Source organism: Brasilonema octagenarum UFV-OR1 (genome assembly GCF_963888615.1).
GTDB lineage: Bacteria > Cyanobacteriota > Cyanobacteriia > Cyanobacteriales > Nostocaceae > Brasilonema > Brasilonema sennae.
In genome coordinates, this window is record NZ_CAWPKW010000045.1 from 57,672 (window position 1) to 112,648 (window position 54,977).

A 54,977-nucleotide genomic window follows, 5' to 3' on the forward strand; every position below is an offset into this window, starting at 1 on the left:
TTACTTTTTTGTTGAGATTTTATTTTTCTTTATATTAAATTTTATTAAAAACTTAATATAAAATTTAATATAAATTTAAAAATCCTAAACACTAAAAACACGAGAGCCGATTTATTATCAAGAGGCTAGGCAATTGCTAAGGAGCGCAGGGTTATAAAGGGGGATCGCCAAACTCCAAAATTAAGTGTTTAGGATAGAAGAAAAAATTCTCACATTTCCTCCTAGATAGTGCTGTTGAGAAAGCAGCTATACTGGTTCTAAAAAGGCATCCTTCTAAAGAAATTCAGATAAATTTCAGAGGATTCAAAAAAAAAATTTTTTTTATATTCTCGTCTAACATGGGAAAGCATCAAATACTATAGATAAAGAGTCGAAACAATCGTGACTTCTACGCCGATTCTGCCGAAAAGTTCTCAATCCAACGCTAATCGAACGATTGCAACATCTACCCAAGGCTCAACTTTGGCGGATATTCTCGAACGAGTTTTGGATAAGGGAATTGTGATTGCAGGTGATATCTCTGTTTCTGTCGCCTCCACCGAACTTTTGCATATCAGAATTCGTTTGTTGATTTCCTCAGTTGATAAAGCGCGAGAGATGGGAATAAATTGGTGGGAAAATGACCCCTATCTCACCAGCAAGTCTCAAACTTTAATTGAAGAAAATCGCCAACTTCAGGAACGGTTGCAAAGTATAGAAGCAGAAATGCGATCGCTCAAAGCTTTAGCTACCAGTCAAATAGAATTCGGTGCAAGTGAGCAGTCAAAAAATCCTTATTCTATGTCGAAAAATCCCTCTACTGAAAACAACACTAACCCTACAGATGAAACATAAAAAATTGACATTATGGCATTACTTGGGACATCCTCTGAAAATCCGGAAATAGTAAGTACCAGTAACAAATTGAACAGTAAGGCGGGGTTGGCTTCTTTACTGTTAACAGTGGTGGAATTGCTTCGCCAACTCATGGAAGCGCAAGTCATTCGCCGCATGGAACAACACATTCTCAGCGAAACAGAGTTAGATAGAGCAGCAGAAAGTCTGCAAAAGCTAGAAGAACAAGTGTTGCAGTTATGCGAGATTTTTGAAATAGATCCAGCAGATTTGAATGTGAATCTGGGAGAATTCGGCACCCTTTTACCACCACCTGGAACTTACTATCCGGGAGAAACTAGCAACAGTCCTTCTATCTTGGAACTGCTAGACAGACTTTTAAATATTGGAATTGTGGTGCATGGCGATGTTGATTTGGGTTTGGGTAACCTGAATTTGATTCACGCGAAGCTGCGGCTGATTTTGACATCAAAACCGATATAAAAGTTCTTTTATTTCAAAAAAATTATGAATAATGGTCTTTATCTTTACGGCATTTTACCCGCACCTATTTCGGAAAAAGTAGTTCTCGAAGGACTAGATCAACAACCAGTTCAGAGCTATAGTGTTGACGGGTTCAACTTTTTATACTCAGAAGCGAAAAAAGAAAAATATCTTACTTCCCGACGCAATTTATTGTGCCATGAAAAAGTTTTGGAAGAGGCGATGAGTGAGGGGTTTCGCACTCTACTACCTCTTCGCTTTGGATTGGTAGTGAAAACCTGGGAAACAGTCACCGAGCAATTGACTCGTCCCCATAAGGAAAAACTCCAAGAGTTATTTCAAAAATTGGAAGGACGCAGAGAAGTAAGCGTCAAGGTATTTTGGAATAGCCAGTCGGAGATTCAGGGGTTACTAGAGTCAAATGTTAGCTTGAAAAAAAAGCGCGATGCGATGGAAGGTAAAGCTTTAAGTAGATCGGAAATCATCGAAATTGGTAAGCTGATTGAAAATGGTTTGCAACTTCGTAAGCAAGCAGTTATTGATGTTTTCCGTTTTGAATTGAACGATCTGGCAGAGGAATTTGTGGAAAACGATACAATGACGGAAGAGATGATTTACAATGCGGCTTATTTGATTCCCTGGGAAAGTGAATCTAACTTTAGCGAAAAAGTAGAAGCAATCGACCAGGAATTTGGCGATAGCCTACGAATTCGCTACAACAATTTTACGGCTCCTTATACCTTTGCCCAGCTTTCTTAAGGAAACCTAATATTATGTTTCTGGAACTCTTAACTTTTCCTATTTCAGGACCACTTGGTGGAATCATCTGGCTAGGAGAGCAACTTCTAGAGCGTGCTAATGCTGAATTAGATGATGAACAAAATTTGCAAAAACAGTTATTAGCTTTGCAGTTAGCCTTTGATATCGGTGAGATTTCAGAAGAGGACTTTGAAATTCAAGAAGAAGAACTTTTGCTGAAAATTCAAGCCATGGAAGAAGCAGAAGAAGAATCTGGATGATTTGTACAAACGCCTTAGGAGGCGTTTGTACAAAAGCCAGCAGTCAGAAATTAATATTCAAGATAAAAAGTTTGGAAAGGACTCGACTTAACACTCTTATTAGGAGTCGTTGTATTTTGAGGAGAACAAGTATTAGGAGTTGCACTTTGAGAAGAACTAGGAGTTGATTGACGCAAGTTCTGAATAGTTTTTTCTGTATTCTCTATTTGGTGATCGAGAAGCCCCAGTTGTTGTCTCAATAGCTGAATACGCTGTTCCATAAACTCCAATTCTTGCTGGATACGCTGCCGTTTCGTTACCATTTTATATAAATCTAATTGTTCAGCAGCTTCACTTTTATTACGAGGTATTGTGCTGATTTTAGGCTGAATTGTGCGGCGCGGGGGAATGCTTTTCATGTATACTTTAAAAATTAACGTATAAATCAACTATAATTAAAAAACGGCGTTCGCAAATACTATTACTAAAGCTGGGTAAAATTTCTTAGTAAAACCTTTAATATAGCAGTCCTATCTAATTTATGAAAATTTTTAACCGCCAAGACCCTAAAAGCGCCAAGAAAAGTAGGATTGCTATAGAAAGCCGTTGAAGGGGAGTGAGCGATCAATGAAACTGCAAGAAACTGTTGCCGGACAACCAAAAGATGTTGACCTTGGTTATCCTACCTCGGCAACTCCCTACTTCAATGGTAGTAGCGATCAAATTGACATCCCCTACGCTACAGATATTAACCCTACTAGCTTTACAGTCGAGATGTGGGTTCTGTTTCAACGCAGTAGAGGCTATCGAGCTATTTTGACTTCCGTCAGTGGTTCTGCAACCCTTGGGCGTCGAGGGTATGTCTTCTGTGTGAACGCCGCACAACAGTGGCAGTTTTGGCTCGGTAGCGGTCAGATAGGAATTCCTTGGGTTATTCTTACAGGCTCGAAAGCTCAACGAGGGATCTGGACTCATCTAACAGGAACCTATGACTCAGTATCCAAAACAATGGCTTTCTATATTAATGGTCTAGCTGTGGGGCAATACACAGGAATTCCGTTTCAACCAAACAATCGCCATCCATTGCATGTGGGCGCAGGAGCAACCGAAGCCGGAGCAAGTTCGTGTTTCTTTTACGGGAGTATTACTAAAGTGCGGATTTGGGCGGAAGCGCTTTCCCCGGTTGAAATTCAGACTCTTGCTATTGAGGGAGTACTGGGCGACCAAACTGTGGAACAAACTGTGGAACCCACTTCACCCATCCCGACTCCAGTTGCTCAGACAAAGCAACCAGAAGTAACTATCACTTCACCCATCCCGACTCCAGTTGCTCAGACAAAGCAACCAGAAGTACCTATCGCTTCACCCATCCCGACTCCACTTGCTCAGGTAAAGCAACCAGAAGTACCTGCCAAGCCTCTTGCTACAACTCCTCCTGAATCCTCTGAGATAAAACCATTAAGCAAAGAGCTAGAGAAATCCTTACAGCCAGTATTGATGTTTGACGGGCAAGATGATTATGTAGAAATCCCATATTCTCCTACTTTAGACTTTCCTCAAACGCAAGATTTTGCGATCGAAGTTTGGCTAAAGCCAGACCTTATGGAGGAAACTAAGAGCAAAAAAACATTCGATATCAATGTCCTTGAAAAATGGGTAGGAACCCCGTTTCCATACGCCATCCGATACAGCAGTAAGAATGGTCGCGTCTATGCATCTCGCTATGATGATCACAAAAAGAATCCAGCAGTCTCCTGTTTGCAACCGATTAACGATCAACAGTTTCATCATGTTGCGTTTGTGAAACAAAGTTCCCAACTGTACTTGTATGTGGATGGTGTCGAAGTGGCAACCACAAATGACACAACTATAGGAACAACTCAGAACAATTCACCGCTTTACTTAAGTCGAGGGGCAGTGGGAGGGGGGCGGCATTTGTTTAAAGGTCAAATGGTTGAATTCCGTATTTGGAATCGAACTCGTTCTCAAGCGGAAATCCAAGCCGATATGTCGCGTCATCTCGTGGGTGACGAACCCGGATTAGTGGGCTACTGGGCTTTGAATGAAGGAAGTGGTGATACAGTCTCTGACAAAACCAAAAACGCCAATCACGGCAAGATAACTGGAGCAACCTGGAAACAAGTTGAAGTGCCAATTAGTTAAAAATTTTTACTTTTACAACTAAGCGTGGAACTGTCTAACTTTTACACTTACGCTTTTCTCTTGACACCAGCCACCGTTTTGGAGTTACCTGTCGGCATTGGCGACATGGTACTTCTTATCAGTCATGCTGGCGTTTCAGCTTTGGTGGAACCAGAGGTGTCTAGTGAATCATTACAGAACGATGACGAACGATTAATCCAAGCAGTTTTGTCCCATGATCGAGTGGTTTGTGAACTATTTCGCCAAACTACAATTTTACCCTTGCGGTTCGGTACTTCCTTTGCCTCAAAAGAAAGCTTACTAACTCATCTAGAATCCCACGCGGAGGAATATCTAGAAAAGCTACGCCAACTAAATGGTAAAGCCGAATATATGTTGAAATTTATTCCCCGGACTTTAGATGAACCAAACATAACACCTGAAGCAGGAGGAAGACAGTATTTTTTAGCCAAGAAACAACGTTATCAAACACAGCAAGACTTTCAAATAGCTCAAACTGCGGAATGGGATCGGGCAGTTCATCTTATAACCCAGATATATAAGTCGGCAATTGTTGTTCAACCGGAAGGTGAAGATGCGCGGATTTATCTTTTAGTCAGTCGCCAAGACGAACCTTTACTTGCAGAACAATTTCTAGCTTGGCAAAAAGCGTGTTCTCGTTGGGAATTACAGTTAGGACTCGCCCTACCTCCGTACCATTTTATCTAAAAGTTATATCTGGAATTTTTCAATCTAAAAAATATCAGGAGGTGTAGAGATGGATGATATGGTAAAGTACGACTCGCTTCAGCTAGCAATGTTTAGCGGTAAAGGTGGAGTAGGAAAAACTACCCTTGCCTGCGGTTTTGCCCGACGCTGGGCGAGATTATTTCCCAACGAACAAATACTGTTAATATCTACAGATCCAGCCCATTCTTTAGGCGATGTGCTACAAATAAAAGTGCAAGACAACGCCTTACCCTTACCTGATTTACCTAACTTGAGTGTTCGAGCGTTGGATGCTAAAGAATTACTTTTAGAATTTAAGGCAAAATACGGCAAGTTTTTAGAGGTATTAGTTGAGCGGGGAAGTTTTGTTGAGGGCGAAGACTTAACACCTGTTTGGGATTTAGACTGGCCCGGTTTAGATGAAGTTATGGGTCTGTTGGAAATTCAACGCCTGCTACCAGAAAAAGTGGTAGATCGCGTAGTAGTAGATATGGCTCCTTCCGGTCACACTTTAAACTTGTTGGGAATCAAAGATTTTTTAGATATAGTTTTAAATTCTTTAGAATTATTTCAAGAAAAACATCGGGTCATTACCCAAACTTTTAAGCGAAGTTATACCGCCGATGAAATCGATGACTTTTTGGTCAAGATGAAATCTGAATTAGCAGAAGGCAGACGCCTACTACAAAATCAAGATATATCTACTTGCTTGGTAGTGGCGATCGCTGAACCCATGAGCCTTTTAGAAACAGAACGATTTCTAGAAAACTTACAAGTGTTAGAAATTAAGAGTGGTGGGTTATTAGTTAACAAGATTTTAGCAGATGCAGATACAGATTTAGATCGCTATAGCGAACAACAAGAATTGCTAAATAAGTTTGTCAAACTACCAGGAAACCAACCTGTTTTTCTTATATCACAACAGCCATCAGAACCACTTGGCAGTGCAGCATTAGACAATCTTATTAACCAAATTCAAAAAATTGATACAGTTCCAATTGCCCCACCACCACCCATACAGTGGCCGGCTAAAGTGCTACCCGATTTCAGCGATTTTATCGCAGAAGGACGGCAACTTATCCTTGTTGGCGGCAAAGGTGGAGTTGGAAAAACGACAGTAGCAGCTGCTATAGGGTGGGCGTTAGCAAATCGTTATCCTGATAAAAAGATTCGCCTCATTTCTATCGACCCCGCCCATTCTTTGGGAGATGCTTTTGGGGCAAAATTAAAACACGAACCCACCCAGATAACGACCAATTTGAGCGGTCAAGAAATCGATGCTGATATAGTTTTGGAACAGTTCCGCAATGATTATCTTTGGGAATTAGCCGAAATGATGAGCGGCGAAGGATCTCAAGCCGGGGCGGTGAAAATTGCTTACACTCCCGAAGCTTGGCGACAAATTGTAGCGCAAGCTTTACCTGGTATTGATGAAATGCTGTCTCTGATCACAGTGATGGATTTATTAGAGCGCAAACAGCAAGATTTAATTATCCTGGATACTGCCCCTACCGGTCATCTTCTGCGCTTTCTAGAAATGCCATCTGCATTAGCAGACTGGCTAGCCTGGATATTCAAGCTGTGGATGAAGTATCAAAATGTTTTAGGTAGGGTAGATTTTATGGGAAGGCTGCGGAATTTGCGACAACAAGTTGTACAAGCACAGAAGAAATTAAAAGACCCCCACCATACTGAATTTATTGGTGTCATCCAAGCTGAAGCTGCAATTATTGCAGAACAAGTGCGGTTAACTGAGTCTTTGCAAAATATGGGAGTTCCGCAGCGTTACATAGTGCATAACCGTTACAGTCAGAATATGGAACTTGATGATAGTTTATTTGCTCAGCAAACTATTATTCGCTTACCAATTTTACCTCGTTCTGTGGAACCGCTAGACCGAATTAAAGCAGCTGCGAGTATGTTACTTTAACGAATTCCGCGAAATTCCGCATCCGCCGGGAGCGGTGACGATGGATAGGGGAGGGCATAAACTGAAAAGCTTAGTCTCAACTTGAAACGGGTTAATAAGTACAAATGTGACTGCAAAAAAAAGGGGAGAAGTTTGATGAACGATTTATTCAAAGGTTTTGAGCAGTTATTAGAACTTGCAAAAGCCTTGGAAGAAAAAATTGAAACTGGAGAACTCAAAGCAGATATGCAGTTCCGAACTCGTCCTTTGAGGAGTATACCTCGTTCTCCCCGTCCTAGCTATGTAAATAATGTCAGCACAAGTAGCTTCCGCACTCCACACTCATCTAGTTCTAGTTCTGGTGGATCGAGTTCTACAACCCCAAACCCAGTCAAACCAAATCAGACAACAGAGAATTATTCGTTAAAAGATGTGGGCGGACTTGGGGAAGTCCTCAAAGAACTCAAAGAATTAATCGCCATACCTTTAAAACGTCCTGACCTACTTGCGAAAATTGGACTAGAACCGACACGGGGTGTTTTATTAGTCGGTCCCCCTGGTACTGGCAAAACTCTCACTGCCCGCGCCCTTACTGAAGAACTGGGAGTCAACCACATTGCCATAGCTGGACCAGAAGTCATCGGTAAACACTACGGCGAAGCGGAACAGAGACTGCGAGAAATCTTTGAGAAAGCTGCGAAAAGTACTCCTTGCTTGATATTCATAGATGAAATCGACAGTCTCGCCCCAGATCGCAGCAAAGTAGAAGGGGAAGTGGAAAAACGGCTAGTCGCACAACTCCTCAGCCTGATGGATGGTTTTGCCACAACTAAAGGCGTGATCGTGCTAGGGGCCACTAATCGTCCCGACCATCTTGATCCAGCGTTGCGACGCCCTGGAAGATTTGATCGCGAAGTGTTATTTCGCGTACCAGACCGTCAGGGACGCTTGGAGATCCTACAAATTCTGACTCGCGCTATACCATTAGACCAGACGGTAAACTTAGAAGCGATCGCCGATTTAGCCGTCGGATTTGTGGGTGCAGACTTGAAAGCCGTCTGTCAAAAAGCTGCCTACAGTGCTTTGCGCCGCCAAGTCCCCTCCATTGAAGCCCAAATTCCAGAGACGATGACGGTACAGCAGTCAGATTTTTTGCAAGCACTTCAAGAAATTAAACCCGCCGTTTTGCGTTCGGTACAAGTAGAATCTCCTAATGTTGCTTGGTCAGAAATTGGTGGACTTGAGGAAATCAAACAAACTCTGCGCGAATCGGTAGAAGGTGCACTGTTACATCCAGAACTTTATTTAAGAACCAAAGCGCGATCGCCCAAAGGCATTTTACTTTGGGGACCACCTGGAACTGGCAAAACTATGTTAGCTAAAGCCGTTGCTTCCCAAGCTAGAGCTAATTTTATCTGCATCAATGGTCCGGAATTACTGAGCAAGTGGGTGGGTGCTAGCGAACAAGCAGTGCGGGAATTATTCGCCAAAGCTAGACTTGCAGCCCCCTGTGTTATTTTTCTCGACGAAATTGATACTTTAGCACCAGCAAGAGGGCGTTACAATGGCGATTCTGGAGTCAGCGATCGCGTTGTGGGACAGTTGCTCACAGAATTAGACGGGTTGCAGACAGGTGCTACCATTCTAGTGATTGCCGCTACCAATCGTCCTGATACCTTAGATCCAGCAATACTTCGCGCTGGACGGTTAGATTTACAGCTATTAGTGGATTTACCTAATTTGGAAAGTCGCTTGGCAATTCTGCTACTCCACAACCAAGACCGTCCATTGCAGGATGTGAGTTTAGCATACTGGGCAGCAGTCACTGAGGGTTGGAACGGGGCGGATTTGGCATTGTTAGGCGATCGCTCTGCTGTAGAAGCAATCCGTCGCTATCGCTCTGGTGGAATGAGTGATCCGGCGGCAATCCGGATTACAACTGACGATTTTAACTATTCCTACCAGGTTTTAAGCCAACAGCGTCCGGCGTAACCTGCTGCGTTGAAAAACAGTTTTCGGTGTATGGCACACAGTTTTTCCCGGTATTCCGTAGGCTAGCTATTACAGCAGTTTTCATATGAATAGACCACAAATCGTAGGGTGGGCATTGCTTAGAAAAGCCGATTTGATAGACATTTGAGATATTAATGAGCAATGCCCACCTTACAGAAAACCGCTGTAAAACACTGGCTAATAATTCTCAACAATTACCGTATTTAATTTCTCCAGGACTTACGCAAGGGAAACGTAGTTGTGTCATTGCGACCAGGAGTACGCAATCTCACAGTCAACTATTATTAGTAACTCGTGCGTAAGTCCTATCCTCAATCTTAGACCTGAATCTTTATACCGATTCTGCTATAAACTTGCACTAAATAATTAAATCTCTTTTCTTGGCGTTCTTGGCGTTCTTGGCGGTACCCTGCGGGAAGCCGCTGCGCGTCTACGTTTTAAAAATAAAGTACATCTATGGCACTTTACGAGCAAGCTATCATGGAGAATTGGTATTAAGACGATTTTCACTAAGGTTTGGGATTATCATTTCTGATAGGAATAGAATTGGTATGACATGTGCAAACATTGCCAACAGGTGATCGAACAGCTAGGAATTGACATTGAGCTTTTTTTCAGAAAGCTAGCAGATTTAGGTAGAGGACAACTTAGCGAGTGGGATAAAGAGATTATTTGTCAATCTTTACTAGGACACTCTCGAAAACACATTGCTCTTCAACTGCGTTTACCTGCTGAAAGTGTTAGAGATCGATTGTCTCACTATATCTATTCTCAAATATCAGAGTTAATGCAAGTTGATCAAGAAGCGATCGCTTTGAACCACCATCAGAAATTGTTACTGTGAAATGGAATCCTCAACAACAAAAATGGAAATGGTCGCATTTACGATCAATGTAGGAATAATATCAAATCCGTTTGTATCGGAATTATTTCTCCTTCCTCTCCACGCCAGTCGCCTACGGAGGGAAACCCTCCTGCAGCGCTGGCTCCTCTGCGTCCTCTGCGCCTCTGCGGTTTTTTAATCATTCAGATGCTACCGGATTTGATATAACTTGATGCTTTGCACATATTTATCCCTATTCCAGCAATTCAACGTGAGCGCCAAACTTAGCCGCTAGTTTGCGATCATAAGTCAGCACCTGAGTATTAGATTGAATTGCTGCTGCCACGAATAACGTATCGTAGAACGAATGACTTGCCTCGACTGCCAATTTTAGAGCAATATCCCGAATTTGAGAACTAGAAATCGTGATATCAACCAATGCCTCAGCATCTTGCAGCGCATCTAAACCTATTTGCAACGGTAGTTGCCGAAATTGTATCCATTGCCAAATCACATTGCCGAGCTCGGTAAACAACGAATCAGGCACCACAATCCGATCTACACTTTCTAAAGCAGTGATTGCCTGGTCATACTTCTCCTCTACGTGTAAGAGCGCATAGGCAAACACCATCGTATCAATCACCATCAGAGTCGTCCTTCTGATTTCCAAGACTGCACCTGACTTTCTTGTTCCATCGGTAACGCTTCCGCGCGTTGACGAATACGAGCAAGCACTTCATTACGTTCGCCATAGCGTTTTTGCAGTAAATCGCGGACTTCTTGCTCCATCGAAATCCCCTTTTGTCCCGCCAAGCGTTTAATCCGAGCGACTAATTCATCAGATATATTGCGAATCGTAATTGTTGCCATACTGCCTCCTTAGAAGAGTGCTAGAATACTCGCGGATCGTTACCTTTATGCTAGCATTCTGCTAGCATTTGAGTCGCCTAAATTATTTCAGCATCCGATTAACTAAGAAAGGTATTGGCGATTCAGAGAAATCAACGCAACTATCTCAAATCTCCTACCACTTCTAAAAATCCGATCAAATTTTGGCATCAGTCCTAAAAGCGACAGATGTAGCACTTCTTTCTACATCTGAAGTAGAGATTTTTTCAGTTCTATTAGTAGGCTGTATTTAACGAATTCAGGAAATGACAATGCAGAATAATTCTTCCACGAACAACCCTACTACTGAACGCTGGCAGTTTTGGATTGATCGAGGCGGTACGTTTACCGATATAGTGGCACAAAGTCCAGATCGTAGAGTCATCGTTCACAAACTGTTGTCGGAAAATCCACAACGTTATACAGATGCTGCAATTCAGGGTATTCGAGATATCTTAGGAATTCCATCTGATGCGCCAATTCCAACCGATCAAATTGCTGTTGTCAAAATGGGAACGACGGTGGCGACGAATGCACTATTAGAGCGTAAGGGCGATCGCACTCTTTTACTGATCACAAAGGGCTTCCGTGATGCGTTACGCATTGGTTATCAAAATCGTCCGAACATCTTTGCGCGTCACATTGTTTTGCCTGAAATGCTTTATGAACGGGTGATTGAAGTTGAGGAACGTTATAGCGCTCAAGGTGAAGAACTTTTGAGCGTTCAAATTAATCCTCAACTCATGCAATCGCTACAATCAGCATACAACGCTGGCATTCGAGCTTGTGCGATCGCGTTTCTACACGGCTACCGCTACCCCAACCACGAACAACAAGTTGCCGCAATCGCCCGTGACATCGGTTTTACCCAAATCTCAGTGTCTCATCAAGTCAGCCCACTGATGAAGCTGGTCAGCCGGGGCGATACTACTGTGGTTGATGCCTATCTATCTCCAATCTTGCGGCGCTATGTAAATCAGGTTGCCACAGAACTCCAAGGTTCGCTCTTGGATGGTGCGGTGCCCCAACTCATGTTCATGCAATCCAACGGCGGTTTAATCGATGCTAACCGATTTCAAGGTAAAGACAGCATTCTATCCGGTCCGGCTGGCGGAATCGTTGGAGCTGTGAAAACGAGCGCAATGGCAGGTTTTGACCGAATCATCGGATTTGATATGGGCGGGACATCCACCGATGTTTCTCACTACAACGGTGAATACGAGCGCACATTTGAAAGCGAAGTTGCTGGAGTGCGGCTGCGTGCCCCAATGATGTCGATTCATACCGTGGCGGCGGGTGGTGGATCGATTCTTTCCTTCGATGGATCTCGCTATCGAGTAGGTCCTGAATCGGCTGGTGCATATCCTGGTCCTACTTGTTACCGTCAAGGCGGTTCATTAACTGTCACTGATTGCAATGTGATGATCGCTAAACTTCAAGCCGCTTTCTTCCCGTCTGTATTTGGCAATGAAGGTAACTTGCCCCTAGACACTGAGATTGTGCGGCAAAAGTTTACCGAATTGGCAGCACAAATTAGTGAAAAAACTGGTTTTCAACAAAAGCCAGAACAAGTAGCAGAAGGATTTTTAGCGATCGCGACGGGTAAAATGGCGAACGCAATTAAGAAAATCTCGATTCAACGCGGCTATGATGTCACAGAATATACACTTTGTTGCTTTGGCGGTGCTGGCGGACAACATGCTTGTTTGATTGCGGAAGCGCTAGGGATGACCCGAATTTTCATTCATCCCTATGCAGGGGTGTTATCTGCCTATGGCATTGGGTTGGCGGATGTACGAACTCTCAAACAAAAGGCAGTGGAAGTTCAATTAACCGAGTCCGAACTGCCTTCGCTAAAACAAACGCTTGCCACTCTTACTGCTCAAGGTCGCACTGAAATTATTCAACAGGGAATCGCTGAGTCTCAAATCCACGTTCTACTTAAAGCACATCTACGCTATGCAGGGACAGATTCTGCTTTGGTTGTAGATTTTGGGAATGTGGTTTCCATGCGCGATCAGTTCTTGCAAGCCTATTACCAGCGTTACGGCTTCACGATGCCTGATAAATTACTGATGGTGGAAGCGGTTTCTGTGGAAGTGGTTGGACAGACCATCGACCTCGAAGAACCGATACTTACATCTAGCAGAACCACACCGCTTGAAGCAATCGCGACGGTACAAATTTACACCAAAGGTAACTGGCACGATACGCTCGTTTATCAGCGTCAGGATTTAAGACCTGGCGATCGCATCACAGGAGCCGCTTTGATCGTCGAACCCACTGGAACAAATGTGATTGAGCCTGGTTGGTGTGCAGAGTTAACTGCACGGAATCACCTAATTTTGAGTAGGGATGAAGCAAAGATCAAAGATCAAACTACTAATTCATCCTTCAGCTTAGCACAAAATTCAAGTAAGTTAAATTCAAAGTCCTTTTCTGCCCCCGACCCTGTTCTCCTAGAAATTTTCAACAATTTAGTGCGGGCGATCGCAGAGTAAATGGGCATCACGCTGCAAAACACAAGTTACTCCGTCAACATTAAAGAACGGCTCGATTTCTCGTGCGCCATTTTTGATCAACACGGACAACTCGTCGCCAACGCGCCGCATATTCCGGTTCATCTTGGTTCGATGAGCGAAAGCGTGGCTAGTTTAATCCAAGCCAAAGGCAATACAATTAAACCCGGTGATGCCTACGTTTCTAATAATCCCTACAACGGGGGTACGCATCTTCCAGATGTCACAGTTATTACTCCAGTTTTTGTCTCCCAGGCTGCAATTCCTTTATTCTACGTCGCCTCACGTGGTCACCATGCCGACATCGGCGGAATTACACCGGGTTCGATGCCACCACACAGCACCACTATAAATCAAGAAGGCATCTTGCTTGATAACGTTTTGCTTGTAGAGCAAGGACGTTTTCGAGAAGCAGAATTACTAGAATTGTTGAACGCAGGTAACTATCCGGTTCGCAATCCCGCTCAAAATTTAGCTGATCTCCAAGCACAGATCGCCGCTAATGAGCGAGGTGTGCAGGAACTTTCCCGCATGATCGAGCATTACGAACTAGGAACGGTGCAAACATACATGCAGCATGTCCAAGATAATGCTGAAGAATCAGTGCGGCGCGTGATTAATGTGCTTAAAGATGGCAGCTTTACTTATTCTATGGATGATGGAAGTGAGATCAAAGTCAAGATTACGATTGAGCGAAGCCATCGCGCTGCCTGTATTGATTTTACTGGCACCTCTGCGCAGCAATCTACAAATTTGAATGCCCCAATAGCTATTTGCAAAGCGGTTGTCCTTTATGTTTTTCGTACACTCGTTGATGATGACATTCCCCTGAATGCAGGATGCCTCAAACCTTTAGAGATTATTATTCCAGAGGGCTGTCTGTTGAATCCGCAATATCCAGCCGCAGTCGTCGCAGGTAACGTTGAAACGTCCCAAGCGATCGCAAACGCCCTGTATGGTGCCCTTGGTATAATGGCAGCATCTTGTGGCACCATGAACAATTTCACCTTTGGCAATGAGCGACACCAGTATTATGAAACTATTTGTGGTGGTTCTGGTGCTGGGGCAACCTTTAACGGAACTGATGCTGTTCAGACGCACATGACTAACTCACGCCTCACCGATCCGGAGGTGCTAGAGTGGCGATTCCCGATTTTAGTGGAAGAGTTTGTTATCCGTCCTAATAGTGGCGGAAAGGGAAAACACAGGGGTGGAAACGGAGTCATTCGTCGGATTAAATTCCGTGAAGCGATGACTGCTGCAATTTTATCAGGTCATCGCGAAAAGCCGCCCTTTGGGTTAAAAGGTGGTGAACCGGGCGCGATCGGGCGCAATTGGCTAGAACACCATGATGGGACAATCGAACCCCTCCCTAGCAAAGCAGAGGTTCAAATGCATCCAGGCGATGTCTTTGTGATTGAAACGCCAGGAGGCGGAGGATTTGGTTCAGTCAAAAGCTTACAAGACGACTAAACCCATAATCGCATAACTACGAGTGCCAAAAGAAATTCCAACCTATAGGCAATACCTTCGCTAAACTCTATTCCCAAGGCTCTTAAATTGGCGAAGGTATTGACCTTAGTACAGCATTTCATAAATCCGTGACGAATTGAATCACCTACTGGTAAAGCTTCAAGAGGTTCAATAACGCTACGAACTTGTTAAATCTTGTACTTAGTAGCTCTTGCTTACTAAGCAGTACTGCACTCGTCCCAAGGGGACATACGCAAAGCAGTGCGTAACATAAAATTATAAACAAATCCTAACTTACTTAACCCAAAAACACAGTTCTGAAAGTGGAACACATGCGCTTCCTGCAGTCGTCTAGGATTTGGTATACATTTGTAAAGGGGAAGTATCTTAGGTAAGAGTTTCTTGGTTGATTTAAGTCCCTGCCAGGGTTTTAGTAAACCATTATCCTTGCCTTTATCTCGTAAGACCTCAGGGAGCATTTTAAATCGTAGTAATACGGTGCAAATGTGAACCAAACTACCTTTAACAGGGTAAGTGTCGGCATTGACAACGGTTCCGTTATCAGCCAAGTCAACTGGGAAAGGAACTAGAAGACTATGCCGAATCAATAAATTTGGCTTTCCTTGTTCAAAACCCCGTGCTAGTTACACTCACGGATGGAACACTGGCGATATAGCTTTTGGCAAAGGTCTTACAGGTCGCGTTGTAGTGCAATCAAGTACAAGATTAGAGATTCGCGTTGATGGGAAAAGAATCCGCGCTAAGTTATCAGAGTTTAAAAAATTGCACATGAAGGATAGCTATTCCTATGGTTAACCGAATGTCTGTTTTACTTCGTTTCGTACCGATATGTCCCATTAAAAGCTCATCTAGTCAATTGGCAACTGTACACTGTCCTGTTGGGCTGCGTTATATTCTATCCGAATGAGATCTCAGATAATGGAGCATGACAACTAAGCTGCTGAACAATCGCTATCAAGTTCTCCAGGTACTCGGTGCCGGTGGGTTTGGTGAAACTTTTTTGGCGGAAGATACTCATATGCCTTCTCGCCGTCGCTGTGTGATTAAGCAACTCAAACCCGTAATCAACAACCCGCAAACTTATCAAGTTATCCAAAACCGATTTGAACGAGAAGCTGCAACCCTGGAGTTTCTCGGCAAAGGTAGTGACCAAATTCCCGAACTCTTTGGCTACTTTCCTGAAACAGGGCAATTTTACCTTGTTCAAGAATGGATTCAAGGTGAAACTCTAGCACACATAGTTAAGTCACAAGGGGCACTGGGCGAAACGACTGTTAGGCAAATCTTATTGAGTTTGCTGTCCGTATTGGATTATGTCCACAGTAAAGGGATTATTCATCGGGATATTAAACCGGACAACATCATTATCCGCTCCTCGGATGGCAAACCTGTCTTAATTGATTTTGGTGCTGTCAAAGAAACAATACGTTCAGTGGTGAGTCCTGGAGGATATCCCGTACAATCACTGATTATTGGTACACCAGGCTATATGCCGAATGAGCAAGCTGTTGGACGCCCAGTTTACGCCAGTGATATTTATAGTTTAGGCATGACAGCAATTTACTTGCTCACTGGTAAATACCCAAGTGAACTACAAACAGATCCTCAAACTAGTCAAGTGACATGGCACCACCTAGCTCCTCAAGTATCCCAAAACTTGGTGATGATACTCAATCAGGCAATTAAGCCACTTGCAGGCGATCGCTACACTACCGCCAGCAAAATGCTTTATGCTTTGAGATCTGCAACTTCTGTGCCTACGGTGGAACCAACAGCAGCCTCTCAACCGACAGTACCCCTTGTGACTACAAGTTCTGGTGGATCATACTCATCACAGTATACTCAACCAGCATTGCCTTCCACTCGCAAACCTGCTGTTATTCCAACTTCTTCCACTCCAGCAAACTGGCAAAAACCTGCTTGGATTGTAGGCAGTATGCTTGTGGGTAGCTTGATTGGTGCGGTAGCCATTGCCAATATAAATCGTCAATCATCTGAAGTTCCCGTTGCAACATCGCCCACCTCTACAGAGGTTCCAACAGCGAACGAAACAAATCCAACCCCTGCAACACCCTCCCCAACTCCTACTTCTCAAGCTAGGATACGTAGATATAGCAGAGTTACTACACCAGAACCAGTCGTGATTGCACCCACGCGAGCGCAACAACAACCAGAAGCTTATATATCTGCTTCACCCTCAGTTGTTCCTGACTCGAAATCACAGTTATCAACAATTGAGCCTGTACCAGAACAACAAGTCCCTGAACAATTGCAAACTCCAATTACTTCCATTCCACAGCAAAGCATACCGCAAGAATCTATCCCACAACAACAATTTACACCACAAAAAACGGAACAACCAGTAACACAGCAAAAACCACAACAACAATCTACACCACAAAAAACAGAACAACCAGTAACACAACAACAATCTACACCACAAAAAACAGAACAACCAGCAACTTCTCCTAATGTGATCTCAACTCCAGAGGCTTCCACCCCACCTCCACAGCTGGAAAAACAAAGTCTTGCAATTCCAAAAACCAGTAGTAGTGATGTTCCTGCATTTCCCGTTGGTTCTTCAGAAGATACTGTTACAGCAGCTTTAGGAAAGCCAACTAAGGTTTCTAGAGGTGCGTTTGGGAGAACTCGTGCTTACCTTTACCAGCGTGATCCAAACCGCGTTGATCTTGGTTATTTGTTTGATCGGCAAACAAAAATGCTGCGTCAAACAGAAGTTTCTTTTGCCCAATCTGTTGCACCGGAGGTGATGCACAACACATTGCAGGGAATGCTAGGGGGTAGTGCTTCTGGTAATATTAAGCAAGGACTGCAACAAGTTTATGATCGCAAAACCAATCAATACTCTTTTAATGTTGGTGGACTCAAAGGCTCGATAGAACGCAATTCAGAAGACCAAATTTACATTGCAATTTGGGATTCTAACTTGCATTGATCAAAAAATCTCTATCTATAGCTGTTGCCAACTCTATTAGGACATATAGGAGGGAGGAGAGAACAGGTAATAGGTAACAGGCAACAGGGAACACCCGAACTCTTAACGCTTAACTATTAACCCTTAACGCTTAACAGGCGTGTGAAAGTCTGGTGATGTCTGTTTTATCTCATTAGTTCATCTCCTAATCTACCTGGTAACGGCTATACGTGCTAGTCGCGTTTCTTGCTTTATGCAATCGCCCTAATTCATATTTCTATTCTGCAACGTCTAAATTCCAGTAATGGTTTGCTGCACTCGTTGCAAGTTGGTGTTATCCTGTTTTTGAGAATAGATTTTAGCCGCTTGCTCAAAAGCCTGCTTCGCTTCTACTTTCTTTTTCAAAGCCAAGAAAGCGTTACCTTTGTTTTCGTATGCTTGAGCATAGTTAGGATCGCGCTTAATCACGCGATACGCGAAGCGTCAAGCCTCCGGCTTATCGCAGTCTTTAATTGCATCCTCATATTTCTTGCGGGCAAAGCGGGCTAAACTTCGCTGATAGTAAGCATCAACGTAGTTTTCATCTATATCAATTGCCTGATCATAATCTCTAGTCGCATCTTTATGTTCGCCGTTCGCATAGCGGGCTACTCCCCGGTTAAAGTATGCCCAAGCCCAGCCAGCCCTTTCAACGCGAACAAATGAACTAGTGAGTCATTCCAATGACACAAGTTGCAGATGAGTAGGAAAATAGATATTTTCGACCAATTTTAGCGTGTGTTAACTCTGAGAGTTATGAGTGGAGTTGAGACTAAAAATCGGCGATACGCCTTTGGCGTCTGCGCTCCGCGCAATCGCCATCGACAGTAGAAACTTCGCTTAGGCGTGAGCAAAAGGTGTGATGAGCGAACAAGCGGAAATGCTCGAGTTGTCTCCAGGAGGCACGAGGGGGGCTGCGCCCTCCCTCAGGACTCCCCCCGTTGCCTGTCGCTGAGCGACCGCCGCTATCAAAATAGCGAGTGAAGCGGCATCGCCTGTCGTGGCGGTCACTCACCCTTCGGGTTCGCAGTCGCTACAACGGGGGGAACCCCCGCAACGCGCTGCGAACCGCTTCGCTGCGACAGGCTCAAAAAAAGATTACTTATCTCAATAGATATCTAAAAGGCGTGCAGTCGAAACATGACGATGTCTATGATCAACAATTAAAGGTTGGCGTTTTTTCTTCGGACTTCTTATGGCTTTGAGAAAACGTTTGAGATTCACGCCAGTCGCCAGCTGTTGTAAAAGTTGTCCCATTTGGTCTAAAGAATATGTCCTGAATATTTCCCACTGCTGGGATGGAATAGCAATCATCATCCCGCGATATGTGCCTTGAATTTCATCTACTAAGTAGAAATCAGACAAACCTGCATCAATTTTGGCGATGCCATGTACGCTTCCTAAGGCGGCTTTTAGAGTGGCGAGAATGTTGTATGTTACTAACGCCATCGAAAACGAGAACAGGGCAGCTTTAGGATAGGCTAACGTTTGAATTTCTGCGTTAAAATTTTCAGTTACGGTTTGAAAAAGGGTTTCTAGACTCCAACGATTACGATATAACTCGGCTATTTTTGCCGCATCAGCGTGGCTTAAGGGTAAGTTTGTCAAAATCGCTATTTCCCATTCTTTGTCTCGTGTTGGCACAAACAACTTCAGCACAACTCGTCGGCATTTTAAACGATTTCCCTCCTAACAAATTTCGATGCACTGCTCAAAAAGATTTCCTGTATCGGTTTGACCCAAAGCTCTTAAGGTGCTCAGTTCTGTCCAACCTAAAGACCCATGTTGCCGAATCACAAAGAAAGCTTTTTGCTGTGCAATCGTCCACAGAAACTTGGCTGTGCAAAAATTCCGGTCTCCAGTCCAAACATCGTTTGGTTGTACACCAGACAGCACATTATCAAATAAACTCCGCTCATTTGCATGACCATCTTGACAAAGAATAATATCTATTACCAGTTTTGATAGTGGATCTAATACAACTATTGCTTTACCTGGCAAAGCTTTAGCTGCAAATAAACGAATTGCATCTAATCGATGGTCTGTAGCAGCCAAACAAGTCCCATCTACAATTTTATGCCGATATCCTGGTAGTGGATTTGGCTGTTCTCCACCCATGATTTCAATTAGCACTCGCAAATCGCTCGCTGTTTCTCTTACCAATGCTTGACTCACACTCAGTTCTACACCGCAGAGCTTTTTATATAGTGCTGTGGTGCTCACAATCAGGTTTGTTGGTCTGGCTTTATAGGCGGCATGAACCGATTTTTGAATTCCACACACCACCAAACTCATCAAATCTACTTGGCTGGAAAATAGTAATTCTTGCTGGTGCTGTACTTTCGCGTGAGTTTCAAATAATTTATCCATCCGTTCCGGGGCAAATACACGCTCCATTAATCCTCGTGCCATTACACTTACTGGACTTTCTTGGACAAATTGTTCAAAAATGGAGCGTAGCATCTTGACACCCAAACTCGCCCTTATATCTTGAGGATACATCGAAGTTGTACCTCAGATTCCTGACTGGCACAGGGTTTTAGATTTCAAAATCCTAGTTCATTTGTTCGCGTTGAAAGGGCTGGTGGCTTTAGTCCTAGCAGTAGGTGCTAGCGTAACCGCCATTTTCTCTTGTTTAAAATAGCCGCGAGGGTCACTATGGTCGAATAGATTTTAAACGCCAAACTTGAGATACAATCTCAAGTTTGCATTGAATGATTTAGTTTTCTGGTTCCTGCCAGCAACTAATATCAAATCCGTTTATATCGGAATTTTTCCTTCTTCCTCTCTCTCTGTGTGTCCTCTGCGCCTCTGCGGTTTTTTTATCACTCAGATGCTACCGGATTTGATATAAAACGGAATGCCCATTTTAGTTTGGGGTGATTGCACTGAGGGGTGTCTCCCCTCAGTACGAATTCTGTTTACTCGCATATAAAAATTACATCAGGGTGCATGAGTCCAATTCATTAAGTGAAAGTCACTCTTTGTTTTGGTTTCTCGTATGAAAAAGCTAAGGTTCTTGAGTAATTACTTAAACGAGTAATTACTCAATCCACCTCAACTGGAGTGCGGAAGGTGGGTTTCACAAGTTCGTAGCGTTATTTAGCCTCTTGAAGCTTTACCAGTAGGTGATTCAGTTCGTCACGGATTTATGAAATGCTGTACTAAGCCCCCTTTTTAACTCTGTTGGGGGATCTTAACAAAACTAAACACCACTAACTGAACTGTATTGATTTTTATCAAAGTAAAGCTGGTTGCATAAGTTGTCAAAAGCCACTGTATTTATCTTCAGAGGTTTTTGGAGCAAGTTTATGCGAATCTACTGGAAGCCGATTATTTGTGAGGTGATATTAGAAATTCTGCTAGAACTAGCCCCAGGAAGCTTCGACATTATGGCGACTATTAGCGAGTATTTGGTGGAATCGACTTGGGAAGCTAGCAGAACTTCAATTCAACTAGTTTTGGGAATGAATTCCCAAGCAGCTTTCCACTAATCTCTCTAAAAGGAGTAAGTGCCATCTGCTCCTCAAAACACTTACTTTACAAGACTTGCAGACAAATTTTGTTTTTCCCCAAAATGAGCTAGTGGCTACAAAACTTTTTACAATCTTGGATCAACAGGTTCGCTCTCCATCGCCAAAATACCAAAAACACACTCATGCACACGACGCAGTGGAACATGAGCAACAAATAGCTCCAAAGCCTCGACACCCAAAGCAAACTCCCGCATCGCTAAAGAACGCTTGACAGATAGTCCCCGTTGACTTAAATGTTGCAAATTCTCAGGCGTTGAATATTCGGGATCGTAAATCATTCGCAGATATTCGCGTCCTCGACACTTGACAGCAGGCTGAACAATCTGGCGATCGCCTTTAACAATAAATCGCTAACATATTGTTAGCGATTTGCAGCACGTCCGCTCACTAACTTCACTGGATCAATATCCAAAAGCAGTGCTGCAGTGCATCGTTGCTCATTTGCTTCTGGATAGAAGACGTGCGCTTGTCCAAAGGAAAGAGGAAAAGACTGACAACGATCTGGGTGTTTATGCAGTAGGTATCCTAAATCTGTAGCTGGATAATATGTGGTTGTAATCGACAGCAGCATTCACAATAAACAGAGGTTCACTCTGGGCAGAATAATCATAATTACTGCTTAACAGCTCGTGATTACCAAAAATATTTATTTAATGCTGCCATAGCACTTCCTACTTGATATTTCTTAACAGATTCTTTGGAAAAGGAAAATATTTTGCTTGGCTAAATATTTGTGATAGGCTAGCTTATTTTCCTGTTTGTCTTTTCCTAAGTTGTATATAGAATTAAACACTCTAGATAATTAGGGAGCATCTTGTGAACTTCGACACTGATCGCGGTAGCGGCAGGTTTTTCCTGCAATGTTTCTGTTAATCTTGAACCTACACACCAAATCTTTTGTTAAGACTGGCAGTGAGGAGTGAAGTGTGTAGGAATAGCCGGGATTGTGGTACTGTCTCTACACCAATACAGGCGCAATCCATTGTACCTCTAGCCTTACACCTTTCATTCTTTGAAGACGTTAATTTTTGTTTGATTGTGTAAATCCCGTTCATCAATACCCCACCTACACAGCAACTAGGTGGGATTATTGTTTTAACTGATAAAACTTCTTCCTGGTTCTTTCATTTTGAATTTTGTTCGCCTTTGGCGTGCCCTTTGGGCATATTTTGAATTTTGAATTGCCTAACATGGACGCCTGTTGGGGTTTGAATAAATCATCTGTAAAACCTTGGGCGGTTCATCACCAATGTGAAAAGCACGGACTCGTTCCTCAATCACTCTATCTGTATTCGTCACCCGCGCAAATTGCCTTTTGTGTTCTGCCCAAGACTCTACAAGGATTGTTTCCACAAAGCGACTAGGATCAGATAAATCTTGATACAAGCCCCATTGAATCGCACCATCACGCCGGCGAATTTGGCTAAATGCTTGCATCACCTTGGTAAACTCTTCAGCGTTTGCTGGGTCAATGCGATATTCTAAAGTAATTAAAACAGGGCCATCATTTGGGCAAGGTTCAAAAGCAATGCGTGGCTGATCCCAATGCAGCGACGCTTGTAAGTCCAATTTTTCAGCACAGCGAAGACGATAACGCCTTGTCAGCAGGACACACACAATTAATCCTACAGCAGCACTGGTAAGGGCAGTCGAGATACTTGTATGTTGAGCCAAAGTACCCCACAAAAGACTGCCCAACACCATACTTCCTTGGAACACAAGCAATTGTACAGATAAAGCTCTAGCACGCACCCAGCTTGGAACTGATGTTTGGGCTGTGACAGTCAGACTAACCATCACGCACAGGGACGAAATGCCCACCAGTAGCATCACTACCCACACCAGTGGTACAATCCGGAAATATGCTAGTGCCAGCATCATCGCAGCCATCACTAAGGATGCGATCGCCACCAGGCTGTCGATTGAAAATTTCTCTCGTGCTTTGGGTAAAATAAACGCTCCTATTAAGCCACCAATACCCCAAAAGCCAAGAACGACACCATATCCAAACGCATCCAGCCCCAACTCTTTACGCCCCAGCAGTGGTAGTAGGGCAAACAAAGCGCTAGCAAAGAAAATGTAGGCTACTGTCCTAATCAGTACAGATTGAAAGACTGGGGCGTAACGGATGTAACGTACCCCTGCTTGCATAGCTCCCACAAACCGTTCTGTGGGTAAAGCACTCTTTTCATCCGTACGTTTCCAGCGAGAAATCACAAATATCACACTGACAAACGAAGCAGCGTTTAGCAGGAAAACAACACCCGTTCCTGCTGTGGCGATGACAATCCCTGCTACGGCTGGACCAATTGAGCGAGATAAATTAACAACAATACCACTGAGAGTGACAGCTTGCGGCAGTTCTTCTTTCGTTACGAGTTCGGGCGTTACAGCTTGCCAAACAGGCATATTCATCGAACTACCGATACTCAGAGCAAAGGTTAACCCTAAGAGTATCCACGGAGTTGTTATGTGAGCTATTGTCAGCACACCCAACAAAGCAGCTACGACTAACATCCAACCCTGTGTCCACAGCAGCATCTTGCGACGATCAACAACATCAGCAAGTGCTCCTGCTGGTAACGCCAGCAAAAAAAATGGTAAGCTAGACGCCGCCTGCATCAGCGCCACTAACAACGGTGAATTGGGGGCAAGAGTTGTCATTAACCATGATGCGCCGACATCGTGCATCCAAGTTCCAATGCTTGACACTGCTGATGCTACCCACAAGGCACGAAAGACTGGCTGACGCAGAGGAGTCCACATCGAAAGAGCAACTGCTGATGGTGATGTCATATTAGAAGTATTGACTCGTTAAAAGGCTTTAGACAGCCCAGCTTGTTTCAAAACAGCGTTGGCTGTATGGCGTGACTTGATAGAACTATCTACCACAAATCGACGATCTGTAATTGGACTGTACCAGATTTCATGGTCTCCTTTACCTTGCCGTTCAAAGTAACAACCAGCTTCAGAAAGAATCTTTTTCAACTCAGCAGTAAATGACGCACTCATTTAGTTAGTTACCGAAATTAACTCTTGCCGATGACTGATTAACTCAAAAGTGATAGAACCCGCATAGTCAGAAGGTACAATTCTGTTTATAATGATGAGTTCTGGAATCATATCTCGAAGCTTTTGTGTAAGAACCTCAATTGTAGAAGCTTCAGTGACTAATCCTGGCACGTCTTCACTCGTTGCAACCCAGACTTGTGCATCTTTATCCCAAAAAGCTTGAACTTTAAATGTGATTTGTGTCATGATTAAGCGCTCTGTCGAATTGACGACGTAATTTGAGTTTAAAACAAACGTCAAATATCTACCGTGTTAAACAAAAAAGTTGTTAAATCCTCTAAAATACGTAATCCCCTCAGAGAACCAGAAACAAGACGACTTGCAGCAATTGGTTGTCTAAGGAGTTCCATTGCTAAAGGAAATGCCTGCAAAGAACCATCAGAGTGAAATGCATTGGTGAGGTTAGGAATATTGTGATGTGCATCGTCGCTGATGACTCGCAACATTGCTACAGCAATTCCTCGCTGACTCAAAAATTCTAATGCTGCAAATCCCTCCATGTCTACAACGTCAGCATGATATGTTTGACCTAATTGAAGTTTTTCACTGGCAGAATAAATCAGGCGATCGCTCGTCAAACCAACACCCGTAAAAACTCTATCTTGTAATTGGTTTTGGACTATCTTTGTTAACTCGCGATCGCACAAAAGTTCAGCAGCACTTTTCTTTTCGTCTGTACCAGGATAAACGCAACTTCGATACACTACAGCCTTGCCAACACTGTATTTACTTGACAAACTTCCACATAACCCCATCAACAAAACTCTCGGTTGCGGATGATGAGAAAGATGTTCAGCTTCCAACCATTGTTCTAAATGTTTGGTTAATGCTGAAGAACCCATAGGAATCGGAAAAACAGGCGGTGTGGGAACTGCAAGCCGATTTAATCCTTTGCAAACAGCTTTGTACTCTGGTCCAGTAACAACTAAAATGGCATCCACAAGCATTTTCATAATTTTTTGGCGCTATTGCGTATACTGCGATTACAGCTTTACTTTTCGCCTCTGGGATACCAACTCAGCTGCTAACAGAATTGCTGCTTTCATACTCCTAGCATCGGCAATTCCCTTACCGGCAATATCAAATGCCGTCCCATGATCCGGTGATGTACGAATAAAAGGAAGACCTATAGAAGTATTAACTGCTCTGTCAAATGCCATCAACTTCACAGGTATTAAACCTTGGTCATGATACAGTGCAAGGTAAGCATCTGCAGCTTGTGACGGGTTTACCCTGAGCGGACTTGTGCTGAGCGTAGTCGTAAGCGCAAGCGCACGCCAAGGCGAACGCGTAGCGTCTCCGGAGGAGATAGCAGCCGAAGGGTCAATGTTACCATACCAAGCTTGACCTGGTTTAACCCACATTGTATCTGGTGGAACCGGACCGTCTAATTGTAAATTCGGGCGGTTTTTGCGTTCTTGCTCAATCCAGGGAATTAACCAATCTTGTTCTTCGTGTCCAAGTTGTCCTTGTTCGCCGCTGTGGGGGTTTAAACCAGCGATCGCAATCCTCGCTCTTTGTAAACCAAAATCTTTCTCCAAACACTCCACCAACAAGTCAAGTTTTTCTGTCATCAACTGCGGTGTTAATACTTTGGGTACTTGACTTAATGGCACATGTGTGCAAGCAAGCAGAGTGCAAAGTGTCCAGTTAGTATGGGGCGAACGAGCGACAAATAACATTCCTACACGCTTGGCACCCGACTTTTCAGCCAAAAGTTCTGTTTGACCTGGATAATTATACCCTGCCGCCTTCCAGGCTGATTTGGCAATTGGACCTGTGACGATACCATCAAATTGATCTGCTAGTGTTTGGGCAATTGCAGTTTCCATATAAGCAAAGCTAGCCGCACCACTCGCTGCATTCCCAGTTCCAATAAGAATTTCATCCTGTATGTGCTTGTCTAAGGGCACATCAAAAATTGATAGTTCTTCTGGATTTGCTAAAGGCTGAGAATTCTTGGCTAATTTTAGTTTCGTATAAATCTCTACTAATAAACTACGGCTACCCACGACCGTCAGATCACAACTTTTGCTAACTTCTGGATCGGCTAAAGCTTTTAAAATAACTTCTGGTCCAATTCCTGCTGGATCTCCCAGTGTTAATGCTAAGCGTGGGCGGCTTTGCACTGGTGTTATATCTTTTTCATCTAATTTGTACATTGTTGGCATATTATTCCTTCTCAAGATACACTTCAACTTCGTAGAGAGCAGGAATTTGCTCAAAACAGACTTGTTTGGTCAGTTCTTGACTCAAGGACTTGCAAATAAAAAAATATTCAATCGGAGGGAGACAAGGAGGACGACTTGGGATATCGGCTACTTTACAATGTTTTACACTAGTCTAATACTTTGGCACCTCTTTCAGGCTCTGGTAAACTTAACTTAATTAAACAATTTGCAAAGGAGAATTGCAGCAATGAGCGGCGAAATGTTGAATGCAGCTTTGTTGTCCTTCGGATTAATCTTTGTAGGCTGGGCTTTAGGCGCTTTGTTGCTCAAAGTTCAGGGTGGAGAAGAGGAATCGCTGTAAAAAAGCATCGCGTTAGAGACAAGAGACAACTTTAAAGTCTCTTTGTCTCGTATACGCGCTTTAAAAGCGTGTAAAATTTTGTTTGCATAGTCAAGTCTGATAAGATTTTATTCATAAAAGTTTAAATTTTGTAAAAAGCTCTCATGACATTATTAATAATTGGTGCCACTGGTACCTTAGGGAGACAAGTGGCTCGTCGTGCGATCGATGAGGGGTATAAAGTCCGGTGTCTTGTTCGGAATGCAAAAAAAGCCGCGTTTTTAAAAGAGTGGGGAGCAGAAGTTGTACGAGGAGATTTATGCTATCGTCAGACATTGACAGCAGCACTTGAAGGTGTGACAGCAGTTATTGATGCGTCAACATCTCGTCCTGCCGATTCTGTTAGTATCAGACAAGTAGATTGGGAAGGCAAAGTCTCTTTGATTCAAGAGTCTGTTGCTGCAGGTGTAGAACGTTTTATCTTTTTCTCCATAGTGGATGCTGAAAAATATCCAGACGTACCGCTGATGGATATTAAGCGGTGTACAGAACTCTTTTTGGCTGAATCTGGTTTAAATTACACCATATTGCGACTGTCTGGCTTCATGCAAGGCTTAATTGGTCAATATGGAATTCCCATATTGGAAGCACAGCCTGTTTGGGTAACAGGAGATTCGTCTGCGATCGCCTACATGGACACTCAGGATGTTGCTAAATTTGCCATTCGCGCGCTGAAGGTACCAGAAGCCGAAAAGCAAACTTTTCCAGTGGTGGGAACTCGTGCTTGGAGTGCCGAGGAAATTATAGCCTTGTGTGAACGCTTATCCGGAAAAGAAGCGCGGATTACACGGTTGCCAATTAATTTACTACGTACCGTGCGCCGAGTCATACGCTTTTTTCAGTGGGGATGGAACGTCTCAGATAGACTTGCTTTTACAGAAGTCATCGCCAGTGGCAAGCCGCTAAATGCTCCAATGGAGGAAGTTTATCAGGTTTTTGGGTTAGATCCAAACGAAACCGCAACCGTAGAAACTTACCTGCAAGAGTACTTCAGCCGAATTTTGAAGAAGCTCAAGGAGTTAGACTACCAGAAGATTCAGCCCAAAAAGCAAAAACCAAAAAGGTCCCCGTTTAAGAAAACCGACACTCAGTAGCTATCAGTCATAAGTCATGACTCAGTAGTTCTGACACAAAGACAAAATATTAATGACTAAATAGCCCAAAATGTGCAACGATTAACATAATAAAGTGCGTCACCAATAATTGGATATTTCAGTGTGCCCAAAGCAGGCATTATCTACAATGACGTTAAGCCGGTAGCAAGCCGAATCGCTATCGAACTGAAACAGACATTAACCGCCGCAGGTTGGGATATCTGTGTCACATCAGCTGTCGGCGGAATCTTGGGTTATTCTACACCGGAAAGTCCCGTATGCCACACCCCAATAGAGGGACTAACACCTCCCGGATTTGATTCAGATATGAAATTTGCGGTGGTGTTAGGGGGAGACGGTACAGTTCTGGCTGCTTCTCGCTTAGTTGCTCCTTGTGGTATCCCGATTTTAACGGTCAACACCGGTCACTTGGGATTTTTGACCGAAACTTATCTCAATCAATTACCCCAAGCAATAGAAAAGTTGCTTCTGGGTGATTATGAGATTGAGGAAAGAGCGATGCTCACAATCAGAGTTTTTCGGGAAGATTATGTCATGTGGGAAGCTCTGTGCTTAAATGAGATGGTGCTGCATCGAGAACCATTGACCTCTATGTGTCATTTTGAGATAGCAATTGGTCGGCACGCAGCAGTAGACATTGCAGCAGATGGTGTGATAGTATCTACGCCGACAGGTTCTACAGCATATTCGTTGAGTGCTGGCGGTCCAGTCGTGACTCCGGGTGTACCCGTACTGCAGCTTGTACCCATATGTCCTCATTCTCTGGCTTCTAGAGCTTTGGTATTTCCAGATAGTGAACCACTTAATATCTACCCAGTGAATACTCCTCGGCTGGTGATGACTGTGGATGGTAATGGAGGGTGCTATGTTCTGCCAGACGATAGAGTTTCAGTAGAGAAGTCACCCTATTGTGCCCCGTTTGTTCGTCTCCAACCCGCAGAATTTTTCAAGATTTTACGAGAAAAACTGGGTTGGGGTTTACCACATATAGCTAAGCCTAGCTCTGTAGAATTACCCTAGGGTTATTTGGGATTTTGGATGAGTGAGGCGTTGTCTAAAAGTAGAATTTATGATTTAACTCATAAACAACGCCAGCGAGATTTGAAATTAGTGATTAAAATGACTGTATCTGTCGATTTGTATGGCAGATACTTATATGTGCTAAAACATGGTCGGTAGAACACGTGTCAAGTCAAGATTGATTGATCAGCAAAAATCCGTAAACTGCACTTCTACCAACTCAGTCAAAATCCTAAATCTAAAATAGAACATCCAAAATTAATATGACACTTGCTCATAACCCTTGTGTATTGCTAATTGAAAGCGATGAAAATCTCGCAAATCAGCTTGCTTTCGATTTGAAAGAAGCTGGTTATGATCCCATCGTGGCTCATGATGGGACGAATGGTATACAATATAGTCGCGATCGCGAACCTGCTTTAGTTGTGATTGACCGAATGCTAGCAGGAGAATCAGGACTGTCGTTATGTAAAAATTTTAGAACGACTGGAATGCGATCGCCTGTGCTAGTGCTAATGGCACGCGATACAGTGGATGATCGCGTAGCTTGCTTAGATGCTGGGGCTGATGATTACTTTCTCAAGCCTTACCGGGGTGAGGATTTTTTGAACCTGGTTCGCTTATACTTAAAACCTGAAGTCGATACTTCCGAGCACTTACGTTTTGGTGATCTCGTTTTAGATATAGCAACCCGCCGCGCCATAGTTAATGAACGGGCGATTGACTTAACAATGAAGGAATTTGACCTGCTTAAGTATATGATGGAACATCCCCGTGAGGTATTAACCCGTGAACAAATACTGGAAAATGTTTGGGGTTACGACTTTATGGGCGAGTCGAATGTGATTGAAGTCTACATTCGCTACTTGCGACTAAAAATAGAAGACGAAGGTCAAAAGCGACTCATTCAAACGGTGCGAGGTGTAGGCTATGTATTGAGAGAAACTTGAACACGAGTGGGAAGAGTCGAGCAAGTGAGGTGAATAACAAAATAAATAGCTAATGACTAAAATTTCTATGATTAATTGGCTAAGTTTGCTATCAATAGTTTTGAGCATTTTGCTAGCGGGCTGTTCTGTTCCTACACAAGCAGTTCTTCCCACGGCTACGCCTAGTTCTCAATCCCAAGCACCAATGTCTTCAAACCAAACGAAGAATGCAGGTCAACAACTACCAATTTCAGCTGTGGCGGTTGTTCCCGATGGTACAAAAATTGAATTAGAAGTCGCACAAACACCCCAACAGCAAGCGATGGGGTTGATGCATCGCCCAGCTTTACCCGATAACCGTGGAATGCTGTTTTAGTTCCCATCACCGTTCCCAGCCAGTTTCTGGATGAAGAATGTACCAGTAGCACTGGATATGGTTTTTATGCTAAATGGGAAAGTGCAGTACATTGCTGCTTCCGCACCTCCTTGCAACACCACTCCTTGTCCTACTTACGGTCCCCAGACACCAATTAATCAAGTCATAGAACTGCGTTCCGGGCGGGCTGCACAGTTGGGCTTGAAGGTTGGCGATTCTGTAAAAATTGAGTCTTTAAAATCAGGGAATATACGGTAAAAAAGATTGAGATCCTGCCCACGGGGTCTTACAGCTAAAATTTCTTTTGTCAGATTTGTGTAAATATTTATTGCATTTTTAGGAAAGAAAAGAAATTTAAGACATTCTTTAACAAGTTAAAGAATAAAAGCCTTAGTCGCCAGAATGGACTGCGTCCCGCTCCGCTAACAGTATAAATTCTGTGCGACTTGCGGCTTCAAACTTGTGTGTTAACTCAATACAAATTCTTAAAAGCTTTATTGTTCCAAGACTAGATAACTAATTTTATCCTAGATCACAAAAAATATTCCTTTTGACATACGTGTAAAGAGTAGTCAATAAGAGAATATTAGGCTAAGGAATCTTTCTTACAACAGTTGTAGCTAACTAAAGCACTGATGTAAAAAGGATAAAGTAATAAATTCATCTAAATATTGTGCGGCTTAAGACTTATAAGATAAGTTGTATGACTGTCTATTTTTGATACAAAAGCATTCCTTGAGCAACACCAGACAAACTTTCCTGAGTTATCTATTAAGCAAAGGCACAGTGATAGAAGAATTATTGGCTACTTCCAACTACACCAAAAGTGGTGAATTGAAATATAAAAATACACACCATGTGAGGAGACCCAATACAAGATGTCACCATTAACCTATTCTAGATTTATTAGCTTTTTACAGGAAGATTTGGCAATTTCTACAGCTTCCATTGCAGTCGCTTTGCGTCGCAGTGAGCAAAATCCAGGTCCTTTGCCAATGATTCTTTGGCAATATGGGTTAGTTACCATAGAACAGTTAGATAAAATATATGATTGGCTGGAAACAATATAGGAAATAATCAGCTAGTTTAGGAGTGTCGAACTGTGCTTATATATGGAGTAAGCCTGTTACAAAGGCTTGTGTCTAAAATAAAAAAGATAAAATTTAATTTATTTGTCAAGGATAGCGAGTTCATAATTCAACTCGCTTTTTTGATTGTAGATTTGTCAGACTCACGTCTGTTTAATATTGGGGAGTCGCTGTAGCTACCATCAGCCCCCACACGATATCGAAACGAACTCTAGTTGCACGGCGAATCGTAAAATTTGTAGCTGCAAGAAAGTGATGAAACTCGTCTTGGGTATAACACTGTTTATAAGCTGGGTCAAATAACTTTAATACAATGTCGCTAATTTTCCAAAAAAAATAATCTTTGCACCAATCCAGAATGACAACTTTGCCCTCAGGTTTGAGGACACGTTTCATTTCCCTTAACGCAGCTAATGGATCGTCAAAGTAATGGAACGAACTGGCTGATATCACAACATCAAAAGTGTTACTAGCAAATGGTAACGCTAACACACTCGCTGTTTGAAACCAGACTTGAGGATAAATGCTACATTTGTGTTTGGCAATCTCCAGCATCTTCTCTGAAATGTCTACTCCAACAATCTGTTGTGTTGGATATTCACTCAGTAGCAGCCGTTCAAACTCACCTGTGCCACAAGCAACATCAAGTACAGTATCTAGTGGTGAGATTTGCGCCCAGTCCTTAACAAAGGATAGTGTCTTGGAGATGTAGCTTTTCCAACGTTGATCATACACAGATGACATTTGATCATATTGTTGACGAACTCTTGTTTCTGTCATCCTGTACTTCCTGTGATGATCTATGATTTTTGCTTTCTTTAATAACCATAGCGATTCTCGTTTGAATCAAACACACAACGATGTGTAGAGACGTGACATGTCAGTCAGCGTACCTTTGGAGTTTTCCTCGTTGAGTATCGCTAACTCTCCCGTTGCGTAACGTCTCTACTATATTGCAATACAGTTCAGTTAAGAATAATTTTAGGTTAGGGTTTTTTAACCTTAATTGAATCGTATTGGGTTATTACGAACGCGAACGATAAAAAAAGTCTTGTTTGATTTACTCAGCAGCAATATTCTTAGTGTTGAGATGATTGAGCGACCAACGGTGGTCAATATTAAAAGACGATTGGCAAACTTCTTCCAGATGCTTTTGTTGTACAGCCGCTTTACGCAGGGTAATAATCAGCTGATTTACCTGATGCCGCAAACTCGGATCATTGTTAACCGCTACCATAGTTTGTCTCTCTAACAGTTGCAGTATAAGTTCGTAGTGAACAGGTGAAGGCAGAGGAATTTGCTCCATGAAATTAATATTTGATTTCAAATTTTGGACAACTCAGAAGTTGCTTGTCATTAAATGAATTGTTACACAAGCATCAACGAATTGCCTAAAGCTACAATTATTCATGGGCTAAAGGTTTACCAAAGAGGTTGGCGATCGCTTCTTCCGGATCTGGATGTTTGATTAGAGACTCTCCAATTAAAACAGCTGATGCTCCTGCTTGTTCTACTAAAATCAAATCATCTAAGTTATGTAATCCTGACTCACTCACAACCACAATATTCCTTTGCTGTAATTCCTTACCCCTTGCTGCTAAGAGTTGGCAAGTCGTTTGTACATCAACAGAGAAATCTTCCAAGTTGCGATTATTTATACCTACCAGTGAAACACCATCTATGGTTAACACGCGGTCGAGTTCTGCTAAACTATGGACTTCAATCAATGCCGCCATTTTTAAAGCTTTGGCAATTTTAACGAAGTACTGCAAATCTTGATCGCTGAGTATAGCAGCAATCAACAATACTGCATCTGCGCCTCGAACACGCGCCATGTACATTTGGTAAGGATATATGACAAAATCCTTGCATAGTAACGGTAAATCTACTTGAGCGCGGATTTTAGCTAAATTTTCAAAGCTACCAGAGAAAAACTTTTCATCTGTAAGTACCGAAATACAGCTAGCACCAGCTTTTTGATACTTTAAAGCAATCTCCACCGGATGAAAATCTTCTCGTAAAATTCCTTTACTGGGAGACGCTTTTTTAACTTCAGCAATCAAAGCTGGCTTTGTTTTGCCTTGCTGCAATGCTGCTACAAAATCACGGGATAGAGGCGCTTCAACCACCTGACGTTGCAATTCCTGCAAAGAAAGCTTTTCTCGCATTCGTTCAACTTCTTTTTCCTTATGCCAAACAATTTCTTCTAAAATATTGTTTGGCTGGGCATCAGGCGTAGCGACTTGATAGCGTACTGTGGATACAGCAATAGGTGGACTAGGTCTACAGCGACGGATTTGCATAATTAGTTATTAGTCATTAGTCATTAGTCATTAGTCATTAATTACTTGTCATTTGTCAAGTACAAAGGACAAATGACATAGGACAAATGACTAACTAGCAATTGCTCGTTTGTAAGCTTCGTCCAGCACTTCAGAAAGTGTTGGATGGGCGTGAACCAAATGAGCAAGGGTATGGACAGATTGGCGGTTGGCGATCGCCGCTGACGCTTCATGAATTAAATCAGAAGCATGTATCCCAAAGATGTGAACGCCCAGAACTTCGCCTGTGTCTTTGCGATAAATGACCTTTGCCATACCATCAGCTTCACCTTCTGCCAAAGCTTTGGAATTTCCTTTGAAGTAACTTTTCGCCGTCCCGACTTCAAATCCTTCAACGCTACCTTTTTCTTTGGCTGCGCCTTCAGTCATCCCCACATAACTGATTTCTGGATGAGTAAACGCTGCTGCCGGGATACTGTGATAATCTACTTCCTTGTGTCGCCCACAGATATTTTCTACTGCGATGATACCTTGAGCAGAAGCTGCGTGTGCCAGCATCATCTTACCGTTAGCGTCACCAATCGCCCAGAGATGAGGAACGACTTCACCAGCAGATAGCACTGCCATGCTGTCGTTGACTGGGATAAAGTTTCGACGATCAAGTTCTACACCAATAGATTCTAAACCCAGGTTCTGCGTTGCTGGAATACGTCCTGTTGCAACCAGACATGCATCGACTTCCAGTACGTCTACGTCTTCTTTGGTTTTGAAGTTGGCTAATTCAATGACGACGGGTGAACCAGGAGTGACTTTTTTGGCGTATATGCCCACATGAGTTTCAATATCACGCCCAGTGATGAGGACCCGTTCAGCAAGTTTAGCAATATCACGGTCAAATCCTGGCATCAACTGGTCTAGGGCTTCTATCATCGTGATTTCACTGCCCAAAGCTGAGTAAACATCGGAAAATTCTAAGCCGATGTAACCACTGCCAACAATTGCTACCCAATCTGGTAGTGATTCTAGCTTCACGCCTTGATCACTAGTAAACACAGTTTTGCCATCAACTTCAATACCCGGAGGAACGAAGGGTACAGAACCAGGGGAAAGAATAATATCTTTTGCCGTAATGGTTTTTTCGCCGCTGTCTGTGGTTACAGAGACTTTTTGTGTTCCTGCGATTTTACCCCAACCTCGAATGATATCGACTCCCAAGCGTTTGAGACTATTGGTTAAGTCGCCTTGTATTTTGGATACGAGATTGTTTGCATGGTTGGCGATCGCCTCTCTGTCGAATTCCACACTTCCCAGTTGAATTCCCAGCGACTTGAGATGATGGGCGTCTCTTAACTCTCGCACACGTCCAGATGCCGCCAGCAGTGCTTTAGATGGAATGCAGCCTCGGTTAACACAAGTTCCTCCCATATCCGCTGCTTCGATAATGGCTGTTTTCAAACCACAGCTAACTGCGTGTAAGGCAGCCCCGTGTCCGCCTACTCCAGCGCCTACAATGACTAAATCGTAATCAAATTCATGACTCACGTTAGTTTCCCCGTGTGCTTCCGCCTATTTATTCTGAGATTGACCAAGCAATCAGTCTAAGTTTCTTAATTTTAGGCTCTTGTCACTCGCTTCGCTCAAATTCAAAATTCAAAATATGTCCTATGTCCAGAGGACACGCTGCGCGAACAAAGTTCAAAATTAAGAACCACCAAAATAAATGGAGTGTAAACCGCCTGGCAGTCATGTTATTAAGTAGCATTAAGATGGACTTTGTACTTTCATTTACAAGATGTAGGATTCAACCAAGAACCATGAGGTGTCGTAGTAGGTGCTTGTGCGACCAAAATCACATCGCCATTACTATCCAGCACCCACCCTTGTGCTTCTACAATCTCATCCGGTGGATATTTGACATCTTTCCTTTTTTGTGAATTGTTTCTACTTCTCTGCCTTTGTGTTTCTGTGCTTGAAGTATCTGAAGGATTATTTGTATCCTCTCCCAAAGACACCCAATCTACCTGCACATTGTTGCTTCTAAGAATTTCCCTAGGGTTAGGTGGTATGCCACCGCGTCCGGTGATGATAAACTCACTTTGATTTTGCGTGACACCTGCATCACATCCTTGTGCCAATCTTGGTTCTTTTGGTTCCACAGGTAAGTTGATTAATCCACCGTTGACATCAACTTCAGGTGTATTGATATTTACTACGCCGTTTAAAGTCGGATTGGTTTGAGAAATTGCCGTGATATCGTTTGTAAGTAGGTTTTGTGGGTTGAGTTTTGTTGGGTCGTTGGTTTCTAATTGTCTTGCCAAGTCTTCTCGACTACGCAGTGCTATGCCAAAAAGACCAGTAGCGTTGATTTGGATTTTGCCACCAGAACCTGTGAAAGCATTGCTAGTGATGTTACTGTTTTCTTTTGGTTTGGCGACAATAAAGCCATTAGGAGCATTGATGAAAATATTACCGCCATCGCCAATAGCCTGTACTTTGCCTGCATTGGTGGATATTTGACTGTTGCGGCGTAGCAGTAATAAATCCCGCACTTGTAGGTTAATATTTCCGCCTTGACCAGTATCAGTTTCAGATGTAATTTTGCCTTGATTATCCAGAAGTATTGAGCGAGCATTGATATTGAGTTCGCCCGCTTTTCCTAGGTTCAGTGGATTCCCCAGGTAAATATAATTCTTCAGAGCTTCACTGCTTACAGTTACTGTAGCCTTGTCCTGAACAATCAATTGTCCTGTGGTGATTGTCAATTTTCCTGCATCGGCAGAACCTATAGTCGTAGCATACAAACCACTAGCTCTACCATCCGGTAAGGTTCCAACAATTTCTACAGACTTAGAAGCATTAACAATCAAACGACCTCCTTGTCCTGTAGCTGGTATTAATTCTTTAGGATTTAACGGGTTTTGCCTTCCACTAGAATCAGCTGTGACCTTTGCCCCATCTTGAATACGCAATCTCCCAGTATTGATTATTAAGTCACCCGCCTTACCAGCAGCAAAAGTGGAACTAGACAATAGACTGGCATAAGTTTTACTAGTAATTGGTTCGGTATAACTACCAATTAGTTGTACAGACTCGGAGGCATTTACAGTCAAATTTCCCCCTGCACCCTCACCTGATGTAGCGTTAAAGAGTTGTGCACCATCCCGCACAATTAATTTCTCAGTAGTAATCGTTAAGTCTCCACTATCTCCAACACCTGTAGTTCCAGCTAGCAAGGTTACAATGTGACCACTCAATTCTACGGTTTTTCCTTGCACTTGAATAGAACCACCCCCATCTTTACCATAAACATCTACAATAGATGGAATCCTAGAACCGTTAGTTGTCACGGAGGTAAGTTGAATGTTCTGCAAAGTCTGGACACCCTCATAGCCCATTGTCCAACCTTGTTTTATTGGGTTCAAACTGACGAAACTATTACCTGCGACACTCCCTAGCTCAATTCGTCCGCTTTTTGCCAACAAACTTCCGCCTTCTAGCGTTACATCACCGCCTATAAGTGCCAAAGTTTTGCCTATAGCTACTTGTAAACCAGCAGGTTCCTCAAAAAAATTAGTTGCGCCATCTGGATTTGCTTGAGATTGATTACGGATGGGTGCTGCTGTTGCGCCAAATTGTAAGCCAATAGGAACATTGACTGTTAGCAGCGGTGTGGTTTGGGGATTTGTGGCACTAAACTTAGTACCATCGGCAAAGTTCAAACTACTTGCGGTGCTTGCTACAAATGAACCCCCAATATTTAACGAGGCATTGGGACCAAAAATAATACCGTTAGGATTGATTAGAAACAGGTTGGCTGAACCGTAAGCGTTAATAGTACCATCAATATTAGAGAAAGATTTACCCGTTACCCGGCTAATTATGTTTTGAATCTCTGCCGCATTGTTAAAGGAAGCCGTAGTCCCAGCAGGTACAGAAAACTGCTCGAAACTGTGAAAAAGATTATTTCCCGCTCGGGTTCCACCTTCAATAGTTCTGATGTTATCTTGTGTTGTAACGCGAGAATTATTAGGTAGAGTTGCATCTGGAATGATTTGGGCAATAGCACAGTTTGCACACAACAGGTTGATACCACCTATGGCCATTCCTAGTCCTTTAAACCAATTCCGAAGAGAACTCATCCCAGATATTGGACTCCTTTACGCAAAGTAGCTGTTACTGAATATATAGTGACACTACATCATTCTGTGAACTATATCAATATACAGCAAAATTCAGAAGTCAGAAGTCAGAAGTAAGAAGTAAAAATAGCTTTGTGTCTGGCTTTTAGACAAGAGCGTTGTACCTCAATCACTTGCAATACGCTGTAAGATTTTTTTCATTCTTCCTAAAGCTGAGATCATGCACAATATTATCAACTTAATTTTTGAGATCCAAAACTAGTGATTTGAGAATGACAACAAAACTTAATAATTTTTACCCGAGAATATACTTTCTCGGGTTTTGTTACTTGGGATATGCTTAATTAGTTGAGCTTCTAATCTTTAGGTTGATAGGATTGCTATACAGTTTACTATTAACAACAACCCCCCGAACACCAAACACAATCCACCATGACAAGCTCGTCGCCTGGAATTGCTTGCAAAGCATTTTTAATTTCCTGAACTACAGTAGCATCATCAGATTGAACGTTTTTCAGATCGAGCATACACTGAAATTTTAGGACATTACCTTCCATTAAACCGTATTTTTTGCATATCTCTAATAACTTAGGGTTATAAAGAGCCTCTATTACTGCTTGTTGAAACTCTTGTGTGAACTGATTTAAATTTGTAGAACTCATGTCTTTTTCTTCTCCTTCAAAATTGATAAATTGGTGAACTGTTATTACACAACTCACTGCGTGCTGTGCTATACCCGAAGGGATAACTAATAGGAAAACAGTTAACACTAAAAGCTTTTGCCCTTTAGCTTTCTTGTCTTCCTTCTACTTTTTTATAGGAGCAAGTCAAATTAACTTATGCACTGGGTGAAGAAAAAATTGAAGCGATCTTTTTTCTTCACCCCTAAATAGGTGGTCGTCATCAAACAGAAAATGCTTAGTTTTTAGGAAAGAACTGGCAGCATATCCATCTTAGTGATAGGTTTATCTTTGCTTGTGGTGCGATCGCCAATATTCCTCTTCCTTAAGAAACCACAGTAGGTGCTTCATTAATGACTTGGAAGGTACAGGACTGCTATATCTTGTGAAGTACTGAACTTCTATCTAGGTCTTAGATATAGCAATGACAAGACAGAAAAAAGCAATGGCGATCGCCAAAAGACCCAATTCTTCTGGTTTATGAGTCGTAAGCACATATGTACTGGGAACTTTCACCTATTACTATCGTCAATTGACACCAATGCAGGTCAATAGCATTTTGCGATATCGCACACAGAGGAGAGGAGCTTGCACAAGGTTAACCGTATAGTTTTAGTATTTATTTACGCGGTAATCAATAAACTCAGGAGTGAGAGCCAAGAAGCATATATGATCCATAGCTAACAAGTCCGGCAGGTGGAAACTGATGTCATTTTTGGCAAACATTTCTTATCTTTTTTTGAAGAAAATAGCTATTCAGAATCTGTATTGGGAGTCAAAAGTTGGTAACTTTTGGATTGTGTTGAGTTTGACAGCCGACTGTGGATTCATGTATTCATCTGTATAGACCCAGAATACTTTGTATTGCCGGGTTTACGGTTTGCCTTGCTTGCCCGAAGCAGTTCGGGTTTAGGGGGGTAGGACGTGCTGAAGAATCGATATGCCCAAAGGAAGTCGCCCAAAAGGCAGTCGCAGTTGAGTAAACAGGGACAACAATTTCCACAATTCCAACTTTTTGATTTGAGTGGTGACTTTTTCGCCAACAATATTAGGCAAAATGAGTAATACCCAATGGAGCTGCAATCTTATGGACTTGTATGGAGATGCCTTAAACATCCTCAAGGAAACGAGTCGGACTTTCTACATTCCAATCATCAAGTTACCACTGGGCTTGCAAGAAGCAGTCGCATCAGCGTACTTGTGTTTGCGAGCCATTGATGAAATTGAGGATCATCCAGAACTAGATAACTTTACTAAAGCAAAGCTGTTACGAACAATTAGCTTGACATTACAAGCAGGGTGTGATGGCTTTGCCATCGATGCTTTCTATAAAGGATTTCACTCACATGAACATCTCCTACCCGAGGTTTCTCTGCGGATTCGAGAATGGGCAATTCTTGCACCTGCAACCATTGCTCCTCGGATTTGGGATGCGACTGCGGCAATGGCAGATAGAATGGCTTACTGGGCCCAAAACGATTGGAAAATCCGTAGCGAGTCCGATTTAGATCGTTACACGTTTGGAGTTGCTGGTGCCGTTGGCTTGATGCTCTCAGATTTATGGGCTTGGTACGATGGGACACAGACAAACCGTATTCATGCAATTGGGTTTGGTCGTGGTTTACAGGCTGTGAATATCATCCGGAACCACACTGAGGACTTAGTGCGTGGAGTGGACTTCTTTCCAGAGGGCTGGAGTGCAGAAGATTTGCATCATTATGCCCGTCGCAATTTGACGCTGGCAGATGCATACATTAGCGCTCTTCCTCCGGGTCCTGCTTTGGACTTTTGTCAAATTCCCTTAACCTTAGCTTATGGCACCCTTGATGCTCTTGCCAATGGTAAAAGTAAACTCAGTCGCAGTGATGTTCTTGCACTACTGGAGCAATTTACTAACACCAGTAAATAAAACACCTGTTGTCAAGCTTTTCGCTTATGGAAAGTTCCACGGCTGTTTACATCCACCCATACCTCAATAAACTATCAACTATGTTTATTTAGGTCTGACTAACCGTCCACAGGTTCTACTTAACACTACTCCTCACACTTACTCACACACCTCAACCCGCATCGCGCATCTGTATCTTTACAGTCAGCTGTGCAGCGTTTACACCAACTGAACAACTGTTCTTATAGGACTAGAAATACCAACGTTGCAAAATTATTTTTTCTTATAGACCTCTGGATGATATTCAAAGATATACTCAGCCACAGTAATGTTTTTGCACTCATTGCATGATTGAGTACTCAGTTTTTCTGATAATTTCGATTGCTACAGACTATATAAAACCTTGCAATTGACTGTATTGCCTTACTTAAAAAAAGGAGAAATATTTCGTGAAAAAAACCCTTTTTCTTAGTCCTCCTTCCTTTGATGGATTTGACGGTGGTGCAGGTTCCCGATACCAAGCCAAGCGCGAAATTACCTCATTCTGGTATCCTACATGGCTAGCACAGCCCGCCGCACTCGTCCCTGGAAGTAAGCTTGTAGATGCTCCTCCACATAATCAGACTGTGGAAGATGTGCTGAAAATCGCCAAAGATTACGAACTGATTATCATGCACACCAGCACACCCTCTCTGGCAAATGATGTGGCATGTGCTCTTGCAATCAAAGAACAAAACCCTGATGTACAAATTGGTTTTGTTGGGGCGCACGTCGCTGTCTTACCAGAGGAAACGCTGCGTGACAACCCTGTGATAGATTTTGTGTGTCGCAACGAATTTGACTACACCTGTCAGGAGTTGGCACAAGACTTATCTTGGGATCAGATTAAGGGACTCAGCTACCGAGATAAAGACGGTAACTTACACCACAATGCTGAGCGTGACTTGATCCACGATTGGGATGTGATGCCTAGCGTACTACCAGTCTACGGGCGTGACTTAGATATTACGAAATATTTCATAGGATATCTACTACATCCTTACGTGTCATTTTACACTGGACGTGGATGCCCAGCCAAATGTAGCTTCTGCCTCTGGCCTCAAACAATTGGCGGTCACCAGTACCGTACCAAAAGCCCAGAAGCAGTTGGGCGAGACATGGAAGAAGCCAAAGCCATCTTTGGTGACAAGGTGCAGGAATATATGTTTGATGATGACACCTTCACAATTGACAAGCAGCGGGCCATCGCCATCAGCCAACACATGAAACGGCTCAAGCTCACTTGGAGCTGTAACGCCCGCGCCAACTTAGACTACGATACTCTCAAGCAACTGCGTGACAACGGCTTGCGCCTGTTGCTGGTAGGATTTGAATCAGGTAACCAGCAAGTTCTCGACGGGATCAAGAAAGGGATTAAGTTAGAGGTGGCGCGGAAGTTTATGGAAAATTGCCATAAACTCGGCATTACCGTACACGGTACATTCATCATCGGCTTGCCAAACGAAAGTCAACAGACAATTGAAGAAACAATTCGTTTTGCTTGCGATGTTAGTCCGCATACCATCCAAGTTTCTATCGCCGCCCCTTATCCTGGAACTGAACTTTATCGACAAGCTCAGACTAACGGTTGGTTTAGCGATAATTCGCTAGTCGCCTCATCCGGGATTCAAATGTCTACACTGCAATATCCGAACCTCTCGGGCGCCCAAATTGAGGATGCAGTCGAGCAGATGTATCGTCGCTTCTACTTTCGACCCAAAGCCATTATCCCGATTGTCGGCGAAATGTTGACTAATCCTCAGATGCTAGTGCGTCGCCTGCGTGAGGGACGCGAATTTTTCTCTTACCTAAAAGAGCGTCATACACAAGCGGCTGCTAAAGAGCAATCGGTTGTGAGTGGTTAGTTAGGTTATAGAATAGTTAGCGTACTGCCTTTTTATCCTAAAGAGTGGACTGTCTCACCACGGCATTGTCCTCTCTAACGTACTGGCTTGGGTACACGAGCCTGGACGCCTTATGACAACTAACAAATAAATTGTTGCCATATTCTTATGATGAAACTTGGAAGCGAAGAACACAAAGAGCTTTTTTGCCGCAGCTTCATCGAAAGCCACCTGGAGTTTGAGCCAGAAAAGCTCTCTTGGCCCGTTCTGGATAGCGTAGCTCTCGAACGCATACGGAGTATTCCCTTTTGGAAAGAAGCTCTCAGTACAGAGCGACAGGCTGGGGCGATGGTCAGCGCCTTTGCAGCAACAATCAGTGATCCCCTGTTGCGAGAGGCGATCGCCCTTCAAGCGATGGAGGAAACCCGCCACTCCCGACTGATTGAGTTTTTGATCAATCATTACGATATTCAAATTTCTCAACCTCCTGAGCCAGCGCTCCCTAGTAATATCAAAACTGCCTTCATTGACTTTGGCTTTGGGGAATGCCTCGATTCTTTCTTAGCCTTTGGATTGTTTGGAATTGCCCGCCAGGCTAACTATATGCCTGAAGCAATATTCGACATTTTCGATCCAATTCTTAACGAAGAAGCGCGACATATTATGTTCTTTGTGAATTGGGTAACTTACCAACAAATCCATGAAGGTCGTAGGGCGAATTGGTTACGCGGGTTTCATGCTGTTTGGCATTACTACAGAGCGCTGCAAGATAAAATCAAAGCCTTTGGTGGCTCAGATGAAGACAAACAGGAGGCTTTCACTGCCACTGGGGCTATGAACTTCACGGACAATTTGACTCCGGAACTGTTTTTATCTACTTGCCTTCAAGAAAACGCCAAACGGATCAGCGTTTTTGACCAACGCCTTCTCCACCCGCAACTGTTACCTAGACTTGCCAAAATCGCCCGACGCATTATCAGACTGACGCCTCAGCGACAGTCCAACTCAACCCCCCAGTTGTTGGAACAATAAATCAGAACTTATGCAGGCTCAGAAATTCGCCATTATCAATGGTGATGACTTCGGCTTTTCACATGGCGTTAACCAAGCAATTATCAAAGCCCACAAAGAAGGAGTACTGACGAGTACCAGCTTAATGGATACAGGTGAGGCATTTGATAAAGCGGTTGATTTAGCACAGGCTCACCCCACCCTAGGAGTAGGTTTGCACTTGGTTCTGGTGTGTGGTCGAGCTGCACTGCCACCCTCACAAATCCCTCACTTGGTTGATGATACAGGTAACTTTCCATACAGTCCGGAAAAAAGCGGGTTGCGCTATCAGTTCAATCGGTCAACTCACGAGGAATTGCAGCGAGAAATCCGTGCTCAATTAGAAAAATTTTGCTCTACTGGGTTGCGCCTTTCCCATGTAGATGGGCATTTGCATATGCACATGCATCCGTTGGTACTGCGTATCCTAGTTGAGCTAGCGGATGAATTCGGCATTCGGGTTATCCGTCTTCCTCATGAAGAACTGGGAATGAACCTGCGGCTTGAGCGTCGGAACTTACTCACTAAACTAGTTTGGGCGGCTGTGTTCGGTGGACTGCGCCGCTATGGTGAGGGGTTGCTGAAATCAAAGGGCATTGGTTTTGCTGAGCGCGTTTACGGGTTGCTTCAAACTGGTTCTGTGACTGAGGAATACTTGCTTGGTCTCATACCCCAAATTCAGGCAAACCTAGTAGAGATTTATTGTCATCCAGCGATCGCCATAGCTGGCGAACCGCTGAATGGTCCATCAGGGGCAGGTGAGGCAGAACTCGCGGCTACCTTGAGTGGGCAAGTGGGTAAAATGCTGACTGTTAAGGGATTTGAATTGACGAATTTTGATCAACTTCTAAGAAACACGCTTAACAGGGTTGGGTGAAACCATGACAAAACAGAACTTTCTTCCCCTACGAGTACGGTTGAAGCAGTCTCAGCGATGTGATTAAACGCATGGCACGAGAAAAGCTACCCAGGAATGAGTAGCTATCTCGTTGCTTTGTCTACAAATTAACTTGCGGCTTCAAACCCCTAAGTTGTTCGTATCCTTTGCAAGACAATGAAGCTTAGAAAGACGATGATCCCAATGGTTGTGGCAAGTATTTGTACCAAAGTCATATTTTGTAGTCTCATTGCCAACACGTTGCAAATCAAAGCAATTGACCAAAGAGTCAGCGCAGCATGGCGTTGAGACAAGCCCCAAGCTAATAAGCGGTGGTGCAAGTGGTCTTTCCCAGGTGTACTAAGAGGGTTTTTCCCCGCCATCAAGCGTCGGATAAACACTTGAGTGGTATCGAGTACTGGCAACAGTAAAAACAGAACTGGTGCGAGGAGAGAGACAGCCGTGGGTGCTTGGAGATTACCTAAAATACTTGTAGCAGCTAGTACATAACCAAAAAAGTAGGCTCCGGCATCACCCATAATAATCCGCGAAGGGTGGAAGTTGTGGCTCAAGAAGCCCAACGCCCCCCCTGCCAATGCTGCTAGAACTAACGTCGCTGCCGCACGGTTGGGAACCTGAGCTGAAACTGCTAATAAACTTATAGCGGTGATAAAGCTTACTCCTCCCGCCAAACCGTCCATGCCATCCATTAAGTTGATAGCATTTGTGATTCCAACTACCCACAATACTGTTAGTATTACTGATAGTGTCGAGTCGATGGGAGTTCCAAAAGAGAATTCAATGGTAATACGATTAGCAACTAACAATAAAGCTGTCAGTATCTGAATTAACAATCGAACCAGAGGGGGTAAGCCAAATTGGTCATCAATAAAGCCCACAAGAACCAGTATCGAGCCCCCTAGAAGAATCGTCTGTACCTCAGCCAGTACTCTTTCGAGTTCTATAGGTCGTAAGAGACTGGCTAATACCACGGCAGCAATCACTCCTGCATAAATAGCTAGACCTCCTGCATTAGGTAAAGGTTCTCGGTTCAGCCGTCGCGCATTCGGTTGGTCAGCCCAACCTACTCGCAGGGCAAACTTGCGGACTGCTGGAATCAAGCGCCAAGTGACAGTACCAGCTAAAAGAAATGTAAATACTACCGCTAACCAGCCGGAACCGTTAGGGTCAGCAATACCGAGGGAACGAAGGGAGCTGTGTATATTCATCTCCCGATTTAACCATTAGTGTTAGTGTCGATAAGCATCAATTGTATGTTAGTGAATTTTTTCCTAACTATCTGTAACTTCATAAGAAGTTGCTTCTAATATAGAGTCATTCTGTGAAGATAAAGTGTCGGAGTAAGGGCGTAACACCTTACGTCTGTGCTGGAGTGGGGTGTAGAGTAGAAAGATTATTTTTTATTTTGTCTTTTAAAATTTAAATTGTCACTGGTCTTTAGTCCACAACTTCAACTAGTTCCCCAAGGACTTATGCAGCGCTAAATTGTTCCAAGGCAACTAACTGCAAAGTGGCTGCATTTGATTTCACTCATAATGCTTAGGCACTCTCCTCCTCAGGGCGTAGCCGTGCTGTAGGCATAGCGTTTAGGATATATCCGAAGGATGATTTGATCAAGAACCCAGAAGTCAGAATTCAGGAGCGGAACGCTGGATAGCTCCGCACCCGGAGTCAGAATCAATTAACATTGAGCTGCGTCGAAACGTTGGATAGGGGATTTAAACCGTTCGGCTGACGCTCACGGCAAAAGCCCCAACCCGATGTCGCCACCCCCATTGATGGTGGTGATTTAAACCCCCTACTGATCTGCGCGTCGCTACTATACTCATTCTGACTTCTGAGTCCTGATTTAGTGAGTTCTTTTTTTAAAGTGATTAGCACTCTTGGCCAGTGAGTGCTAAATTGTCTATTGGAAGCGCACGAGAGTACATAAAACATGGCAAAAATTGTTGCATTTAATGAAGATTCGCGGCGGGCTTTAGAACGAGGCATCAACGCTCTTGCCGATGCGGTGAAGATTACCTTAGGACCAAAAGGTCGCAATGTTCTTTTGGAGAAAAAATTTGGGGCACCCCAAATTGTTAACGATGGTATCACCGTTGCCAAAGAAATTGAACTAGAAGATCCCTTAGAAAACACTGGCGCAAAACTGGTTCAGGAAGTGGCGTCAAAAACTAAAGATGTGGCTGGGGATGGTACCACCACAGCTACTGTGTTGGCGCAAGCGTTGATCAAAGAAGGTTTGAAGAATGTTGCCGCAGGTACCAACCCTATAGCCCTGAAGCGGGGAATTGACAAAACCGTCGAGGCGTTGGTGCAGGAAATTGCAGCAGTAGCTAAGCCAGTAGAAGGTGCGGCGATCGCTCAAGTTGCGACAGTCTCAGCTGGGAACGACGAAGAAGTCGGTCAGATGTTGGCTGAGGCGATGGAAAAAGTCACCAAAGACGGTGTTATCACCGTTGAAGAATCTAAATCCTTAACAACGGATTTAGAAGTTGTAGAAGGGATGCAGTTAGACAGGGGTTACATCTCCCCCTACTTCATCACCAACAACGACCGGTTGACGGTAGAATTTGAAAACGCTCGCATTTTGATTACTGATAAGAAAATCAGCAACATCAGCGAGTTAATTCCAGTTTTGGAAAAGGTCGCCCGTTCCGGTCAACCTTTGTTGATTATTGCTGAAGATGTGGAAGGTGAAGCTTTAGCAACTTTGGTTGTGAACAAAGCACGGGGAGTGCTTGCTGTCGCCGCTATCAAAGCCCCTGGATTTGGTGATCGCCGCAAAGCATTGTTGCAAGATATTGCTATTCTCACCGACGGACAGTTGATTTCTGAAGAAATTGGCTTAACCTTGGATACCGCTTCTTTGGAAACCCTGGGAACTGCGCGGAAAATCACAATTGACAAAGAAAACACCATCATCGTTGCTGCTGGTGACAACACAAAAGCGGACGTGCAAAAGCGAATTGGTCAAATTCGTAAACAACTAGAAGAAACCGATTCAGACTACGATAAAGAAAAACTCCAAGAGCGCATTGCTAAACTAGCTGGTGGAGTTGCGGTGATAAAAGTGGGTGCGGCAACAGAAACCGAACTCAAAGATCGCAAACTGCGGATTGAAGATGCTCTTAATGCTACCAAAGCGGCTGTGGAAGAAGGTATCGTTCCTGGTGGTGGAACAACACTGATTCATTTGGTGAAAAAAGTACAAGAGGTTAAAAACACTCTTGAGGCAGAAGAACAGATTGGCGCTGATATTGTGGCGCGAGCGCTCGAAGCCCCCTTGCGTCAAATTGCAGATAATGCTGGCGTTGAAGGGTCGGTTATTGTCGCCAGAGTGCAAGACACTGATTTCAACATCGGTTACAACGCCGCTACTGGAGAATTTGAGGACTTGATTGCTGCTGGTATTATTGATCCTGCAAAAGTAGTGCGTTCAGCTATCCAAAACGCTGCTTCCATCGCTGGAATGGTTTTAACCACTGAAGCAGTCGTGGTCGAAAAACCTGAGAAGAAACCCGCAGGTGGTGCGCCTGACATGGGCGGTATGGGCGGCATGGGCGGCATGGGCGGCATGGGCGGCATGGGCGGCATGGGCGGCATGGGCATGATGTAGTTCTGTTGACCATATAAATGTCACCCTTGGTGGGCACTGCCCACCTTTTTTGTTTAACCACTGAGTGATCGCCCGTATACGCCCAACCAAGCTGAGTCCTGCGGACACGCTACGCGAACGCTTGGTTCCCTGAACGAAGTTCAGGGGAGGCACTTCGTGCCTCGGGCGTAGGGCGCGCCTTGCGATCATGGTCGAAAAACTTGCTATGCCAAAATTGGACTTTATCATTAAGACTAATTAATTTCCCCTATACCCCTATTCCCTTACCCCCCTTTTTCTTGACATACTATTTATTTAGTAAAGTAAATGACAAAATTAGCACTTGCACACGCAGCTATGTTGATGATTTAATAGCCATGTCCAAAGCTAACTCATCGCTAATTTCATGTCATTTTTTACCAGAGTCTTGCCTTGAACCACAACTTGTGATAAGTACATTACACATTCTGGATATTAGACTGAAGATAGGACATAGTGTTAGTGCTATGTTCTTAGGGCTAATTCCGCCAAATGTTAAATAGGAGAATATATGGAACCAATTATTGCCATAGTCTTAGTGCTTATAGGGTATGCATTAGGATCGGCAAAGCTTATTAATCAGGGAAATGAAGCTTTGGTTGAACGTTTGGGGCAGTATCATCGCAAACTGAAACCAGGACTCAACTTTATTGTTCCCTTGCTTGATCAAATTGTCATGGAGGACACGACCCGAGAGCAAGTTTTAGACATCAAGCCTCAAAATGTAATCACCAGAGATAATATCTACTTGGAAGTGGATGGAGTTGTTTACTGGCGCGTCACAGATATAGAGAAAAGCTTTTACGAAATTGACGACTTGCAGCAAGCACTAACAAACTTGACTACAACTACGCTTAGGGAAATCATTGCCCAGAATACCTTGGAAGAAACCAACGCCGCCAGAGCAAGCATGAACACTGCCTTGCTGGCTCAGTTGAATGAGACAACGGCGCAGTGGGGAGTTGGAATTCTGCGGGTAGATATTCAGAGTATTACACCACCCGAAAGTGTTCGCAAATCAATGGAAGAGCAACGAGCTGCTGAAATTAGTAGCCGTGCTGAGATTTTAGAAGCAGAAGGGCGACGCGCAGCCGCAATTAAGAAAGCAGAAGGAACAAAAACCTCAATGCAGATCATTTCTGAAGCTTTACGTTCTAATCCTGAAAGTAAGGAAATTCTGCGGTATCTTGTGGCTCAAGATTACATCAATGCCAGCTACAGACTGGGTGAAAGCGAGAATGCCAAAGTTGTGTTCGTAGATCCAGGCAAAGGTGGTGAGATGATGGATTTGATTTCCCAAATGACATATGGCGAAGAACATGTCAACAATGGTGAAAATGGTTCTACTTAGTCTGATGGCTGGACTTGCGAAGATTGTCGGAAAATTGCATCAGCAACCAATGATACATCGCGCATTTCTTTAATATCGTGAACTCGCATGATATCAGCACCATTAAAGATAGCAGCACAACATGCAGCTGCTGTTCCCCAGACTCGTGCTTTCGGATCTGGCTGATTTAAAATACGACCAATGAAACTTTTACGAGATGCTCCTACTAAAATAGGACACTTAAGTTGACGCAATTGGGGTAAGCGGCGCAAAATTTCTAAATTTTGCTCATAGTTCTTGGCAAAGCCAATCCCTGGATCGATGATAATTTTTCTTTCGTCAATACCTACAGCAATAGCTGCAGCGATTTGCTTTGCCAAAAAACTATAAATCTCTCCCATCAAATCTTGATAATCAGTGAATTGTTGCATTGTTTGCGGGTTTCCCCGGATGTGCATTAATATAATAGGCACATTGATCCTTGCCACTGTCAGTAACATTTCTGGGTCTAAGGTACCCCCGGAAATGTCATTAACTATATCTGCACCTGCTTCTACAGCAGCCTGGGCAACAGCTGCCCTTGTTGTGTCTACAGAAATTGGCACTGGTATCTCTTTTCGCAGTATTTGCAATACTGGCAGAACTCGGTTAAGTTCTTGTGCAAGAGTGATTTGCTCTGCCCCTGGTCGAGTTGATTGACCACCGACATCGATAATATCTACACCACCTGCTACCATTGCTTGTGCTTGTGCTAAAGCAGCAGTGACTGTATTGAATTCGCCACCATCACTGAAACTGTCAGGTGTGACATTTAGAATCCCCATGAGATATGTTCGCTGTCCCCACTCAAAACAGCGTTCTCGAATGATTAAATTGGGTGTCATAAGATTCGCACTCTACAACTCGTTCCTAGGCTCAGCCTAGGAACGCTTGACTAGAGGCTCCGCCTCCAGATTTCAAAATGACTTTTGCGATTTTTACGTGAGACAGAGTCTGACTGTATGCATTCCCTGGCTCAGCCAGGGAACGAGAGCAACCAGAGAAGCCAGGGAACGAGAGGACTTTGGTTACTGAACATTCACTTATAATTCACAAGTCTGGCGAAACTTGCGGGTTCTAAACTTGCTCCTCCCACCAGAACGCCGTCAATTTCCCTTTGAGCCATGATTTCGTCTATATTATTCGGCTTTACCGAACCACCGTATTGAATTGGCACATTAGGATTGGTCAATTGATTGCGAATTATACCGATGACACGATTGGCTTCCTTGGTTTCACAAGTGTCACCAGTGCCGATCGCCCAAATCGGTTCATAAGCAATAACCAAATTCTCCTGATCAATATCCACAAGGTCTTTTTCGAGCTGGTTGATAATCAGTGATTCTGTTTCCAGCGCATCTCGTTGTTGTTTGGTTTCACCTACACATAGAATAGGCGTAAGACCAAACTTTTGAGCAGCTTTGAGGCGCAGGTTGACGGTGTGATCAGTTTCACCAAAGTATTGCCGGCGTTCGCTGTGACCGACAATAACATAGCGCACACCAATCTCGGTGAGCATAGGTCCAGAAATTTCACCCGTGTAGGCTCCACTCCCTTCCCAGTGAATATTTTGCGCCCCCAATTGTATACGACTTCCATGCAAACTCTTGGAAAAAACGCTTAAATCAGTGAAGGGGACGCACAATACCACTTCTCGGTCTTGAGGAGTTTCGCCCAAGCTGGGCAGAAATCCTTTTAAAAACTCCAGGGATTCTGCCTGGGTTTTGAACATTTTCCAATTACCGGCAATAACTATTTTTCGCACAGGTGATTTCGTCAAGAACTATAACGCTACTACATGCATTTTTCAGTTTATGACTTTAAGGGGTCATCACGAAAGATGAACATCACTACTGTCTATTTACTGTTGTAGATTCTGCCATTTTTCACGATGTGGTCGTTGTCGCTTCATGAACGTAATGATAGTAGACGAGATATACATAAAAATATAGATATGACTCCAACATTACCCTTACCCGAGCCACATCGTAATGATTCGCCCAACAGTAGCGAAAACTCTCTCAATTGGGACGAACAGCTAGATAGTGCGATTTTTACTTTTGAAGATATTCAAGCAGAACTCAACTATAAACAAGCGCGAACCGCACTGCGAAATTTGGTAGATAAGCTTGATCTGACTCAAGAGGAAAAAGACGGACTGGAGATGCAAATTGGTGATTTGGAAACAATGCTGTTGAAATTAGAACGCATGGTAGTTCAGATAGCCGCCTTTGGTATGGTGGGACGAGGCAAATCATCTCTACTCAATGCTTTGGTAGGGCAACCAGTATTTGAAACTGGTCCCTTGCATGGTGTCACGCGCAATTCTCAAACAGCAAATTGGACTATCACAGAAGAAGAGATTGGGGAAACACAACGTGCTTTGCGAGTGACTCTACCGGGAAGTGGTGAATCTCAAGTGGAATTGATTGATACCCCAGGATTAGACGAAGTTAATGGTGAAACCCGCGCCACACTAGCACAACAGATCGCAAAACAGGCGGATTTGATTTTGTTTGTCGTTGCTGGCGATATGACGAAAGTTGAACATGATGCACTTTCCCAATTGCGGGAAGCGGGTAAACCTATTTTGCTGGTGTTTAACAAAACAGACCAGTATCCTGAAGCAGATCGCATGGCAATTTACGAAAAAATTCGGGATGAAAGGGTACGAGAATTACTTTCACCTGATGAAATTGTGATGGCTGCAGCATCGCCATTGGTGAGGAGAATGGTTCATCGTCCCGATGGTACCAGGGGTGTGCAGCTCAGTACAGGAGAAGCCCAAGTTGAAGAACTGAAGCTGAAAATTTTGGAAATTCTACATCGTGAAGGCAAAGCTTTGGTCGCCCTCAACACAATGCTTTATGCTGACAACGTTAATGAGCAGTTGGTGCAGCGAAAACTTAAGATTCGAGATATCAGTGCCAATCAGTTGATTTGGAAAGCGACGATGACTAAGGCAATGGCGATCGCCTTCAATCCTGTGATGCTAGTAGATGTTCTTGCTGGTGCGGTGATAGACATTATCCTGATTCTAGGCTTATCAAAACTTTATGGCATTCCCATGACCGAAACCGGAGCCGTAAAATTATTACAAAGAATTGCCTTGAGTATGGGTGGTATCAGTGCCAGTGAACTCTTGGCAAATTTGGGCTTGAGTTCGCTGAAAACATTACTTGGTCTGTCTGCACCTGCGACTGGGGGTGCTTCCTTGGGTGCCTATGTGTCAGTAGCACTAACTCAAGCGGGTGTAGCAGGCGTTTCTTGCTATGGTCTTGGGTATGTGACCAAAGCATACTTAGCCAATGGGGCAAATTGGGGACCGAATGGTCCTAAAGCTGTGATTAGTCACATTTTGGCAACCCTTGATGAAGGTTCAATTCTCAACCGGATTAAAGATGAATTGCGATTAAAGATAAAAGCTAAAACATAAAAGAACACAATAATACAGCAGAATAGAGGCGTCAGCAGTCAGAGCAAGCATTTAAACTTAAGGGGTGGACGCGGGATTATCTAGCAGGATGCGCACACTGTAGTCGTCAAGTTGTGATTAACTTCTTTGCGAAACGACCTGTTGAAAAGAAGTTGTTCCAATTTGTTTGGTGGGAGCTTCAGAAATTCCTCTAAAGTGAGGGGTTGAGCAGTTGTGGCTGTCATGGCTCCAAAAATTCGGTGTTGTGTTCTTAATTCTAACAACACGGGAGTTTCCTCGCTCATTTAAAGCGCGATGGCGCAGAGCGCCCGCTTCGCGATCGCCCTAAAGGGGTGGCATAAAATTAAGTCATCCTAAAAATGATACCTTCGCCAAAATGAGGTATCACAAAAACACGGCAAAATCATACGATTTGAAATTATACACAGTTATGCAACCTGATTTACAAGGTTTATATATTACACAAGACGACTTAAAACAAATAGCTGGTCTGGGTCGTAGAGATTTGAAAGCTCATGAAACATTAAAATACCCAGGTAAGGCTCCCTTATTACTTTTAGGCGCGTATACAGAGCAAATATTGTTTTTTGGCTGGGGATTAATTCCAATTGCTTACTTAGTTAAGTGGAAATGGTTTAGAGAACGTCAGAGAAATATTCTCAGACAAATTGATGGTTATAATGCAGTGTTAAAAGCAATAGATATTAATGACCAGCTAGAAGCGGCTGGAAACCAAGGAGTCAGTTTAACTGATAGAGAAAAAGCCATTGACGTTTTAAAAATCACAAGAGCCAATTTAGTTTGTGCGTTAAAAACAGAGCGTATTTTGAGGAAAAATAAGGAATTTATTACTCGAAATATGGAACTTTTGGAGAGCAATGTCACTGCTATGCAAGGCATAAAATTCAGCCATGAGGCGAGAGAATACGCACAACGAGTTGATGATGCTTTGCAAATTGCACAACAGGTACAAGTAGAAATCAGAAAGCTAGAAGAAGATAAAACCAATGAACAGTGATAACTGATAAATGTCTACAAAAAGATAAAGATAACCTTGGTCAAATCAATTAGTTGTAGAAAAAGACTTATGCAAGATGAAACGCCCTCACCCCCAACCCCCTCTCCCAATGGGCTATCCATTACCCGCATCTTTCTCAACATTTATACAACGCCGTTAAAATATGCCAAAAACATTGATAGGTATAGTTTTTGAGAGAAGAGAATATTTGCGGGTAATAGTGCATCATGGAAAAATGCGCTTCAGTTGAATTAAAACAGGCATATTTAGGAGACACAGGACGAAACAAGCGTCTAGTAAGGATCCTAGAAGACTTGGGAGCACAACCTACGCAGTAGCGTACCTTAAGCGTGTGGAAACATAGCCGCAACCACCGCAGCATACGATTTTTGGAACTCATCCGGACACGCGGGAGTGTGGAAGCCTCGGAGGAACAAGCACGTAGTGCTGTATTCCGTTCTTTAGACCGCGGTTCTTCGTTTTTGATAAGTGTTTATCCGGACCTTATAGAATATCGAGTCTTAATTAACTCTCCAAAATCCCGCTAGATTCGCTTATCTACGGTATCCGCCATTATTATATCTGTCATTTCCGCCGTATCCGCCGTATCCGTCATTATATCTGTCATTTCCGCCGTATCCGTCATTATATCTGTCATTTCTGTCGTATCTGTCGTCTTGGCGTTCGCGTAGCCGCTGCTTTGCAGCATCGCTGACTGCGAACTCTGCTCGACAGCCATTTCTTACCCAAATACGGTTTCTGCGATAACCCCAATTTCCTCTACAACTAGCATCAGACAATTGCCTGACAAATCTTACTCTGCTTCCTCTACCTACCTCACAAGTATTCCTATCATTACCACGACTTTCACAAGTTATTGTGTCTCGCGCAGAAGCTGGTGAAGCGTTAAAAACCGTACCTAAACTAACGGTGGTAACCATCAAGGTGGCAGCTATTATTGGTAAACGAATGCTCATATTAAATGTTGAATCTCTTTTAGAATAAAAAACTAACTATACTAATTATTCCAAATTTGTAAAAAGACTTGCCTATATCTCAAGTCATAAAATTTAGTATCCTAAACACTTTCAACAAATCACTGAACACAACGACCGCGCTCAGTGCATCGCAGTGAACAGTAAACAGTTAACAAAAGAAACAGATCCGTATTTTCTGTTGTAACT

General features: G+C 43.4%; 49 protein-coding genes and 4 pseudogenes. 29 read left to right on the top strand and 24 right to left on the bottom strand.

From position 1 onward, the window contains the following. The first annotated feature begins 381 nt into the window (after window positions 1-381). The 4 genes from AC5590_RS02960 to AC5590_RS02975 are packed head-to-tail and all read left to right on the top strand — an operon-like array spanning window position 382 to window position 2,336. Window positions 382-834, top strand: coding sequence for a gas vesicle protein (locus tag AC5590_RS02960; RefSeq protein ID WP_169262980.1), 453 nt, complete (start codon window positions 382-384; stop codon window positions 832-834). A 12-nt stretch (window positions 835-846) separates the two neighbouring features. Continuing rightward, window positions 847-1,317: a gas vesicle protein K gene (locus AC5590_RS02965; protein WP_171977802.1), complete on the top strand. Its 471-nt coding sequence runs from the start codon at window positions 847-849 to the stop codon at window positions 1,315-1,317. Window positions 1,318-1,341: 24 nt separating this feature from the next. Continuing rightward, window positions 1,342-2,076, top strand: coding sequence for a gas vesicle protein GvpF (gvpF, locus tag AC5590_RS02970; protein WP_169262981.1), 735 nt, complete (start codon window positions 1,342-1,344; stop codon window positions 2,074-2,076). 14 nt (window positions 2,077-2,090) lie between these two features. Further along, window positions 2,091-2,336 carry a gas vesicle protein GvpG gene (locus AC5590_RS02975; protein WP_169262982.1) on the top strand — a complete coding sequence of 82 codons (246 nt, stop codon included), beginning with the start codon at window positions 2,091-2,093 and terminating at the stop codon, window positions 2,334-2,336. A gap of 50 nt (window positions 2,337-2,386) precedes the next feature. Here AC5590_RS02975 and AC5590_RS02980 read toward each other — a convergent pair whose 3' ends face one another. After that, window positions 2,387-2,734 (bottom strand): gas vesicle protein, encoded by a 348-nt coding sequence (locus AC5590_RS02980; protein ID WP_169262983.1) that lies wholly within the window; start codon window positions 2,732-2,734, stop codon window positions 2,387-2,389. Window positions 2,735-2,942: 208 nt separating this feature from the next. Here AC5590_RS02980 and AC5590_RS02985 point away from each other — a divergent pair, with 208 nt between their 5' ends. The 5 genes from AC5590_RS02985 to AC5590_RS03005 all read left to right on the top strand — a co-directional run bounded on the left by AC5590_RS02985 (window position 2,943) and on the right by AC5590_RS03005 (window position 9,952). Next, window positions 2,943-4,478 carry a LamG domain-containing protein gene (locus AC5590_RS02985; protein WP_169262984.1) on the top strand — a complete coding sequence of 512 codons (1,536 nt, stop codon included), beginning with the start codon at window positions 2,943-2,945 and terminating at the stop codon, window positions 4,476-4,478. A gap of 24 nt (window positions 4,479-4,502) precedes the next feature. Next, complete coding sequence (locus AC5590_RS02990) at window positions 4,503-5,186, top strand: GvpL/GvpF family gas vesicle protein (protein ID WP_169262985.1); 684 nt, start codon at window positions 4,503-4,505, stop codon at window positions 5,184-5,186. A 49-nt stretch (window positions 5,187-5,235) separates the two neighbouring features. After that, window positions 5,236-7,116, top strand: a complete 1,881-nt coding sequence (locus tag AC5590_RS02995) for an ArsA family ATPase (protein WP_498822803.1) — start codon at window positions 5,236-5,238, stop codon at window positions 7,114-7,116. A gap of 135 nt (window positions 7,117-7,251) precedes the next feature. Beyond that, complete coding sequence (locus AC5590_RS03000; RefSeq protein WP_169262986.1) at window positions 7,252-9,087, top strand: AAA family ATPase; 1,836 nt, start codon at window positions 7,252-7,254, stop codon at window positions 9,085-9,087. Window positions 9,088-9,664: 577 nt separating this feature from the next. Then, the gene (locus AC5590_RS03005; RefSeq protein ID WP_169262987.1) at window positions 9,665-9,952 is read left to right on the top strand and encodes a hypothetical protein; all 288 of its coding nucleotides are present in this window, start codon (window positions 9,665-9,667) and stop codon (window positions 9,950-9,952) included. A gap of 232 nt (window positions 9,953-10,184) precedes the next feature. Here AC5590_RS03005 and AC5590_RS03010 read toward each other — a convergent pair whose 3' ends face one another. After that, complete coding sequence (locus AC5590_RS03010) at window positions 10,185-10,577, bottom strand: type II toxin-antitoxin system VapC family toxin (protein ID WP_169262988.1); 393 nt, start codon at window positions 10,575-10,577, stop codon at window positions 10,185-10,187. Continuing rightward, window positions 10,577-10,801 (bottom strand): FitA-like ribbon-helix-helix domain-containing protein, encoded by a 225-nt coding sequence (locus AC5590_RS03015; RefSeq protein ID WP_169262989.1) that lies wholly within the window; start codon window positions 10,799-10,801, stop codon window positions 10,577-10,579. Before AC5590_RS03015 ends, AC5590_RS03010 begins: the two co-directional genes overlap by 1 nt. A gap of 290 nt (window positions 10,802-11,091) precedes the next feature. On the opposite strand from AC5590_RS03015, the gene AC5590_RS03020 reads away from it, so the two are divergent. The 4 genes from AC5590_RS03020 (at window position 11,092) to AC5590_RS03035 (ending at window position 17,788) form a co-directional block, all read left to right on the top strand. Beyond that, the gene (locus tag AC5590_RS03020) at window positions 11,092-13,320 is read left to right on the top strand and encodes a hydantoinase/oxoprolinase family protein (RefSeq protein WP_370460511.1); all 2,229 of its coding nucleotides are present in this window, start codon (window positions 11,092-11,094) and stop codon (window positions 13,318-13,320) included. After that, window positions 13,321-14,811: a hydantoinase B/oxoprolinase family protein gene (locus AC5590_RS03025; RefSeq protein ID WP_370460512.1), complete on the top strand. Its 1,491-nt coding sequence runs from the start codon at window positions 13,321-13,323 to the stop codon at window positions 14,809-14,811. It abuts the gene before it with no gap. Window positions 14,812-15,354: 543 nt separating this feature from the next. Next, window positions 15,355-15,627, top strand: coding sequence for a hypothetical protein (locus tag AC5590_RS03030; RefSeq protein ID WP_169262990.1), 273 nt, complete (start codon window positions 15,355-15,357; stop codon window positions 15,625-15,627). A gap of 130 nt (window positions 15,628-15,757) precedes the next feature. Beyond that, complete coding sequence (locus AC5590_RS03035) at window positions 15,758-17,788, top strand: protein kinase domain-containing protein (RefSeq protein ID WP_169262991.1); 2,031 nt, start codon at window positions 15,758-15,760, stop codon at window positions 17,786-17,788. A 270-nt stretch (window positions 17,789-18,058) separates the two neighbouring features. Here the strand turns inward: AC5590_RS03035 and AC5590_RS03040 are convergent, their stop codons facing one another. From AC5590_RS03040 to AC5590_RS03055, 4 genes and pseudogenes are all read right to left on the bottom strand, one after another. Continuing rightward, window positions 18,059-18,235: a hypothetical protein gene (locus tag AC5590_RS03040; protein WP_246162877.1), complete on the bottom strand. Its 177-nt coding sequence runs from the start codon at window positions 18,233-18,235 to the stop codon at window positions 18,059-18,061. Window positions 18,236-18,250: 15 nt separating this feature from the next. After that, window positions 18,251-18,430: pseudogene (locus tag AC5590_RS03045) on the bottom strand (tetratricopeptide repeat protein); the annotation flags it as partial. 483 nt (window positions 18,431-18,913) lie between these two features. Beyond that, window positions 18,914-19,465 (bottom strand): hypothetical protein, encoded by a 552-nt coding sequence (locus AC5590_RS03050; protein WP_248277111.1) that lies wholly within the window; start codon window positions 19,463-19,465, stop codon window positions 18,914-18,916. 30 nt (window positions 19,466-19,495) lie between these two features. Beyond that, window positions 19,496-20,308 carry a transposase gene (locus AC5590_RS03055; RefSeq protein WP_248277112.1) on the bottom strand — a complete coding sequence of 271 codons (813 nt, stop codon included), beginning with the start codon at window positions 20,306-20,308 and terminating at the stop codon, window positions 19,496-19,498. Window positions 20,309-21,117: 809 nt separating this feature from the next. Between AC5590_RS03055 and AC5590_RS03060 the strand changes: the two genes are divergently transcribed. Further along, window positions 21,118-21,300, top strand: coding sequence for a hypothetical protein (locus AC5590_RS03060; RefSeq protein ID WP_169262992.1), 183 nt, complete (start codon window positions 21,118-21,120; stop codon window positions 21,298-21,300). A gap of 107 nt (window positions 21,301-21,407) precedes the next feature. Here AC5590_RS03060 and AC5590_RS03065 read toward each other — a convergent pair. The 7 genes and pseudogenes from AC5590_RS03065 to pdxA all read right to left on the bottom strand — a co-directional run. Then, window positions 21,408-21,692, bottom strand: a pseudogene (locus AC5590_RS03065) (polynucleotide kinase-phosphatase); the annotation flags it as partial. A gap of 14 nt (window positions 21,693-21,706) precedes the next feature. Next, window positions 21,707-21,913, bottom strand: a pseudogene (locus AC5590_RS03070) (3' terminal RNA ribose 2'-O-methyltransferase Hen1); the annotation flags it as partial. Between the two features lie 614 nt (window positions 21,914-22,527). After that, complete coding sequence (locus AC5590_RS03075) at window positions 22,528-24,138, bottom strand: MFS transporter (RefSeq protein ID WP_246162834.1); 1,611 nt, start codon at window positions 24,136-24,138, stop codon at window positions 22,528-22,530. A gap of 18 nt (window positions 24,139-24,156) precedes the next feature. Continuing rightward, on the bottom strand, window positions 24,157-24,354 hold the full coding sequence (locus tag AC5590_RS03080; protein WP_169262993.1) for a type II toxin-antitoxin system HicA family toxin: 198 nt from the start codon (window positions 24,352-24,354) through the stop codon (window positions 24,157-24,159). Next, window positions 24,355-24,600, bottom strand: coding sequence for a DUF1902 domain-containing protein (locus AC5590_RS03085; protein WP_169262994.1), 246 nt, complete (start codon window positions 24,598-24,600; stop codon window positions 24,355-24,357). A 50-nt stretch (window positions 24,601-24,650) separates the two neighbouring features. Further along, the gene (locus AC5590_RS03090; protein ID WP_348982674.1) at window positions 24,651-25,367 is read right to left on the bottom strand and encodes a 5'-methylthioadenosine/S-adenosylhomocysteine nucleosidase family protein; all 717 of its coding nucleotides are present in this window, start codon (window positions 25,365-25,367) and stop codon (window positions 24,651-24,653) included. Window positions 25,368-25,397: 30 nt separating this feature from the next. Further along, a complete protein-coding gene (gene pdxA / locus AC5590_RS03095; protein ID WP_169263025.1) occupies window positions 25,398-26,576 on the bottom strand; it encodes a 4-hydroxythreonine-4-phosphate dehydrogenase PdxA in 1,179 nt (392 codons plus the stop codon). A 256-nt stretch (window positions 26,577-26,832) separates the two neighbouring features. On the opposite strand from pdxA, the gene petM reads away from it, so the two are divergent. The 6 genes and pseudogenes from petM (at window position 26,833) to AC5590_RS03125 (ending at window position 31,495) form a co-directional block, all read left to right on the top strand. After that, window positions 26,833-26,946 carry a cytochrome b6-f complex subunit PetM gene (gene petM, locus AC5590_RS03100; protein WP_169262995.1) on the top strand — a complete coding sequence of 38 codons (114 nt, stop codon included), beginning with the start codon at window positions 26,833-26,835 and terminating at the stop codon, window positions 26,944-26,946. Between the two features lie 143 nt (window positions 26,947-27,089). Beyond that, a complete protein-coding gene (locus AC5590_RS03105) occupies window positions 27,090-28,079 on the top strand; it encodes an SDR family oxidoreductase (RefSeq protein ID WP_169262996.1) in 990 nt (329 codons plus the stop codon). A 123-nt stretch (window positions 28,080-28,202) separates the two neighbouring features. Then, entirely contained in the window at window positions 28,203-29,120 is a 918-nt protein-coding gene (locus AC5590_RS03110) for an NAD(+) kinase (RefSeq protein ID WP_169262997.1), read from the top strand. A gap of 263 nt (window positions 29,121-29,383) precedes the next feature. Further along, complete coding sequence (gene nblR, locus AC5590_RS03115; protein WP_169262998.1) at window positions 29,384-30,070, top strand: response regulator transcription factor NblR; 687 nt, start codon at window positions 29,384-29,386, stop codon at window positions 30,068-30,070. Between the two features lie 67 nt (window positions 30,071-30,137). Beyond that, window positions 30,138-30,683, top strand: a pseudogene (locus tag AC5590_RS03120) (DUF192 domain-containing protein). Window positions 30,684-31,303: 620 nt separating this feature from the next. After that, window positions 31,304-31,495: a DUF2949 domain-containing protein gene (locus tag AC5590_RS03125; protein WP_169262999.1), complete on the top strand. Its 192-nt coding sequence runs from the start codon at window positions 31,304-31,306 to the stop codon at window positions 31,493-31,495. 171 nt (window positions 31,496-31,666) lie between these two features. On the opposite strand, the gene AC5590_RS03130 is transcribed toward AC5590_RS03125, so the two are convergent. From AC5590_RS03130 to AC5590_RS03155, 6 genes are all read right to left on the bottom strand, one after another. Beyond that, window positions 31,667-32,293, bottom strand: a complete 627-nt coding sequence (locus tag AC5590_RS03130; protein WP_169263000.1) for a class I SAM-dependent methyltransferase — start codon at window positions 32,291-32,293, stop codon at window positions 31,667-31,669. 280 nt (window positions 32,294-32,573) lie between these two features. Beyond that, window positions 32,574-32,819, bottom strand: coding sequence for a DUF5340 domain-containing protein (locus AC5590_RS03135; RefSeq protein ID WP_169263001.1), 246 nt, complete (start codon window positions 32,817-32,819; stop codon window positions 32,574-32,576). A gap of 97 nt (window positions 32,820-32,916) precedes the next feature. Then, on the bottom strand, window positions 32,917-33,816 hold the full coding sequence (trpC, locus tag AC5590_RS03140) for an indole-3-glycerol phosphate synthase TrpC (RefSeq protein ID WP_169263002.1): 900 nt from the start codon (window positions 33,814-33,816) through the stop codon (window positions 32,917-32,919). Window positions 33,817-33,906: 90 nt separating this feature from the next. Further along, window positions 33,907-35,337 (bottom strand): dihydrolipoyl dehydrogenase, encoded by a 1,431-nt coding sequence (gene lpdA, locus AC5590_RS03145; RefSeq protein ID WP_169263003.1) that lies wholly within the window; start codon window positions 35,335-35,337, stop codon window positions 33,907-33,909. Between the two features lie 239 nt (window positions 35,338-35,576). Further along, window positions 35,577-37,934, bottom strand: coding sequence for a two-partner secretion domain-containing protein (locus AC5590_RS03150; protein WP_169263004.1), 2,358 nt, complete (start codon window positions 37,932-37,934; stop codon window positions 35,577-35,579). Between the two features lie 395 nt (window positions 37,935-38,329). Next, the gene (locus AC5590_RS03155; protein ID WP_169263005.1) at window positions 38,330-38,596 is read right to left on the bottom strand and encodes a hypothetical protein; all 267 of its coding nucleotides are present in this window, start codon (window positions 38,594-38,596) and stop codon (window positions 38,330-38,332) included. 1,105 nt (window positions 38,597-39,701) lie between these two features. Between AC5590_RS03155 and AC5590_RS03160 the strand changes: the two genes are divergently transcribed. The 4 genes from AC5590_RS03160 to hpnK all read left to right on the top strand — a co-directional run bounded on the left by AC5590_RS03160 (window position 39,702) and on the right by hpnK (window position 44,312). Beyond that, entirely contained in the window at window positions 39,702-40,523 is an 822-nt protein-coding gene (locus tag AC5590_RS03160) for a squalene/phytoene synthase family protein (protein WP_169263006.1), read from the top strand. A 428-nt stretch (window positions 40,524-40,951) separates the two neighbouring features. After that, complete coding sequence (hpnJ, locus tag AC5590_RS03165; RefSeq protein WP_169263007.1) at window positions 40,952-42,406, top strand: hopanoid biosynthesis associated radical SAM protein HpnJ; 1,455 nt, start codon at window positions 40,952-40,954, stop codon at window positions 42,404-42,406. 147 nt (window positions 42,407-42,553) lie between these two features. Continuing rightward, window positions 42,554-43,417 (top strand): ferritin-like domain-containing protein, encoded by an 864-nt coding sequence (locus AC5590_RS03170; protein ID WP_248277113.1) that lies wholly within the window; start codon window positions 42,554-42,556, stop codon window positions 43,415-43,417. Between the two features lie 10 nt (window positions 43,418-43,427). Then, window positions 43,428-44,312, top strand: coding sequence for a hopanoid biosynthesis-associated protein HpnK (hpnK, locus tag AC5590_RS03175; RefSeq protein WP_169263008.1), 885 nt, complete (start codon window positions 43,428-43,430; stop codon window positions 44,310-44,312). 149 nt (window positions 44,313-44,461) lie between these two features. Here hpnK and AC5590_RS03180 read toward each other — a convergent pair whose 3' ends face one another. Further along, entirely contained in the window at window positions 44,462-45,541 is a 1,080-nt protein-coding gene (locus tag AC5590_RS03180) for an MraY family glycosyltransferase (protein ID WP_169263009.1), read from the bottom strand. A 728-nt stretch (window positions 45,542-46,269) separates the two neighbouring features. Between AC5590_RS03180 and groL the strand changes: the two genes are divergently transcribed. Together groL and AC5590_RS03190 are read left to right on the top strand one after the other, a co-directional pair. After that, window positions 46,270-47,952, top strand: coding sequence for a chaperonin GroEL (gene groL / locus AC5590_RS03185; RefSeq protein WP_169263010.1), 1,683 nt, complete (start codon window positions 46,270-46,272; stop codon window positions 47,950-47,952). 529 nt (window positions 47,953-48,481) lie between these two features. Beyond that, window positions 48,482-49,321, top strand: a complete 840-nt coding sequence (locus AC5590_RS03190; RefSeq protein WP_169263011.1) for an SPFH domain-containing protein — start codon at window positions 48,482-48,484, stop codon at window positions 49,319-49,321. On the opposite strand, the gene folP is transcribed toward AC5590_RS03190, so the two are convergent. Then, complete coding sequence (folP, locus tag AC5590_RS03195; protein ID WP_169263012.1) at window positions 49,318-50,184, bottom strand: dihydropteroate synthase; 867 nt, start codon at window positions 50,182-50,184, stop codon at window positions 49,318-49,320. The two genes, AC5590_RS03190 and folP, sit on opposite strands and share 4 nt — an antisense overlap. Before the next feature lie 194 nt (window positions 50,185-50,378). Then, complete coding sequence (gene tpiA / locus AC5590_RS03200; RefSeq protein ID WP_169263013.1) at window positions 50,379-51,104, bottom strand: triose-phosphate isomerase; 726 nt, start codon at window positions 51,102-51,104, stop codon at window positions 50,379-50,381. Between the two features lie 189 nt (window positions 51,105-51,293). Between tpiA and AC5590_RS03205 the strand changes: the two genes are divergently transcribed. The 3 genes from AC5590_RS03205 to AC5590_RS03215 all read left to right on the top strand — a co-directional run bounded on the left by AC5590_RS03205 (window position 51,294) and on the right by AC5590_RS03215 (window position 54,131). Then, window positions 51,294-52,775, top strand: a complete 1,482-nt coding sequence (locus AC5590_RS03205; RefSeq protein WP_169263014.1) for a GTP-binding protein — start codon at window positions 51,294-51,296, stop codon at window positions 52,773-52,775. A 430-nt stretch (window positions 52,776-53,205) separates the two neighbouring features. Continuing rightward, window positions 53,206-53,793, top strand: a complete 588-nt coding sequence (locus AC5590_RS03210) for a hypothetical protein (RefSeq protein ID WP_169263015.1) — start codon at window positions 53,206-53,208, stop codon at window positions 53,791-53,793. 227 nt (window positions 53,794-54,020) lie between these two features. Continuing rightward, on the top strand, window positions 54,021-54,131 hold the full coding sequence (locus AC5590_RS03215) for a transposase DNA-binding-containing protein (protein ID WP_169263016.1): 111 nt from the start codon (window positions 54,021-54,023) through the stop codon (window positions 54,129-54,131). A 216-nt stretch (window positions 54,132-54,347) separates the two neighbouring features. Here AC5590_RS03215 and AC5590_RS03220 read toward each other — a convergent pair whose 3' ends face one another. Further along, window positions 54,348-54,770, bottom strand: coding sequence for a DUF3011 domain-containing protein (locus tag AC5590_RS03220; protein WP_169263017.1), 423 nt, complete (start codon window positions 54,768-54,770; stop codon window positions 54,348-54,350). Window positions 54,771-54,977 lie beyond the last annotated feature (207 nt).

Coding starts and splice junctions, on each gene's coding strand:
- AC5590_RS02965 (WP_171977802.1), top strand. CDS start 847: ATGGCATTACTTGGGACATCCTCTGAAAATCCGGAAATAGTAAGTACC.
- gvpF (WP_169262981.1), top strand. CDS start 1,342: ATGAATAATGGTCTTTATCTTTACGGCATTTTACCCGCACCTATTTCG.
- AC5590_RS02975 (WP_169262982.1), top strand. CDS start 2,091: ATGTTTCTGGAACTCTTAACTTTTCCTATTTCAGGACCACTTGGTGGA.
- AC5590_RS02980 (WP_169262983.1), bottom strand. CDS start 2,734: ATGAAAAGCATTCCCCCGCGCCGCACAATTCAGCCTAAAATCAGCACA.
- AC5590_RS02985 (WP_169262984.1), top strand. CDS start 2,943: ATGAAACTGCAAGAAACTGTTGCCGGACAACCAAAAGATGTTGACCTT.
- AC5590_RS02995 (WP_498822803.1), top strand. CDS start 5,236: ATGGATGATATGGTAAAGTACGACTCGCTTCAGCTAGCAATGTTTAGC.
- AC5590_RS03000 (WP_169262986.1), top strand. CDS start 7,252: ATGAACGATTTATTCAAAGGTTTTGAGCAGTTATTAGAACTTGCAAAA.
- AC5590_RS03005 (WP_169262987.1), top strand. CDS start 9,665: ATGTGCAAACATTGCCAACAGGTGATCGAACAGCTAGGAATTGACATT.
- AC5590_RS03010 (WP_169262988.1), bottom strand. CDS start 10,577: ATGGTGATTGATACGATGGTGTTTGCCTATGCGCTCTTACACGTAGAG.
- AC5590_RS03015 (WP_169262989.1), bottom strand. CDS start 10,801: ATGGCAACAATTACGATTCGCAATATATCTGATGAATTAGTCGCTCGG.
- AC5590_RS03020 (WP_370460511.1), top strand. CDS start 11,092: ATGCAGAATAATTCTTCCACGAACAACCCTACTACTGAACGCTGGCAG.
- AC5590_RS03025 (WP_370460512.1), top strand. CDS start 13,321: ATGGGCATCACGCTGCAAAACACAAGTTACTCCGTCAACATTAAAGAA.
- AC5590_RS03035 (WP_169262991.1), top strand. CDS start 15,758: ATGACAACTAAGCTGCTGAACAATCGCTATCAAGTTCTCCAGGTACTC.
- AC5590_RS03055 (WP_248277112.1), bottom strand. CDS start 20,308: ATGTATCCTCAAGATATAAGGGCGAGTTTGGGTGTCAAGATGCTACGC.
- AC5590_RS03060 (WP_169262992.1), top strand. CDS start 21,118: ATGCGAATCTACTGGAAGCCGATTATTTGTGAGGTGATATTAGAAATT.
- AC5590_RS03075 (WP_246162834.1), bottom strand. CDS start 24,138: ATGACATCACCATCAGCAGTTGCTCTTTCGATGTGGACTCCTCTGCGT.
- AC5590_RS03080 (WP_169262993.1), bottom strand. CDS start 24,354: ATGAGTGCGTCATTTACTGCTGAGTTGAAAAAGATTCTTTCTGAAGCT.
- AC5590_RS03085 (WP_169262994.1), bottom strand. CDS start 24,600: ATGACACAAATCACATTTAAAGTTCAAGCTTTTTGGGATAAAGATGCA.
- AC5590_RS03090 (WP_348982674.1), bottom strand. CDS start 25,367: ATGAAAATGCTTGTGGATGCCATTTTAGTTGTTACTGGACCAGAGTAC.
- pdxA (WP_169263025.1), bottom strand. CDS start 26,576: ATGTACAAATTAGATGAAAAAGATATAACACCAGTGCAAAGCCGCCCA.
- petM (WP_169262995.1), top strand. CDS start 26,833: ATGAGCGGCGAAATGTTGAATGCAGCTTTGTTGTCCTTCGGATTAATC.
- AC5590_RS03105 (WP_169262996.1), top strand. CDS start 27,090: ATGACATTATTAATAATTGGTGCCACTGGTACCTTAGGGAGACAAGTG.
- nblR (WP_169262998.1), top strand. CDS start 29,384: ATGACACTTGCTCATAACCCTTGTGTATTGCTAATTGAAAGCGATGAA.
- AC5590_RS03125 (WP_169262999.1), top strand. CDS start 31,304: ATGTCACCATTAACCTATTCTAGATTTATTAGCTTTTTACAGGAAGAT.
- AC5590_RS03130 (WP_169263000.1), bottom strand. CDS start 32,293: ATGACAGAAACAAGAGTTCGTCAACAATATGATCAAATGTCATCTGTG.
- AC5590_RS03135 (WP_169263001.1), bottom strand. CDS start 32,819: ATGGAGCAAATTCCTCTGCCTTCACCTGTTCACTACGAACTTATACTG.
- trpC (WP_169263002.1), bottom strand. CDS start 33,816: ATGCAAATCCGTCGCTGTAGACCTAGTCCACCTATTGCTGTATCCACA.
- AC5590_RS03150 (WP_169263004.1), bottom strand. CDS start 37,934: ATGAGTTCTCTTCGGAATTGGTTTAAAGGACTAGGAATGGCCATAGGT.
- AC5590_RS03155 (WP_169263005.1), bottom strand. CDS start 38,596: ATGAGTTCTACAAATTTAAATCAGTTCACACAAGAGTTTCAACAAGCA.
- AC5590_RS03160 (WP_169263006.1), top strand. CDS start 39,702: ATGGACTTGTATGGAGATGCCTTAAACATCCTCAAGGAAACGAGTCGG.
- AC5590_RS03170 (WP_248277113.1), top strand. CDS start 42,554: ATGATGAAACTTGGAAGCGAAGAACACAAAGAGCTTTTTTGCCGCAGC.
- hpnK (WP_169263008.1), top strand. CDS start 43,428: ATGCAGGCTCAGAAATTCGCCATTATCAATGGTGATGACTTCGGCTTT.
- AC5590_RS03180 (WP_169263009.1), bottom strand. CDS start 45,541: ATGAATATACACAGCTCCCTTCGTTCCCTCGGTATTGCTGACCCTAAC.
- groL (WP_169263010.1), top strand. CDS start 46,270: ATGGCAAAAATTGTTGCATTTAATGAAGATTCGCGGCGGGCTTTAGAA.
- AC5590_RS03190 (WP_169263011.1), top strand. CDS start 48,482: ATGGAACCAATTATTGCCATAGTCTTAGTGCTTATAGGGTATGCATTA.
- folP (WP_169263012.1), bottom strand. CDS start 50,184: ATGACACCCAATTTAATCATTCGAGAACGCTGTTTTGAGTGGGGACAG.
- AC5590_RS03205 (WP_169263014.1), top strand. CDS start 51,294: ATGACTCCAACATTACCCTTACCCGAGCCACATCGTAATGATTCGCCC.
- AC5590_RS03210 (WP_169263015.1), top strand. CDS start 53,206: ATGCAACCTGATTTACAAGGTTTATATATTACACAAGACGACTTAAAA.
- AC5590_RS03215 (WP_169263016.1), top strand. CDS start 54,021: ATGGAAAAATGCGCTTCAGTTGAATTAAAACAGGCATATTTAGGAGAC.
- AC5590_RS03220 (WP_169263017.1), bottom strand. CDS start 54,770: ATGAGCATTCGTTTACCAATAATAGCTGCCACCTTGATGGTTACCACC.